At 72.4% G+C, this 56,650-nt stretch carries 47 protein-coding genes and 1 tRNA gene (1 of these 48 running past the window's edge); 28 read left to right on the top strand and 20 right to left on the bottom strand.

What is annotated here, in order from left to right; genetic code table 11:
- Window positions 1-140 precede the first annotated feature (140 nt).
- Together ABZ721_RS01915 and ABZ721_RS01920 are read right to left on the bottom strand one after the other, a co-directional pair.
- Complete coding sequence (locus ABZ721_RS01915) at window positions 141-2,690, bottom strand: FtsX-like permease family protein (protein ID WP_358786562.1); 2,550 nt, start codon at window positions 2,688-2,690, stop codon at window positions 141-143.
- A gap of 185 nt (window positions 2,691-2,875) precedes the next feature.
- Entirely contained in the window at window positions 2,876-3,676 is an 801-nt protein-coding gene (locus ABZ721_RS01920) for an ABC transporter ATP-binding protein (protein ID WP_358786563.1), read from the bottom strand.
- A gap of 433 nt (window positions 3,677-4,109) precedes the next feature.
- Between ABZ721_RS01920 and ABZ721_RS01925 the strand changes: the two genes are divergently transcribed.
- Both ABZ721_RS01925 and ABZ721_RS01930 read left to right on the top strand, forming a co-directional pair.
- Window positions 4,110-4,191, top strand: a tRNA-Leu gene (locus ABZ721_RS01925).
- A gap of 116 nt (window positions 4,192-4,307) precedes the next feature.
- Window positions 4,308-5,234 (top strand): Bax inhibitor-1/YccA family protein, encoded by a 927-nt coding sequence (locus ABZ721_RS01930; protein WP_358786564.1) that lies wholly within the window; start codon window positions 4,308-4,310, stop codon window positions 5,232-5,234.
- Window positions 5,235-5,312: 78 nt separating this feature from the next.
- Here the strand turns inward: ABZ721_RS01930 and ABZ721_RS01935 are convergent, their stop codons facing one another.
- Window positions 5,313-5,543, bottom strand: coding sequence for a DUF4287 domain-containing protein (locus ABZ721_RS01935; RefSeq protein ID WP_138356104.1), 231 nt, complete (start codon window positions 5,541-5,543; stop codon window positions 5,313-5,315).
- Window positions 5,544-5,667: 124 nt separating this feature from the next.
- On the opposite strand from ABZ721_RS01935, the gene ABZ721_RS01940 reads away from it, so the two are divergent.
- Window positions 5,668-6,000, top strand: coding sequence for a hypothetical protein (locus ABZ721_RS01940; protein ID WP_358786565.1), 333 nt, complete (start codon window positions 5,668-5,670; stop codon window positions 5,998-6,000).
- A 62-nt stretch (window positions 6,001-6,062) separates the two neighbouring features.
- On the opposite strand, the gene ABZ721_RS01945 is transcribed toward ABZ721_RS01940, so the two are convergent.
- The 3 genes from ABZ721_RS01945 to ABZ721_RS01955 all read right to left on the bottom strand — a co-directional run bounded on the left by ABZ721_RS01945 (window position 6,063) and on the right by ABZ721_RS01955 (window position 9,842).
- A complete protein-coding gene (locus ABZ721_RS01945; RefSeq protein WP_358786566.1) occupies window positions 6,063-6,869 on the bottom strand; it encodes a hypothetical protein in 807 nt (268 codons plus the stop codon).
- A 464-nt stretch (window positions 6,870-7,333) separates the two neighbouring features.
- Window positions 7,334-8,554 (bottom strand): acetyl-CoA C-acetyltransferase, encoded by a 1,221-nt coding sequence (locus ABZ721_RS01950; protein ID WP_358786567.1) that lies wholly within the window; start codon window positions 8,552-8,554, stop codon window positions 7,334-7,336.
- A 262-nt stretch (window positions 8,555-8,816) separates the two neighbouring features.
- Window positions 8,817-9,842, bottom strand: coding sequence for an SGNH/GDSL hydrolase family protein (locus ABZ721_RS01955; RefSeq protein ID WP_358786568.1), 1,026 nt, complete (start codon window positions 9,840-9,842; stop codon window positions 8,817-8,819).
- Between the two features lie 195 nt (window positions 9,843-10,037).
- On the opposite strand from ABZ721_RS01955, the gene ABZ721_RS01960 reads away from it, so the two are divergent.
- Both ABZ721_RS01960 and ABZ721_RS01965 read left to right on the top strand, forming a co-directional pair.
- Window positions 10,038-11,417 (top strand): cystathionine beta-synthase, encoded by a 1,380-nt coding sequence (locus ABZ721_RS01960; RefSeq protein ID WP_358786647.1) that lies wholly within the window; start codon window positions 10,038-10,040, stop codon window positions 11,415-11,417.
- A gap of 155 nt (window positions 11,418-11,572) precedes the next feature.
- The gene (locus ABZ721_RS01965; RefSeq protein WP_358786569.1) at window positions 11,573-12,337 is read left to right on the top strand and encodes a hypothetical protein; all 765 of its coding nucleotides are present in this window, start codon (window positions 11,573-11,575) and stop codon (window positions 12,335-12,337) included.
- A 390-nt stretch (window positions 12,338-12,727) separates the two neighbouring features.
- Here ABZ721_RS01965 and ABZ721_RS01970 read toward each other — a convergent pair whose 3' ends face one another.
- Complete coding sequence (locus ABZ721_RS01970; protein WP_358786570.1) at window positions 12,728-13,156, bottom strand: hypothetical protein; 429 nt, start codon at window positions 13,154-13,156, stop codon at window positions 12,728-12,730.
- A gap of 139 nt (window positions 13,157-13,295) precedes the next feature.
- Between ABZ721_RS01970 and ABZ721_RS01975 the strand changes: the two genes are divergently transcribed.
- Window positions 13,296-14,672 carry an acyl-CoA synthetase gene (locus ABZ721_RS01975; protein WP_358786571.1) on the top strand — a complete coding sequence of 459 codons (1,377 nt, stop codon included), beginning with the start codon at window positions 13,296-13,298 and terminating at the stop codon, window positions 14,670-14,672.
- Window positions 14,673-14,766: 94 nt separating this feature from the next.
- Window positions 14,767-15,663, top strand: coding sequence for a MurR/RpiR family transcriptional regulator (locus tag ABZ721_RS01980; protein ID WP_358786572.1), 897 nt, complete (start codon window positions 14,767-14,769; stop codon window positions 15,661-15,663).
- A 70-nt stretch (window positions 15,664-15,733) separates the two neighbouring features.
- On the opposite strand, the gene ABZ721_RS01985 is transcribed toward ABZ721_RS01980, so the two are convergent.
- Together ABZ721_RS01985 and ABZ721_RS01990 are read right to left on the bottom strand one after the other, a co-directional pair.
- Window positions 15,734-16,255, bottom strand: coding sequence for a hypothetical protein (locus tag ABZ721_RS01985; protein WP_358786573.1), 522 nt, complete (start codon window positions 16,253-16,255; stop codon window positions 15,734-15,736).
- A gap of 71 nt (window positions 16,256-16,326) precedes the next feature.
- Window positions 16,327-17,673 (bottom strand): diaminopimelate decarboxylase, encoded by a 1,347-nt coding sequence (locus tag ABZ721_RS01990; RefSeq protein WP_358786648.1) that lies wholly within the window; start codon window positions 17,671-17,673, stop codon window positions 16,327-16,329.
- Between the two features lie 127 nt (window positions 17,674-17,800).
- Here ABZ721_RS01990 and hutU point away from each other — a divergent pair, with 127 nt between their 5' ends.
- The 4 genes from hutU to hutI are packed head-to-tail and all read left to right on the top strand — an operon-like array spanning window position 17,801 to window position 23,206.
- Window positions 17,801-19,465, top strand: coding sequence for a urocanate hydratase (hutU, locus tag ABZ721_RS01995; RefSeq protein ID WP_358786574.1), 1,665 nt, complete (start codon window positions 17,801-17,803; stop codon window positions 19,463-19,465).
- A gap of 11 nt (window positions 19,466-19,476) precedes the next feature.
- Entirely contained in the window at window positions 19,477-20,667 is a 1,191-nt protein-coding gene (locus tag ABZ721_RS02000) for an allantoate amidohydrolase (RefSeq protein WP_358786575.1), read from the top strand.
- Window positions 20,658-21,995 carry a formimidoylglutamate deiminase gene (locus tag ABZ721_RS02005; RefSeq protein WP_358786576.1) on the top strand — a complete coding sequence of 446 codons (1,338 nt, stop codon included), beginning with the start codon at window positions 20,658-20,660 and terminating at the stop codon, window positions 21,993-21,995. Before ABZ721_RS02000 ends, ABZ721_RS02005 begins: the two co-directional genes overlap by 10 nt.
- A gap of 26 nt (window positions 21,996-22,021) precedes the next feature.
- Window positions 22,022-23,206 (top strand): imidazolonepropionase, encoded by a 1,185-nt coding sequence (hutI, locus tag ABZ721_RS02010; RefSeq protein WP_358786577.1) that lies wholly within the window; start codon window positions 22,022-22,024, stop codon window positions 23,204-23,206.
- A 94-nt stretch (window positions 23,207-23,300) separates the two neighbouring features.
- On the opposite strand, the gene ABZ721_RS02015 is transcribed toward hutI, so the two are convergent.
- Window positions 23,301-24,191 (bottom strand): RNA polymerase sigma factor SigF, encoded by an 891-nt coding sequence (locus ABZ721_RS02015; RefSeq protein WP_358786578.1) that lies wholly within the window; start codon window positions 24,189-24,191, stop codon window positions 23,301-23,303.
- 292 nt (window positions 24,192-24,483) lie between these two features.
- Here ABZ721_RS02015 and ABZ721_RS02020 point away from each other — a divergent pair, with 292 nt between their 5' ends.
- The 7 genes from ABZ721_RS02020 (at window position 24,484) to ABZ721_RS02050 (ending at window position 31,647) form a co-directional block, all read left to right on the top strand.
- Complete coding sequence (locus ABZ721_RS02020) at window positions 24,484-24,852, top strand: STAS domain-containing protein (RefSeq protein ID WP_358786579.1); 369 nt, start codon at window positions 24,484-24,486, stop codon at window positions 24,850-24,852.
- 123 nt (window positions 24,853-24,975) lie between these two features.
- Complete coding sequence (locus tag ABZ721_RS02025) at window positions 24,976-25,461, top strand: ATP-binding protein (RefSeq protein WP_358786580.1); 486 nt, start codon at window positions 24,976-24,978, stop codon at window positions 25,459-25,461.
- 194 nt (window positions 25,462-25,655) lie between these two features.
- Entirely contained in the window at window positions 25,656-26,354 is a 699-nt protein-coding gene (locus tag ABZ721_RS02030; RefSeq protein ID WP_358786581.1) for an LPXTG cell wall anchor domain-containing protein, read from the top strand.
- Window positions 26,355-26,636: 282 nt separating this feature from the next.
- Window positions 26,637-27,896 carry a beta-xylosidase gene (locus ABZ721_RS02035; protein WP_358786649.1) on the top strand — a complete coding sequence of 420 codons (1,260 nt, stop codon included), beginning with the start codon at window positions 26,637-26,639 and terminating at the stop codon, window positions 27,894-27,896.
- 39 nt (window positions 27,897-27,935) lie between these two features.
- Window positions 27,936-29,036, top strand: coding sequence for a DUF916 domain-containing protein (locus ABZ721_RS02040; protein ID WP_358786582.1), 1,101 nt, complete (start codon window positions 27,936-27,938; stop codon window positions 29,034-29,036).
- Window positions 29,037-29,041: 5 nt separating this feature from the next.
- Window positions 29,042-30,226, top strand: coding sequence for a hypothetical protein (locus tag ABZ721_RS02045; RefSeq protein ID WP_358786650.1), 1,185 nt, complete (start codon window positions 29,042-29,044; stop codon window positions 30,224-30,226).
- Window positions 30,223-31,647 carry a hypothetical protein gene (locus tag ABZ721_RS02050; RefSeq protein WP_358786583.1) on the top strand — a complete coding sequence of 475 codons (1,425 nt, stop codon included), beginning with the start codon at window positions 30,223-30,225 and terminating at the stop codon, window positions 31,645-31,647. The genes ABZ721_RS02045 and ABZ721_RS02050 overlap by 4 nt, the downstream gene beginning before the upstream one ends.
- Window positions 31,648-31,749: 102 nt before the next feature.
- Here the strand turns inward: ABZ721_RS02050 and ABZ721_RS02055 are convergent, their stop codons facing one another.
- On the bottom strand, window positions 31,750-33,279 hold the full coding sequence (locus tag ABZ721_RS02055) for an oligopeptide:H+ symporter (RefSeq protein ID WP_358786584.1): 1,530 nt from the start codon (window positions 33,277-33,279) through the stop codon (window positions 31,750-31,752).
- Between the two features lie 343 nt (window positions 33,280-33,622).
- Between ABZ721_RS02055 and ABZ721_RS02060 the strand changes: the two genes are divergently transcribed.
- Together ABZ721_RS02060 and ABZ721_RS02065 are read left to right on the top strand one after the other, a co-directional pair.
- Complete coding sequence (locus ABZ721_RS02060) at window positions 33,623-34,297, top strand: response regulator transcription factor (RefSeq protein WP_138356121.1); 675 nt, start codon at window positions 33,623-33,625, stop codon at window positions 34,295-34,297.
- A 23-nt stretch (window positions 34,298-34,320) separates the two neighbouring features.
- A complete protein-coding gene (locus ABZ721_RS02065) occupies window positions 34,321-35,604 on the top strand; it encodes an ATP-binding protein (protein WP_358786585.1) in 1,284 nt (427 codons plus the stop codon).
- Window positions 35,605-35,670: 66 nt separating this feature from the next.
- On the opposite strand, the gene ABZ721_RS02070 is transcribed toward ABZ721_RS02065, so the two are convergent.
- On the bottom strand, window positions 35,671-36,192 hold the full coding sequence (locus tag ABZ721_RS02070) for a GtrA family protein (RefSeq protein ID WP_358786586.1): 522 nt from the start codon (window positions 36,190-36,192) through the stop codon (window positions 35,671-35,673).
- 185 nt (window positions 36,193-36,377) lie between these two features.
- On the opposite strand from ABZ721_RS02070, the gene ABZ721_RS02075 reads away from it, so the two are divergent.
- From ABZ721_RS02075 to ABZ721_RS02085, 3 genes are read left to right on the top strand one after another with little or no spacing between them, the layout of a single operon-like run.
- Complete coding sequence (locus tag ABZ721_RS02075) at window positions 36,378-37,517, top strand: 5-(carboxyamino)imidazole ribonucleotide synthase (RefSeq protein ID WP_358786587.1); 1,140 nt, start codon at window positions 36,378-36,380, stop codon at window positions 37,515-37,517.
- A complete protein-coding gene (gene purE, locus ABZ721_RS02080) occupies window positions 37,514-38,041 on the top strand; it encodes a 5-(carboxyamino)imidazole ribonucleotide mutase (RefSeq protein WP_358786588.1) in 528 nt (175 codons plus the stop codon). The genes ABZ721_RS02075 and purE overlap by 4 nt, the downstream gene beginning before the upstream one ends.
- A 13-nt stretch (window positions 38,042-38,054) precedes the next feature.
- Window positions 38,055-39,239, top strand: a complete 1,185-nt coding sequence (locus tag ABZ721_RS02085) for a dipeptidase (RefSeq protein ID WP_358786589.1) — start codon at window positions 38,055-38,057, stop codon at window positions 39,237-39,239.
- A 57-nt stretch (window positions 39,240-39,296) separates the two neighbouring features.
- On the opposite strand, the gene ABZ721_RS02090 is transcribed toward ABZ721_RS02085, so the two are convergent.
- Window positions 39,297-40,640, bottom strand: coding sequence for a UDP-glucose/GDP-mannose dehydrogenase family protein (locus ABZ721_RS02090; protein WP_358786590.1), 1,344 nt, complete (start codon window positions 40,638-40,640; stop codon window positions 39,297-39,299).
- Window positions 40,641-40,814: 174 nt separating this feature from the next.
- On the opposite strand from ABZ721_RS02090, the gene ABZ721_RS02095 reads away from it, so the two are divergent.
- Entirely contained in the window at window positions 40,815-41,981 is a 1,167-nt protein-coding gene (locus tag ABZ721_RS02095) for an LCP family protein (RefSeq protein WP_358786591.1), read from the top strand.
- A gap of 93 nt (window positions 41,982-42,074) precedes the next feature.
- On the top strand, window positions 42,075-43,250 hold the full coding sequence (locus ABZ721_RS02100; protein WP_358786592.1) for an acyl-CoA dehydrogenase family protein: 1,176 nt from the start codon (window positions 42,075-42,077) through the stop codon (window positions 43,248-43,250).
- Window positions 43,251-43,337: 87 nt separating this feature from the next.
- On the opposite strand, the gene ABZ721_RS02105 is transcribed toward ABZ721_RS02100, so the two are convergent.
- The 3 genes from ABZ721_RS02105 to ABZ721_RS02115 form a co-directional block, all read right to left on the bottom strand.
- Window positions 43,338-44,531 carry an acyltransferase gene (locus ABZ721_RS02105; RefSeq protein ID WP_358786593.1) on the bottom strand — a complete coding sequence of 398 codons (1,194 nt, stop codon included), beginning with the start codon at window positions 44,529-44,531 and terminating at the stop codon, window positions 43,338-43,340.
- A 256-nt stretch (window positions 44,532-44,787) separates the two neighbouring features.
- Window positions 44,788-45,975, bottom strand: coding sequence for an LCP family protein (locus ABZ721_RS02110; protein WP_358786594.1), 1,188 nt, complete (start codon window positions 45,973-45,975; stop codon window positions 44,788-44,790).
- Between the two features lie 82 nt (window positions 45,976-46,057).
- The gene (locus ABZ721_RS02115) at window positions 46,058-47,692 is read right to left on the bottom strand and encodes a hypothetical protein (RefSeq protein WP_358786595.1); all 1,635 of its coding nucleotides are present in this window, start codon (window positions 47,690-47,692) and stop codon (window positions 46,058-46,060) included.
- 271 nt (window positions 47,693-47,963) lie between these two features.
- Between ABZ721_RS02115 and ABZ721_RS02120 the strand changes: the two genes are divergently transcribed.
- Together ABZ721_RS02120 and ABZ721_RS02125 are read left to right on the top strand one after the other, a co-directional pair.
- Window positions 47,964-49,205: a cytochrome P450 gene (locus tag ABZ721_RS02120; RefSeq protein ID WP_358786596.1), complete on the top strand. Its 1,242-nt coding sequence runs from the start codon at window positions 47,964-47,966 to the stop codon at window positions 49,203-49,205.
- Between the two features lie 86 nt (window positions 49,206-49,291).
- The gene (locus ABZ721_RS02125; protein WP_358786597.1) at window positions 49,292-49,846 is read left to right on the top strand and encodes an acyl-CoA thioesterase; all 555 of its coding nucleotides are present in this window, start codon (window positions 49,292-49,294) and stop codon (window positions 49,844-49,846) included.
- Window positions 49,847-49,942: 96 nt separating this feature from the next.
- Here ABZ721_RS02125 and ABZ721_RS02130 read toward each other — a convergent pair whose 3' ends face one another.
- Window positions 49,943-51,490 (bottom strand): LCP family protein, encoded by a 1,548-nt coding sequence (locus ABZ721_RS02130; RefSeq protein ID WP_358786598.1) that lies wholly within the window; start codon window positions 51,488-51,490, stop codon window positions 49,943-49,945.
- A 111-nt stretch (window positions 51,491-51,601) separates the two neighbouring features.
- Between ABZ721_RS02130 and ABZ721_RS02135 the strand changes: the two genes are divergently transcribed.
- Complete coding sequence (locus ABZ721_RS02135) at window positions 51,602-52,633, top strand: glycosyltransferase family 2 protein (RefSeq protein WP_358786599.1); 1,032 nt, start codon at window positions 51,602-51,604, stop codon at window positions 52,631-52,633.
- Between the two features lie 63 nt (window positions 52,634-52,696).
- Here ABZ721_RS02135 and ABZ721_RS02140 read toward each other — a convergent pair whose 3' ends face one another.
- The 3 genes in view from ABZ721_RS02140 to ABZ721_RS02150 are tightly spaced (at most 17 nt apart) and all read right to left on the bottom strand, a layout consistent with a single transcriptional unit that may run on beyond the window.
- Complete coding sequence (locus ABZ721_RS02140; protein WP_358786600.1) at window positions 52,697-54,466, bottom strand: LCP family protein; 1,770 nt, start codon at window positions 54,464-54,466, stop codon at window positions 52,697-52,699.
- 5 nt (window positions 54,467-54,471) lie between these two features.
- On the bottom strand, window positions 54,472-56,292 hold the full coding sequence (locus ABZ721_RS02145; protein ID WP_358786601.1) for an LCP family protein: 1,821 nt from the start codon (window positions 56,290-56,292) through the stop codon (window positions 54,472-54,474).
- Window positions 56,293-56,309: 17 nt separating this feature from the next.
- Window positions 56,310-56,650: the final stretch of an LCP family protein gene (locus ABZ721_RS02150; RefSeq protein WP_358786602.1), read on the bottom strand. 1,354 nt of this gene lie beyond the right edge of the window; the window shows 341 of its 1,695 coding nt (coding positions 1,355-1,695); its start codon lies off the right edge, out of view — the gene reads right to left on this strand; its stop codon occupies window positions 56,310-56,312.

The following is a 56,650-nucleotide window of genomic DNA, read 5'->3' on the forward strand; positions in this document are numbered from 1 at the left end:
GGGGGGGGGCGGCTGCGCCGCTCGGGGGGGCTGGTCGTCTGCTCGGTGGGTTTTCTCGGGGTGGGGTGCCCGTTGTTTTTGGTGGGGCTCGCCCCCGCCGCGGTGGAACGATTCCGCTGTTCCGCCAAGCCGCCGCTCGGCTACTCCGCCTTGATGGCGGTGAGCATGTTGAGCCGGGCCGCGCGCCGGGCCGGCCACAGCGCGGCCAGCACGCCGACCACGGCGGCGCCCGCGAGGAAGATCGCGATCCGGTCCCACGGCACGATCATCGTGTAGGTGCTCATGCCGCCGGCGATCAGCCGGCCCGCCGCCCAGCCGAGGAAGACCCCGAGACCGATTCCGAGCAGCGCGCCGAACAGCGAGATCAGCAGCGACTCGAAGCGGACCATCCGCTTGACGTCCCGGCGGTCGAGGCCGATCGCGCGCAGCATCCCGATCTCGTGGGAGCGCTCGAAGACCGACATGGCCAGCGTGTTGATGACGCCGAGGACCGCGACGATCACGGCCATCGCGAGCAGCCCGTAGAGCATGTTCAGCATCATGCTGATCACGCCGCCGGCCTCGTCGGAGATGTCGGCCCGGTCCTGCACCTTGATCGCGGGGTTGTCGCCCAGCGCCTCGCGCAGGGAGTCCTTGACGGTGGCGCTCGTCCCGCTCGCCGTCTTCACCAGGACCTTCGAGTCGGAGATCTTCGCCAGATGCGGGTCGAGGGTCGCGGTGTCGACGAGCACGCCGTCGAGGATGTCGTTGCCCTGGTAGATGCCCCCGACCTTCAGCGTGCCCTTCGCCTTGTCGTCGTAGACGGCGGGCAGGGTGTCGCCCACCTTCCAGCCGCCGCGCCCGGCGGTCTTGTCGTCCAGGACGACGGTCGTGCCGCCGAGTCCGCCCGCCGAGCCGCTGGTGAAATCGAGGCTGACGAGCTGCGCGATGGTCCGGGGGTTGACGCCGGTCACCCGCTCGCCGTTGCCGCCCACCTCGATCCACGCGTTCCGCATCGGGCTGGTGGCGGTCACGCCGTCGAGGCCGTTCAGCGTCTTCGCGACCTCGGGGGAGAGGTCGATCCCGCCGTTGACCATGCTGACCGTGTAGTCGGCCTTGATGGAGTCCGCGGCCATCCGGTCGATGCCCTTCTGGACCGAGGTCGCGATCACCGTGAGGCCGGTGATCAGCGTCAGGCCGATCATCAGCGCCGACGCCGTGGCGGCGGTGCGCCGCGGGTTGCGCACCGAGTTCTGCCGGGCGAGCTTGCCGGTGACGCCGAACGGGCGCAGCAGCGGACCCGCCGCGGCGATGAGCGGCCGCGACAGCAGCGGCGTCAGGACGAAGACCCCGATGAGCAGCAGCCCGCCGCCCGCGCCCAGCGGCAGCTTGCCGCTGTCCACGTCCATGCCCGAGCCGGCCAGCACCAGGGCGCCGCCCGCACCGGCCAGCAGGGCGCCGAGGGTGTTGCGCAGCACCAGGCTCTTGGCGGTGGCGGGGGCGTGCACGCTGCTCATGGCGGCGACCGGCGCGATCCTGGACGCCCGCCGGGCCGGCAGCCAGGCGGCGAGCATCGTGACGACGACACCGACGATCATCGACCACATGATCGTGCCGGAGCCGACGACCAGCGCTCCGTCCGGCAGCGCCACACCGGTCATGCCGAGCAGCGACCGCATCGCGACCGCGATGCCGATGCCCGTCACGAGGCCGACCACGGCGGCCGTCAGACCGACCACGAACGCCTCGATCAGCACCGAGCGCGTCACCTGGCGGCGGCTCGCGCCGACCGCGCGCATCAGCGCCAGCTCCTTGGTGCGCTGCGCGACCAGCATGGTGAAGGTGTTGGCGATGATGAACGTACCGACGAAGAGCGCGATGCCGGCGAAGACCAGCAGCCCGGTGTTGAGCCCGCTCATCGCCGAGGCGATGCTCGCGGCCTCCTCGTCCGCCAGCTTCTGCCCGGTGACCACCTCGGTGCCCTGGGGCAGCACCTTCTCGGTCGCCGCCTTGAGCGCGGCCTGGCTGGTGCCGGGGGCCGCCTTGACGTCGATCTCGTCGTACTGGCCGGGCTTGGCGAAGAGCTTCTGCGCGGTCGGGGTGTCGAAGAGGACGAGGCTGCCGCCCGCCGCGACGTTGCCGTCGTCCGTGTCGAAGACACCGGTGATGGTCTGGCGCATCACCGGGCCGTCGACGGACATCCGCACGGTGTCGCCGACCTGCACTCCCGCGCGGTCGGCGGTCTTGCCGTCGAGCGCGACCTCGTCCGCCTTCTGCGGGGCGCGGCCGTCCGTCATCGTGTAGCGGGCGTCGGTGCCGTCCTTGCCGGCCGAGTAGTTCGCGCCCCGGGTGGACCAGCCGTTGCCGATCAGGTCGCCGTCCTTGTCGGCGACGGCGGTGAAGCCCGAGACGATGCCGGTGGCGGAGGCCGTGCCGGGCAGCGCCCGCACGGCGTCCAGCTGCCGCTGGGTCAGGTGCGGGGTGTCGTCCGCGCCGTCCCTGCCGTCGGAGGAGGCGGGCGGGGAGCCGGGCTTCACGGCGACGGAGACGTTCTCGTAGCTCTTGGCCGAGCTCTTCTCGTAGGCGGCGCCGATGGTGTCGGTGAAGACCATGGTGCCGGAGACGAACGCGACGCCGAGCATGACGGCGAGCACGGTCATCAGCAGCCTGGCCTTGTGCGCGAGGACGTTGCGCAAGGCGGTGCGGAACATGGGGATCAGTCCTGGTTCGTTCGGTCGGGCGGTGGTGCGGCGGGCGTGCGCGAGGGGCACGACGGCAGCGCGGAGGCACGGCGGAGCGGCACCACGGCAGAACTGCGGCGCGGGCGGCTACTGGGGGGCGTACGGAGGCGCGGAGGGGAGTGCGCGGGAGAGGCCGGGGCCGGGGGGTGCCCCGCTCAGCCGGCGTGGCCCCGAAATTCGAACGCGGAGGGCTGCCGGCCCTGGCCGGAGAGGTTGAGCATGCGCTCCAGGACGCCGTCGGAGGTCGGGTCGTGCAGCTCGTCGACGACGCGGCCGTCGGCCAGGAAGATCACCCGGTCCGCGTAGGAGGCGGCGACCGGGTCGTGCGTGACCATGACGATCGTCTGGCCCAGCTCGCGCACCGAGTTCCGCAGGAACCCCAGGATCTCGGCGCCGGCGCGCGAGTCCAGGTTGCCGGTCGGCTCGTCGGCGAAGATGATCTCCGGCTTGCTCGCCAGGGCGCGGGCGACCGCCACGCGCTGCTGCTGGCCGCCGGAGAGCTGGTTCGGCCGGTGCGACATCCGGTCGGCCAGGCCCACCGTGGCGATCACCTGGGAGAGCCACTTCTGGTCGGGCTTGCGGCCCGCGATGTCCATCGGCAGGGTGATGTTCTCGGCCGCGGTGAGCGTCGGCAGCAGGTTGAACGCCTGGAAGATGAAGCCGATCTTGTCCCGTCGCAACTGCGTGAGCTGCTTGTCCTTGAGCGAGGCCAGCTCGGTCTCGCCGATCCGCGCCGATCCGGCGGAGACCGTGTCGAGCCCCGCCATGCAGTGCATCAGCGTGGACTTGCCGGAACCCGACGGACCCATGATCGCCGTGTACTCCGCGCGCCGGAACTCGACCGACACACCGTCCAGAGCGACGACCCGGGTCTCGCCCTCGCCGTAGACCTTGCTGAGGTCCGTGGCGCGAGCGGCCACCGTGGAGGTGTGGGAAGTGGTTCCGGTGGGGGTCACGGGGCGGCTCCTGCCGTGGGGTGAACGGGGACTCCTCCATGGTGACGCCCCGATCCGCTCCCGGGATCAGTCCAGATCGCTGTTTCCGTGGCAGTCCTGGGAGGGACCCGGAGGGTCCGCTGTACTACTTGCGGATGACGGCGAGCCCTGAGACCGGGAGCCCCGAGCGCCGTCCGGATGGCTCCGCCGCGGGCCCGGCGGGGATCCGGGAGGGCACGGGGAGGGCGCGGGCGGGGATTTCGGCGTGATCGATTTCGCGTCATATGCGAATGACGTGTGTGTGCGGTGTGAAGGGCCGGGGCCTGAGAAGCACCCCTCGAGGCCCACTTGAGGCAGCGTCAGGTACCCCTAAAATCAGACAACATGACGCGGATCGTGCCCTGTTCGGCCCAGTAACCCCGATACGCTCGTCCTGCGTCGAGACCCCGCCCCCGCCCGGATGGTGGAACGCAGACACGGCGAGCTTAAACCTCGCTGGCCGCATGGCCGTGCCGGTTCGAGTCCGGCTCCGGGCACCTCACATCACCCGCGGGGCGCGCGACAGAAGATCCTCCTCCGGCGGTACTCCGTCTTCTTTGCTAACCCATTACTCTTGCAGTAATGCCGTAACGCGCGGCCATGGAGGAGTGAGATGAGGAGCAGCAACCCGGTCTTCTCGCGGCGGGGCTTCAGCCGCGGGGACGGATACGCGGGCTTCGGCACGCAGCAGCAGGGCGCGGCCCCGCAGGGGTCGGGGAATCCGTACGCGCAGCAGGGGAACCCGAACGCGCCGCAGGGTGGGAACCCGTACGCGCAGGGCGGTAATCCGTACGCCACCGCGGACCAGCGGCAACTCACCCCCGAGCAGCTCCAGCAGATGTACCAGGCCCCGCCGGCCGGACCGGCGCAGACCGGTCGCATGACGATGGACGACGTCGTCATGCGGACGGGTATGACGCTGGGCACGGTGATCATCGGCGCGATCCTCGCCTGGGTCGTCCTGCCGGTGAGCTCCACCAGCTACGGCCTGGCCTTCGGCGCGGCGATCGTGGCCCTGGTGCTGGGCATGGTCCAGTCGTTCAAGAGGACGCCGGTCCCGGCCCTGATCATCGGTTACGCGATCTTCGAGGGCATCTTCCTCGGCGTGATCAGCAAGATGTACAACACGTACTGGTCGGGCGCCCCGGTCCAGGCGGTGCTGGGCACGATGGCGGTCTTCGTCGGCATGCTCATCGCGTACAGGACGCGGCTGATCCGCGTCACCGCGCGCTACCAGCGCATCGGCATGGCGATCGCCATCGGCTTCGTGCTGCTGATGCTGGTGAACCTGCTGTTCGTGGCGTTCGGCGCGGCTCCCGAGGGCGGCCTGCGCAGCAGCGGCCCGCTGGGCATCATCGTCGGCATCATCGGCGTCTGCCTGGGTGCGTTCTTCCTGTCCCTCGACTTCAAGCAGATCGAGGACGGCATCCGCTACGGAGCCCCGCAGAACGAGTCGTGGTTCGCCGCGTTCGGTCTGACGCTCTCGCTGGTGTGGATCTACCTGGAGATGCTGCGGCTGATCTCGATCCTGAGGGATTGATCCGGTCGCGGTACCCAGCACGTCACGGGCCCCCGGGAGGCAGCTGCCTCCCGGGGGCCCGTCGTCGTACGCCCGGGGCTACCGGAGGTTGCGGGCTGCCCGCCTCAAGTCGTATTCGTGGACGATCGCCTTGGCGTGTCCGTAGGACAGATCGTGTTCGCTGCGGAGCCAGCTGACTTTCTCGTCGAAGCGGAGGAAGGCTGGGCCGTCGTCGACCGCGCGGAGCCAGTCGCGTACTTCTCGGCCGGTGCAATGGGGGATGCGGGAGAGCAGGTTCCGGTGGGTTTCCTCGGAGAAGATCTGGGACATCGGCGCCTCCGGTATACGGTGTCCGGTCATCTCACCGTGCCTGACTGTTGGGGCGTTGGCAACCATCCCTGGCAGGCGGATGTGAGTGCGTGGCCGGGACACGCGCCCCGGTACGCTCGCCGTCATGCTCGACTGCACCCCTCTGCGCTCCGCCGTTGACCGACTGGCCGGCCGATTTCGCTCCCTGCCCCAGAGCCGGCTGCGCGGCGGGGCGGCCGATATCGGCCTCGAACTGGCGCGATGGCTCGCCGTGGAGGCACAGCGGCTCGAATGTCCCGAGCGGGAACCCGCGTTGATGCCGGACGACGGCGCCTTCACCGTGGGCGACCAGATCGCGGTGGCCGGCAACGACCTCGCGCTCGCGCTCGAACAGCGCCCGGAGTGCGGCGAGGTGCTCGAAGCGGCCCTCGTCCGTATCGACGGGGCCGCGCGGCGTTCGGGGGTCGGACGGGGCTGAGGGGGTTGAAGGGCCTGGGGGGTGTGCGGGCCCGGCGCGCTCGGCGCGCGGGCCCGGCGTGCTCAGAGGGAGGCGACGACCCGGTCGGCCAGGATGAAGACGCTCTCGGTGCCGTAGGTGAACGTCAGAGCGTACGCGCCGCCCACGGCGGACCCGCCGAGCAGGACGGGGGCCTCGCCGCGCTCCAGCGCGTCGGAGAGCAGCAGGGCGGTCTCGCGGTGCCCCGGGGTCATGCAGAGCGTGGTGCCGTCGGCGAAGACGTACACGTCCAGCGTCCCGAGCGGGCCGGGGCGGACGTCGGCGAGCGGGACCCGGCCCTCGGCGAGGTCGGTGAGGCGCTCGGCGGTCTGGTCCGGATCGGCGACGACGGACGGGCCGGGGACGCTGTGCAGGTCCGGGAAGTCCGGGTACTCGGCCTGGTCCTGCGCCGACGGGTGCGGGAGGAAGCCCGGCGCCGGCAGGGCGACCTCGGACTCCAGCCCGGCCAGGTCCGACTGCCGGGGCAGGAACGGCAGCATCGTCGGGATCTCGTACTCGGCGTACTCGGAGCCCGCCGCGGGTATCCCGCCGCGGAAGAACGGGGTGTCCGCGGACTCGCGGGCCTCCTGCTCGGCCCAGAAGGCGCGCGCCTCGGCCAGCTCGCGCTCCCGCTCGTCGGCGAGCGCGTCCGCGACGGCGGCGCGTATCTCGTCGGCGGGCACGGGCCGGGCGGCCGGCACGGAGGTGGCGCCGTCGGCGCCGGCGATCGCGAGATCACCGCGCAGACCGGCGAGCTCGCGGCGCAGGCCGCGGGCGGAGATCAGGGCGGCGGAACCCAGGGCCACGGCGATGACCGCGACCACCAGCAAGATGGAGAACAGGGCGCTCACAGACGTACTCCCGACTGACGTGATCCCGAGCAGTGCCCACTGACGAGTGGGTGAAACATCCCCCACACATCACTGTGCCTGTAAACCTCTGCCCTTCGCAGTGCGGAACGTCACGAATTGGGTGGGTCTGAGGTCCTCGGCCATCCGGGTGATGCCGCCCTGACCTGCGAAAACGCACCGCCCCCGGGCTCGTATAACAACCCGGGGGCGGTTCTGTTGCGACTTAGATCACAGTCTGTGATCCCAGAAAAGACGACCGACAGGTCAGCTCAGCCGCTCGCTTTTTTGGTCGCGCTGAGCTTCGCCTCCGCTGCGGGCAGGTACCGCCCTCGTTCCTCGGACGGTCCCTACCCTCCGCTGCGACTCAGCTCAGCCGCTCGCTTTTCTGGTCGCGCTGAGCTTCGCCTCCGCTGCGGGCAGGTACCGCCCTCGTTCCTCGGACGGTCCCTACCCTCCGCTGCGACTCAGCTCAGCCGCTCGATGACCATCGCCATGCCCTGGCCGCCGCCCACGCACATCGTCTCCAGGCCGAACTGCTTGTCGTGGAACTGCAGCGAGTTGATCAGGGTGCCGGTGATGCGGGCGCCCGTCATGCCGAAGGGGTGGCCCACGGCGATCGCGCCGCCGTTGATGTTCAACCGGTCCAGGTCCACGCCGAGGTCGCGGTAGGACGGGATGACCTGCGCGGCGAACGCCTCGTTGATCTCGACCAGGTCGATGTCGCCGATGCCCAGGCCGGCCCGCTTCAGCGCCTGCTTCGACGCCTCGACGGGGCCGTAGCCCATGATCTCGGGGGAGAGGCCGGTGACGCCGGTGGAGACGACGCGGGCGAGCGGGGTGATGCCCAGCTCGCGCGCCTTCACGTCGGACATGATCACGAGCGCGGCGGCGCCGTCGTTGAGCGGGCAGCAGTTGCCCGCGGTGACCGTGCCGTCGGGGCGGAAGACCGGCTTGAGGCCCTGGACGCCCTCCAGGGTGACGCCGGCGCGCGGGCCGTCGTCCTGGGAGACGACCGTGCCGTCGGGCAGCGTGACCGGGGTGATCTCCCGCTCCCAGAAGCCGTTCTTGATGGCGGCCTCGGCGAGGTTCTGCGAGCGCACGCCGAACTCGTCCTGGTCGGCGCGGGTGATGCCCTTGATCGCGGCGAGGTTCTCGGCGGTCTGCCCCATCGAGATGTAGGCGTCCGGGATCAGCCCGTCCTCGCGCGGGTCGTGCCACTCGCCGCCGCCGTTCTCGGCGCGGCCCAGGGTGCGCAGCTCGGCGTCGGCGAAGAGCGGGTTCTTGGTGTCCGGCAGGCCGTCCGAGCTGCCCTTGATACTGCGCGACACCATCTCGACACCGGCCGAGATGAAGACGTCGCCCTCGCCGGCCTTGATGGCGTGCAGCGCCATGCGGGTCGTCTGGAGCGACGAGGAACAGTAGCGGGTGATCGTGCAGCCCGGCAGGTGGTCCATGCCCATCTGCACGGCCACGATCCGGCCGAGGTTGTGGCCCTGCTCGCCGCCGGGCAGGCCGCAGCCGAGCATGAGGTCGTCGATCAGCTTCGGGTCCAGCTCCGGGACCTTCGCGAGAGCGGCCTGGATGATCGTGGCGGTCAGGTCGTCCGGGCGGAGATCCTTGAGGGATCCCTTGAAGGCGCGGCCGATGGGGGATCGGGCGGCTGAGACGATCACGGCTTCGGGCATCGCGACACACTCCTCGTCGAGGCGGCAGGACTCAGGACTCTCTGGGAAGTTACCTGCACGTATCGAGAGGAGTCACGGCTTGCGGGCTGTGACACGGGACTCTTTCTGAGCGAGCGCTTAGTCAGCTGCCGGGACGCGACCGCCCGTATCCGTCCGTATCGGCGGAAGACGGTGCCGACCGGCGGGTGTCCGCCGGCCGGCAGGGCCGGCACGGTGCGACGGGCGGGCCCGCGCGTCAGGGACGCGACCGCGGGCCCGCCCGTCAGGCCGACGTCGAGGAGGCCGCCGGTTCCGCGGCGTGCGGCAGCCGCTGGCGGCGGCGGTACTTGAGCAGGGCCCAGCGCCCGCGGGAGCCGAAGACGCCGTGCGCCGCCGCGACCACCTCGGTGCCGCCCTCGGACGCGGCTGCGGCCGCGGCCTGCGCCACCGGCAGGAAGCCCTCGCCGCGCGTCTCGTCCGGGTGCTCGTCCTCCTCGGGCCACACGCCGAGCGCCGAGCAGAGCGTCGGCAGCAGCGCCATGGCCGCCGTCGCGTACCCCTCCGCGGAGGGGTGGTAGTTGTCCGGGCCGAACATCTCGCGCGGGTGCGCCTCGAACTCGGGGCCGAGCAGCGCGCCGAGCGAGACGGAACGGCCGCCGAGGCCGACCACCCCGATGGTCTGCGCGGCGGCGAGCTGGCGGCTCATCCGGCGCGCCACCCAGCGCAGCGGCTGGTACACCGGCTCGACGGAGCCCAGGTCGGGACAGGTGCCGACGATCACCTCGCTGCCGGCCTCGCGCAGCCGGCGGACCGCGTCCGACAGCAGCCGGACGGACTTGGCGGGCGGCATCCGGTGGGTGACGTCGTTGGCGCCGATCATGATCACGCAGACGTCCGGCGGCGGCGCGCCCACGTCGAGCAGCAGGGCGACCTGGCGCGCCAGGTCGTTGGACTGCGCCCCGGGGTTCGCCACGTTCACCAGCGTGACGGGACGTTCCGCGACGGCCGCGAGGCCGGAGGCGAGCAGCGCGCCCGGGGTCTCGCGCGCCCGGTGCACGCCCTGCCCCGCCGCGGTCGAGTCGCCGAGGAAGCCGAGCCGGAGTGGGACGTCACCCGTTCGGTGTGCGAATGCAGAACCGTATCTTCCGTCCGCGCGCGGTGGTACGTCGTCCGAGCCGCCCACCGTGCGTTTCGCCAGCCGGACCTCGGCCAGCAGTACTCCGACGGCGGCCCCGCCGAGCAGGCTGATCCCGCCGCCCCCGAATGCCGCCGCGGTCGCGATCCGCCGTGCCACCCTCGCCCTCGACATCGACCCCGCTCACCTCCCGTGCTTGTGCGTACAACATCTTGTTGCCCCGTGACGCGCCCACTGCAACGTGCCGTAGTGGTGATCGGCCGACATTAGGGGGGAGGGAGGGAGAAGCGATCGAGGCACGGACGAGCTGAGAGTCGGCGCGTTAGGCCATAGGCTTGCCGCACATTCACGGAGAACCCGGAGACAATGGTGCAGTTCCACGACTCGATGATCAGTCTCGTCGGCAACACCCCGCTGGTGCGGCTCAACAACGTGACCGAGGGCATCCAGGCGACCGTCCTGGCCAAGGTCGAGTACTTCAACCCCGGAGGCTCGGTCAAGGACCGCATCGCGGTCCGGATGATCGAGGCCGCGGAGCAGAGCGGTGCGCTCAAGCCCGGCGGCACGATCGTCGAGCCGACGTCCGGCAACACCGGGGTCGGCCTCGCGATCGTCGCGCAGCAGAAGGGCTACCACTGCATCTTCGTCTGCCCGGACAAGGTGTCGCTCGACAAGATCAACGTGCTGCGCGCGTACGGCGCGGAGGTCGTGGTCTGCCCGACCGCCGTGGACCCCGACCACCCGGAGTCGTACTACAACGTCTCCGACCGGCTGGTCCGCGAGACCCCGAACGCGTGGAAGCCGGACCAGTACAGCAACCCGAACAACCCGCTGTCGCACTACCACTCCACCGGCCCCGAGCTGTGGGAGCAGACGGAGGGGCGGATCACGCACTTCGTCGCGGGCGTCGGCACCGGCGGCACCATCTCCGGCACCGGCCGCTACCTCAAGGACGCCAGCGAGGGCCGCGTCCAGGTCATCGGCGCCGACCCCGAGGGCTCGGTGTACTCCGGCGGCTCCGGGCGCCCGTACCTGGTCGAGGGCGTCGGTGAGGACTTCTGGCCGACCGCCTACGACCGCGAGGTCGCGGACGGCATCGTCGCCGTGTCCGACAAGGACTCCTTCCAGATGACCCGCCGCCTCGCCAAGGAGGAGGGCCTGCTCGTCGGCGGCTCCTGCGGCATGGCGGTCGTCGCGGCGCTGCGCGTCGCGGAGAAGCTCGGCCCCGACGACGTCGTCGTCGTGCTGCTGCCGGACTCCGGCCGCGGCTACATGTCGAAGATCTTCAGCGACGAGTGGATGGCCTCGCACGGCTTCCTCGACGACGGCAACGGCCAGGCCCGCGTCGCCGACGTGCTGGAGCACAAGGGCGGCGGCATCCCGCAGCTGCTGCACATGCACCCGGAGGAGACCGTCGGCCAGGCGATCGACGTGCTGCGCGAGTACGGCGTCTCCCAGATGCCCATCGTCAAGCCGGGCGCCGGCCACCCGGACGTGATGGCGGCCGAGGTCATCGGCTCCGTCATGGAGCGCGACCTGCTGGACGCGCTGTTCGCCAAGCGCGCCACGCTGGCCGACCCGCTGGAGAAGCACATGAGCGGACCGCTGCCGCAGGTCGGCTCCGGCGAGCCGGTCTCCGACCTGATGAAGGTCCTGGGCACCAAGTCCGACGCGGCGATCGTCCTCGTCGAGGGCAAGCCGACCGGCGTCGTGAGCCGCCAGGACCTGCTGGCCTTCCTGGCGAAGTAGCCCGAGCGGCCGCCGCGGCGCGCGCGGCCCGCCCGGCGCGGTACGACGAGGCCCCCTCCCGATCGGTCCGGGAGGGGGCCTCGTATATTTTCTGCTCGCCCGGCGGAACGTTTCGCTCCGGCCGGGCCCGAACCTCCCCAGCAGAACGGCCCGCCATGACCCCCCGTACCCCCGCCGCGCTCCGCGCTGCCACTTTGCTGCTCCTGCCGCTGGCGCTCGCCGCCTGCTCGTCCGGCACGGGCTCCACGGCCGGGACCCGCCCTTCGGCATCGGCCACGACCCCTTCGTCCGCCGCGACCCCGCAGACCGCCGCCGCGAGCCCCGCCGCCGCGAAGGCGCGCCTGCTCACCGGCGACAAGCTGCGGGCCGTCCTGCTGCGGGTCGACGTGCTGCCCAAGGGCTACCGGGCCGACGCGGCCGCCACACGGGACAGCGGCCCGGACCTCGCGCCTCCGGTCAAGGACGGCGCCCCCGGCGCGTGCGGGGCGCTGGAGCAGACCGGCTGGATCCGGATCGCCGGGATCGAGAGCGCGTCGTTCGCCCAGGGCGACTTCGTCAACGCCCGGCAGGAGGAGTTCAACCAGGGGGTCGACACGTTCCGCGGTTCCGGCGCGCAGCTCGTCATGACGCGCATAGAGCAGGCCTTCAAGCGCTGCGCGCACTTCACCGACTCCGGCAGCGGCGCACCGGTCCCGGTGAAGGTGCGGAGCAGCGTGACCAAGGGATCGGACGGCGGGGCCGCGACCATCAAGGCCGTGCTCACCTCGGACCAGTGGGAGGGCGGCACCACGCTGATCGCGACCCGCGTCGGCAACAGCGTGATCACGACGTTCTACTCGGTCCAGTCCTCCGACCTCGGCGCCGCGAACGTGGGCCTCACCCAGAAGATCGTGAAGAACCTCACCATCGCGCAGCGGTGACTGCCGGACGGGGGACGGGCGGGGGACGGGCGGCGCGTGGCGTGGCGTTCACCCGGGGAGGCCAAAGTGCTACATCCGCGTCATGAGACCGCAGCACGGGCTTAACAAGCGTCCGGCAGATTGGTGTTCGCCGGGAAGAGAAGCCCGGCACCACAGGATGTGGCACCCAGGAACTCCGGAGCGGCTCCCGGACTGCTGAGTGACCCTCCCTGGACGAGGTGTCTGGTCCTGACCCGGCCCGCGTCCGAAACGGGGACCGCCGTCGTCCCGCCCCCCGGGTGACCGGGGGTGCGGCGGTCCCCGTTCCTGTCTTCCTCCGGCTCGTTCCGGGGGCCGGGGTTCTCCCCTCCCGCCCCGCCCCCGGAACGGCCCCGGAGGCCGCCGCCGGGGCTACTCCCAGTCGCTGTCGGACTTCGCCCGCCGCGCGCCCCGGTCGCCCGCGAAGATGTGGCCGAGGGACTGGGCGACGTTGACGCCCACGATCCCCGCCCAGGTGATGAAGAGCCCGCCGCCCCCCGCGTTGACCACGCCGATCGCGGAGAGCGGGATGGCGGCGATCATCGTGAAGCCAGCGAAGCCGTAGCGGGCGAAGCGCGCGCTGGGCTCGGGGTGGCCGGGGCTGCGCCCGGCACGGGCGAAGGAGGTCTGCTGCTCCGCCAGTTGGCGGCGGACCCGCTGCTCGACATGGCTGTCGAGGCGCTGGTCCACCTTCTCCATGAACGAGTCGACCAGTTCCGACTCGTACTCCGCACCGAGGTCCTTGCGGGCCTGCAGGGTGGCGGCGAGTTCCTTCTTGAGTTCCGGGTCGCGGGCGTCCATGACGCCACCGTACGGAGCGCGGGGGCGCGCGGCACTGGGGGAAACCCCCGATTCTTTTCGGGGGTGCCCCCTCCGAGCGGGCGATGCGTAGAGTCGCTTTGCTATTTGCGCGCCGCGAGACCTTCTGAGGAGCACACCCGTGCCGCTGCCACCCGTCCCCTCCCTGCTGACGGCCCTCACCGCGTCCGACGGCGCGGACCGGCCCGACGCCGTGACCGTCGCGGGGCGCTCCAGCTCGTACGAGCGGCTGCTCGGCGCCGCGGGCGCGGTCGCCGCGCGGGTGGCGGGCGCCCCGGCGTTCGCGGTGCGGGCGACGGCGTCGCTGGAGACGGTGGCCGCCGTGGTGGGCGGCCTGCTGGCGGGCGTGCCGGTGGTCCCGGTGCCGCCGGACGCGGGGCCGGCCGAGCAGAACCACATCCTGGGGGACTCCGGCGCGGAGCTGCTCGCCGCCGACCTCGCCGAGCGGGCCGGCTGGAGCGGGCCGGAGCCGGGGGCGAAGGAGGCCGCGCTCATCCTCTACACGTCGGGCACGACCGGCCCGCCCAAGGGCGTCGTGGTCTCGCGCGGCGCGATCGCCGCCGACCTCGACGCGCTCGCCGGCGCCTGGGAGTGGACGGCCGACGACACGCTGGTGCACGGCCTGCCGCTGTTCCACGTGCACGGCCTGGTGCTCGGCGTCCTCGGCGCCCTGCGCACCGGCAGCCGGCTGGTGCACACGGGCCGGCCGACTCCGCAGGCGTACGCGGCGGCCGGCGGCACCCTGTACTTCGGCGTGCCGACGGTCTGGTCGCGCGTGGTGCGCGACCAGACCGCCGCACGGGCGCTGTCCGGCGCCCGGCTGCTCGTCTCGGGCAGCGCCCCGCTGCCCGCCCCCGTCTTCCGCGACCTGGAGTCGCTCACCGGGCAGCGCCCCGTGGAGCGGTACGGCATGACGGAGACGCTGATCACCATCAGCACGCGGGCGGCCGGTGACCGGCGCCCCGGCTCGGTCGGGCTGCCGCTGCCGGGGGTCGAGACCCGGCTGGTCGACGAGGACGGCGCCACCGTCCCGCACGACGGCGCCACTGTCGGCGAGCTGCAGATCCGCTCCGGCACGCTCTTCGACGGCTACCTCGGCCGTACGGAGGCGACCGCGGCCTCGTACAGCGCCGACGGGTGGTTCCGCACCGGCGACATGGCGATGGCGGAGCCGGACGGCATGCACCGGATCGTCGGCCGCGCCTCGACCGACCTGATCAAGTCCGGCGGCTACCGCATCGGCGCGGGCGAGGTGGAGAACGCGCTGCTCGACCACCCCGCGGTCCGGGAGGCGGCGGTGGTGGGCGCGCCCCACGAGGACCTGGGCCAGGAGATCGTCGCGTTCGTCGTCGCCGACGGGGTCGGTGAGGCCGAGCTGATGGACTTCGTGGCGGGGCACCTGTCGGTGCACAAGCGGCCGCGCAAGGTCCGGTTCCTGGACGAGCTGCCGCGCAACGCGATGGGCAAGCCGCAGAAGGGGCGGCTGCCCCCGGTGTAGGCAGGGCGCGCGGCCGCCGCGGTGGACCCTCCTTGCCAATGCTGCATGGATTCATGCAGAGTCAGCGACGACTGAATAGGCCAGGAGGACGTTGATGGGCACGACGGAGGACGGGGGCGACGCCGCGGAGGCGGGCGCGGGCGCCGGCGAGGGGGCGGCCGAGAGCGCGTCGGCGCGGCTGCTGAAGCTGTTCGAGTCGCACCGGCTGACGCCGACGCAGCGCCGGATCGCCCACTGCCTGGTGCGCCGGTCGGCCGACGCGCCGTTCCTGTCCAGCGTCGAGGTCGCCGAACTGGCCGGGGTCAGCCAGCCGTCCGTCACCCGCTTCGCCGTCGCGCTCGGCTTCGACGGCTACCCGGCGCTCCGCCGCCACCTGCGCGAGGTCGCGCCGGTGCGGCCGGGACCCGAGGCCGCCGCGTACAACGAGTACCAGCAGGCCGTGCACGCCGAGATCGAGAACCTCCGGCACCTCGCCGCCCTCCTCGCCGACCCCGCGCCCGTCGCCCGCGCGGGCGCCGTGCTCGCCGCGTCCCGGCCGCTGCCGGTGCTGGGCCTGCGCGCGGCGGGCGCGCAGGCGCGGGGCTTCGCGTACTTCGCCGCGAAGGTCCACCCCGACGTCCGGCTGCTGGACGAGGGCGGCACGATGTTCGCCGACCGCGTCGACGGCGCCGTCCGGGCGGGGGCGAGCGCGCTGCTCTGCTTCGCCCTGCCGCGGCACCCCCGCGAGGTCGTCGAGGCGCTGACGTACGCGCGGCAGGCCGGTCTGACGGTCGTGACCGTGGCCGACAGCGCGTTCGCCCCGGTCGCCGCCTGCTCGGACCTGCTGCTGCCGGCCGCGGTGGGCACGGGGCTCGCCTTCGACACGGCGTGCGCCCCGATGCTGCTCGGACGCGTCCTGCTGGAGTCGATGTGCGACCACCTGCCGGACGCGCAGGCGCGCCTGGAGGAGTTCGACGCGCGGGCGGCGGCGCGGGGACTGTTCACCGACTGAGCGGGTCCCCGACCGGGCGGGTCAACCACTCACCGAGCCGGTCGCCTGCCGAGCCCACCGGCCTGGCCGGTCACCGGCCCGCCAGGTATCCCGTCGTCTCGTACGACCCCGTCGCCGGGCCCTTCGCCCGGTCCGGGCGGACCCAGTACCGGACGTCCCGCGTCCGCTCCACCCGCCCGAACCACAGGGACTTCAGCCACAACCCCGCCCCGGCCCCCGCCAGCAGCATGCCGCCCGCCGCCGACGCCAGCAGGCACGAGGCCGCGGCCAGGGCGAAGGCCGCGAGCAGCCACCAGGCGCGGCGGCGGAGCCAGACCCGCGCGGTCACCCGGCGGTCCTGGAGGAAGACGGACTTGGGGGCGCGTGCGGCGTCCGCGCCGAGCGCGGTGTAGCGGGACCGGCGGACCGAGAAGGTGACGGCGGCGGCGACGGCGAAGAGGACCGCGCCGCCGAGTATCCCGATGCGGCGCCCGGTCAGGCCCGGGACGAAGACCCCGCCGACGGCGGCCACCGCCCCCAGCCAGAACAGCCAGCGACCGGCGACCCGCACCAGTACCCCCACCCGAGCCAGCGTGTATGCCCCGCGTGCCACGTCCGTCCTCCTCCGATGCCGTCGCGCCCAGCGCGTCCCGCACGGGAGATTACTCAGCCATCCTCAGAATTTCATGAGGATCGGACAGGAGTTCGCAGGCGGGTCAGGGCCTCGCCCTGCTCCCCGCCGCTCTCCGCGAGGAGTTCCTCCACCGTCTGGGCCGCGCGCACCAGCGCGAAGGCGACCTCGCCGTCGGGGGACACGGCATAGCCGTGCACCGCCGGGCGCGGCAGCGAGTTGTAGGCGAAGTGGGTGGAGAAGTAGTAGGCCCCGGTGTCCAGCAGGGCCACCAGGTCGCCCGCCGCCAGGAGCGGGAGGGGGCGGGCGCCGGCGACGAGGTCGCCGGCGAAGCAGCAGGGCCCGGCCACGTCCTGGACGACGGGGTCGCCGCCCTTCGGACGGCCCCGCGCGTCGAGGGCCGTGACGCGCAGCGGCCAGGCGTCGGGGGCGAAGACCGTGCGGGTGGCGAGCTGCGCGCCCGCGTGGGTGATCGCGATGGGCCGGCCGCCCGCGGACTTGGTGTACTCGACGCGGGCCAGCACCGTGCCCGCCTTGGCGAGCAGCGAGCGGCCGAACTCGGTGACGAGCCCGTACCGGCCGTCGAAGAGGCCGGGGACGGTGTCGCGCAGCACCCGCGCGTACGCGCCGAACGTCGGCGTGACCTCGTCGGAGGCGAAGTTGACGGGCAGGCCGCCGCCGATGTCCAGGGTGGTGATCTGCTGCCGGCCCGCCGCCGCGTTGATCCGTTCCGCGAGGTCGTACACCGCCCGGACGCCCGCCGCCATGAGGTCGAGCGGTACGCCCTGGGAGCCGGTGTGGGTGTGCAGGCGGTTGAGCCAGGGGCGGTCGGCGTAGGCGCGCAGGATCCACCGTTCGGCGCCGTCGTCGCGCAGCGCGACGCCGAACTTCGAGGTGGCGGTCGCGGTGCTCATGGCGCCGATGCTGCCGCCGCCGACCTGCGGGTTGACGCGCAGGCCGACGGGGGAGGAGGTCGGGCCCGCGGCGACGAGGTCGTCGAGGCGGCCGAGTTCCTGCGGGTTGTCGGCGTTGACGGCGATGCCCAGGGCGAGCGCCTCGCGCAGCTCCGCGACGGTCTTGGCGGGGGAGTCCAGGACGATGCGGTCGCCCGGGACGCCTGCGGCGCGCGCGATGGCCAGCTCGCCGGGGCTGGCGACCTCGGCGCCGAGGCCGAGCCCGGCGAGGAGCCGCAGGACGGGGACGAGGGAGGCCGCCTTGACGGCGAAGGTGTGGGTGACGGCCACGCCCGGCGTGGCGAAGGCCTCCCGCAGGGCGGCCGCGGCCTCCTCGACGCCGGCGACGTCCAGCAGCCCGACGACCGGCCGGTCCGGCGCGATCAGATCCTGCTCCACCGCCGCGCGCAGCGCGTGGCCCCGTCGTGCTGTCGCGTCCGGCGTCATGCCGGTCATCCCATCATCCGCGCAGGCGCCATGCGACCCGACCCTGTTGACTAGATGTATTCATCACGACAGGATGTGAATGGATAGATCCATCAGGCGCAACCAGGGACAGAGGGAGGCCGGGCCGATGTCGGGACCGAGGATCGTGCGGGCGCCGCGCGGTACGGAACTGAGCACTCAGGGATGGCAGCAGGAAGCCGCGCTGCGCATGCTGCAGAACAACCTCGACCCGGAGGTCGCCGAGCACCCCGAGAAGCTGGTCGTCTACGGCGGCACCGGCAAGGCGGCCCGTGACTGGCGCTCCTTCGACGCCATGGTCCGCACCCTCCAGACGCTGAAGCGGGACGAGACGATGCTCGTCCAGTCCGGCCGTCCCGTCGGCGTGATGCAGACGCACGAGTGGGCGCCGCGCGTGCTCATCGCCAACTCCAACCTGGTCGGCGACTGGGCCAACTGGGAGGAGTTCCGGCGGCTGGAGTCGCTGGGCCTGACCATGTACGGCCAGATGACGGCCGGCTCGTGGATCTACATCGGCACCCAGGGCATCCTCCAGGGCACCTACGAGACGTTCGCCGCGGTCGCCGCCAAGAAGTTCGGCGGCACGCTCGCCGGCACCATCACGCTGACCGCCGGGCTCGGCGGCATGGGCGGCGCCCAGCCGCTCGCCGTCACCATGAACGGCGGCGTCGTGATCTGCATCGACGTCGACCCGCGGGCGATCTCGCGCCGCATCGAGCACCGCTACCTGGACGTCAGGGCCGACTCCCTGGCGCACGCGATGCAGCTCGCCACCGAGGCCCGCGACAAGCGCGAGCCGCTGTCGATCGGCCTGCTGGGCAACGCGGCCGAACTGCTGCCGCAGATGCTCGCCGAGGGCGCCCCCATCGACATCGTCACCGACCAGACCTCGGCGCACGACCCGCTGGCGTACCTGCCGGTGGGCATCGCGTTCGACGAGATGGCCACGTACGCGGCCGAGAAGCCCGCCGACTTCACGCTCAGGGCGCGCGAGTCGATGGCCCGCCACGTCGAGGCCATGGTCGGCTTCATGGACGCGGGTGCCGAGGTCTTCGACTACGGCAACTCGATCCGCGGCGAGGCGCAGCTCGCGGGGTACGAGCGGGCGTTCGACTTCCCCGGCTTCGTGCCGGCGTACATCCGGCCGCTGTTCTGCGAGGGCAAGGGCCCGTTCCGCTGGGCCGCGCTCTCCGGCGAGGCGTCGGACATCCACAAGACGGACAAGGCGATCCTGGAGCTGTTCCCGGAGAACGAGTCCCTGCACCGCTGGATCAAGCTGGCGCAGGACAAGGTGCACTTCCAGGGCCTGCCCGCGCGCATCTGCTGGCTCGGCTACGGCGAGCGCGACAAGGCGGGCGAGCGCTTCAACGACATGGTGGCGAGCGGTGAGCTGGCCGCGCCGGTCGTGATCGGCCGCGACCACCTGGACTGCGGCTCGGTGGCCTCGCCGTACCGCGAGACCGAGGCGATGCTCGACGGCTCGGACGCCATCGCCGACTGGCCGCTGCTCAACGCCATGGTCAACGTCGCCTCCGGCGCCTCCTGGGTCTCCATCCACCACGGCGGCGGCGTCGGCATGGGCCGCTCGCTGCACGCCGGTCAGGTCACGGTCGCGGACGGCACGAAGCTCGCGGGCGAGAAGATCCGCCGGGTGCTGACCAACGACCCCGGCATGGGCGTCATCCGGCACGTGGACGCGGGCTACGACCGCGCCGACGAGATCGCCGACGAGCGCGGCGTGCGGATCCCGATGCGCGAGGGCGAAGCGCGTTGAGTTTCCACAGCATGTGGACGGAGCTGCTGCCCATCGGCCGCAGCTCCGTCTCCGGCGGATACCGCCGCTACGCCTGGAGCGGCGCCGACCTGGAGTGCCGGGCGTGGTTCCGCGCGCAGGCCGAGACCCGCGGGCTGACGTACGAGGTCGACCGCAACGGCAACCAGTGGGCCTGGCTGGGCGACCCCGCCGCGGGCGGCGCGGTCGTCACGGGCTCGCACCTGGACTCCGTGCCGGACGGCGGCGCCTTCGACGGCCCGCTCGGCGTCGTCTCGTCCTTCGCGGCACTCGACGAGCTGCGCGAGCGCGGCGCGGCGTTCGACCGGCCGCTGGCCGTCGTCAACTTCGGTGACGAGGAGGGCGCCCGCTTCGGGCTCGCCTGCGTCGGCTCGCGGCTCGCCGCCGGACAGCTGACGAAGGACAAGGCGTACGAACTGCGGGACGCGGACGGCGTTTCCCTGCCCCAGGCCATGGAGCGGGCCGGCTACGACCCGGCCGCCATCGGCCCGGACCCGGAGCGGCTCGCCCGCATCGGCGCCTTCGTGGAGCTGCACGTCGAGCAGGGCCGGGCGCTGGACCTGAGCGGCGACGCCGTCGGCATCGCGTCCGCCATCTGGCCGCACGGCCGCTGGCGGTTCGACTTCCACGGCGAGGCCAACCACGCGGGCACCACCCGTCTGGAGGACCGCCGCGACCCGATGCTCAGCTACGCCGAAACGGTGCTGGCCGCCCGCCGGGAGGCGCGGGCCGCCGGGGCGCTGGCCACCTTCGGCAAGGTGAGCGTCGAGCCCAACGGCGTCAACGCCATCGCCTCGCTGGTGCGCGGCTGGCTCGACTCACGCGCCGCCGACCAGGAGACGCTGGACCGGGTGGTGGCCGGGATCGAGGCGGCCGCCGCCGAGCGCGCGGGCCGCGACGGCGTCGACGTCCGCGTCACCCGCGAGTCGTTCACCCCGGTCGTGGAGTTCCAGCACGCGCTGCGCGACGAGGTCGCCAAGCTGCTCGGCGGCACCGCCCCGGTGCTGCCGACCGGCGCGGGACACGACGCCGGGATCCTGTCGGCGAGCGCCCCGACCGCCATGCTGTTCGTACGCAACCCCACCGGCGTCTCGCACTCACCCGCCGAGACCGCCGCCGAGGACGACTGCCTCGCCGGGGTGACCGCGCTCGCCGACGTACTGGAAGGTCTCGCGTGCAGCTGACGTACTGGACGGAACACGCCTGGCTCAACGGGACCGTGGAGCCGGGCGTGGCCCTCGACACGGCCGACGGGCGGATCACCGCCGTCAGGACCGGCGTCGGCACCCCGCCGCCCGGCGCCGTGGCCCTGCGGGGCTTCACCCTGCCGGGGCTGGCCAACGCCCACTCGCACGCCTTCCACCGGGCGCTGCGCGGCACCGTCCAGGTCGGGTCCGGCACCTTCTGGACCTGGCGCGAGATCATGTACTCGATCGCGGCGGAACTCGACCCGGACACCTACTACGCGCTCGCGCGGGCGGTGTACGCGGAGATGGCGCTGGCCGGCGTCACCTGCGTCGGTGAGTTCCACTACCTGCACCACGCCCCCGGCGGCACGTCGTACGACGACCCCAACGCCATGGGGGAGGCCCTGATCGCCGCCGCGGGCGAGGCGGGCATCCGGATCACGCTCCTCGACACGGCCTACTTCTCGTCCGGGTTCGGCGCGCCGCCCGACCGGCACCAGGTGCGCTTCGCGGACGCGGGCCCCGACGCCTGGGCGGAGCGCGCGGACGCCCTCAAGGACCGCGACCACGCCAGGATCGGCGCGGCCGTCCACTCCGTGCGCGCCGTGCCGCCGGTCGGCATCGTCCGGGCCGCGGAGTGGGCGGCGGCCCGGCAGGCGCCGCTGCACGTCCACCTGTCGGAGCAGCCGGCCGAGAACGAGGCCTGCCTGCGCGCCCACGGCCGCACGCCGACCGCGCTCCTCGCGGACCACGGGGCGCTGGGCCCCCGCACCTCCGCCGTGCACGCCACCCACCTCACCGGCGAGGACATCCGGCTGCTCGGCGGCAGCGGCACCGTCGTCTGCATGTGCCCCACCACCGAGCGCGACCTCGCCGACGGCATCGGCCCGGCGCGCGACGTGCAGCGGGCGGGGAGCCCGCTGTCGCTGGGCAGCGACAGCCACGCCGTCATCGACCTGCTCGAAGAGGCCCGCGCCCTGGAGCTCGACGAGCGGCTGCGCACCCGCACCCGCGGGCACTGGACCGCGGCCCAGCTGCTGCGCGCGGCCACCGCCGACGGCCACGCCTCGCTGGGCTGGCCGGACGCCGGACAGCTGGAGGCCGGCGCGCTCGCCGACTTCACCACCGTGGCCCTGGACTCGGTCCGCACCGCGGGGACGCTGCCGCGGCTGGCCGCCGAGACGGCCGTCTTCGCCGCCACCGCCGCCGATGTGCGGCACACGGTGGTGGGCGGCCGGCACATCGTGCGGGACGGCGCGCACCAGCTGGTGCCGGACGTCCCGGCGGCGATGGCCGGGGCCATCGCCCGCCTTCGGCGCTCCTGACCCTCCGCACCAGAAGAAGGACCGCGATGCCCACCACCGCCACCACCGTCATCACCAACATCGGCAGCCTGGTCACCAACGACCCGTCCCTCGGTGCCGGGCCGCTCGGCCTGCTCACCGACGCGGCGGTCGTCATGGCGGAGGGCCGGATCGCCTGGGTCGGCCCGGCCGACCGGGCCCCCGCCGCGGACGAGGTCTTCGACGCGCGGGGGCGGGCGGTGCTGCCCGGGTTCGTCGACTCGCACTCGCACCTGGTCTTCGGCGGCGACCGGACCGCGGAGTTCAACGCCCGGATGTCCGGCACGCCGTACTCCGCGGGCGGCATCAGGACCACGGTCGCCGCCACCCGGGCCGCCACCGACGCCGAGCTGGACGCCAACGTGGCCCGCTACGTCGCCGAGGCGCGGCGGCAGGGCACCACGACCATCGAGACGAAGTCCGGCTACGGGCTGACCCCGGACGACGAGGCGCGCAGCCTGCGGATCGCCGCGGCGCACACCCCGGAGACCACGTACCTGGGGGCGCACATCGTCGCGCCGGAGTACGCGGACGACCCGGCCGGCTACGTGGACCTGGTCACCGGGCCCATGCTCCAGGCCTGCGCGCCGCACGCCCGCTGGGTGGACGTGTTCTGCGAGAAGGGCGCGTTCGACGGCGACCAGGCGCGGGCGATCCTCACCGCGGGCGCGCGCGCCGGGCTGATCCCGCGGGTGCACGCCAACCAGCTGACCTACGGGCCCGGCGTGCTGCTGGCCGTGGAGCTGGGGGCGGCGTCCGCCGACCACTGCACGCACCTGACGGACGCGGACGTCGACGCGCTGGCGTCCTGCGGGGGCACGACCGTCGCGACGCTGCTGCCCGGCGCCGAGTTCTCCACCCGGGCCGCGTACCCCGACGCCCGCCGGCTGATCGACGCGGGCGCGGCGGTGGCGCTGTCGACGGACTGCAACCCGGGGTCGAGCTTCACCAGCTCGATGCCGTTCTGCATCGCCGTCGCCGTGCGCGACATGCGCATGACGCCGGACGAGGCGGTCGCGGCCGCCACGCTCGGCGGCGCGCGGGCGCTGCGCAGGGACGACGTGGGAAGGGTCACGCCGGGGGCACGAGCCGATCTGACGCTGCTCGACGCCCCCAGCCATGTCCACCTGGCCTACCGGCCCGGCGTGCCGCTGGTCAGCCGTGTGTGGCAGGACGGGGTGCCCGCGCTCTGAGCGGCGGCCCGGCACCGCGGGCCCGGCCGCCGCGACGGTTCACTCCTCGATGGGGCACACCGAGGCTCACTCCCCGACGGGGCACACCGACGGCTCACTCCTCGACGAGCAGCCCGCGGCGCAGGCGCGCCAGGGTGCGGGAGAGCAGCCGGGAGACGTGCATCTGCGAGATGCCCAGCTCCTCGCCGATCTCCGACTGGGTGAGGTTGCCGGTGAAGCGCAGCGAGAGGATCTTGCGGTCGCGCACCGGGAGCTCGGCGATCAGCGGGCGCAGGGACTCGATGTACTCGATGCCCTCGAGGTCGGTGTCCTCGTAGCCGATGCGGTCGCTCAGCGCGCCCTCGGAGTCGTCCTCGTCGGCCTGGGCGTCCAGCGAGCTCGCGGTGTACGCGTTGCTCGCGGCCATGCCCTCGATGACCTCTTCCTCGCTGATCCCGAGCCTGGCGGCCAGCTCGGCCACCTTCGGCGAGCGGTCCAGCTGCTGGGCGAGCTCGTCGCCGGCCTTGGCCAGGTCGAGCCGCAGCTCCTGCAGCCGGCGCGGGACCCGCACGGACCAGCTGGTGTCGCGGAAGAAGCGCTTGATCTCGCCGATGATCGTCGGCATCGCGAACGTGGGGAACTCCACCCCGCGGCTCAGCTCGAAGCGGTCGATCGCCTTGATCAGGCCGACCGTGCCGACCTGGATGATGTCCTCCATCGGCTCGCTGCGGGTGCGGAACCGGGCGGCCGCGAAGCGGACCAGGGCGAGATTGAGCTCCACGAGGGTGTTGCGGACGTAGGAGTACTCGTAGGTGCCCTCGTCCAGCGTCTCCAGGCGCAGGAACAGAGTCTTGGACAGGGCGCGTGCGTCCACCGGCCCCACCGTGTCGAACGGGGGTATCTCGGGGAGGCCCTCCAGGCCCTCCGGCTCGTCCAGGTGTTCCTGGTCCGAGCCTGTGAACGGGCGGGTCTTCGTCGCGGTGATCGCGTCAGGCCGGGGTGTCATGCTCTCCTCCCTCGGTTGCGGCATCAGGCTGCCGGTGCCATGCCTCTTGTACGGTGTGCTGCGCCTCCGAGGCGGCCGTTTGTCGATAGCTGTTGTTCAAGCCCTACCGCGTTTCGAGCTACTAGCGCAAATTTTCGGTCATCGGTTCGAAACGCGATTACCGCGGCCCTGGAGGGGCAGGCGGCAGGCACTCAAGGGGCGTCCGCCGGGCAGCCAAGCCATGGCTTCCGCGCGATTCGCGATGCGCGTAGGGTTCGGTGTGCGCATGACCCAAGATTCCAGAGGAGCGCACATGGACCGCGGGATGGTCGGGACAGCCGGCCGGGACCGGTTGCACGTGGACGTGCGGCAGCACGGCACGTACGCCGTTGTCACGCCTGCGGGCGAATTGGACCACCACACGGCCGAGCTGCTCAGCGAGCCGCTCGAAGCCTGCGTCGCCGCGGGCTGCACCAAGCTCGTGGTGGACTGCTCGGAGTTGGACTTCTGTGACTCCACCGGGCTGAACGTGCTGCTCGGCGCCCGGCTGAAGGCCGAGGCGGCGGGTGGAAAGGTACATCTGGCGGGTATGCTGCCGGTAGTCGCGCGTGTGTTCGAGATCACGGGCGCCGAGGCCGTGTTCACCGTCCACGCCACTGTGGACGAGGCATTGCAGGAGTGACGGAAGCGTCGCCGGTGGCGATCTCCCACTCCACCCTGTTTCGTAGAGGTTCCGAGGTGTCCTCGGGAATTCGTCGGGCAGGAGACTCCTGAAACTGTCGGACATCGGTGAGGTGAGGCGTCGATGAGCACCACTCGGCCCCACGCGGCGGACGACCGCGGTTCGGACCCGGGCGATTTCGTCGAGCCCGAAGCCGGCACCGCGCGCGTTCTGCGGCTCCTGGGGGAGAGTGCCATCGTGCCGCGCGCCCGCGATTTCACTCGCGAGGCGCTGCAGGCCTGGGGATGGCTGCCCGCCTCCACTCCCGAGCACCGGGCCGCGGCCGAGGACGTGCTGCTCGTCGTCTCGGAGCTGGTCACCAACGCGTGCCTGCACGCGAACGGCCCCGACGAGCTGCGACTGGTCCACACCCCGAAGACGCTGCGGCTGGAAGTCGCCGACAGCGGCGACGGCGAGCCGACGCCCCGGGTCCCGCACCGCGCGGGCCGGCCCGGCGGGCACGGCATGTTCATCGTGCAGCGCCTCTGTTCGGACTGGGGCGTCACGCGCCACCCCGAGCGGCCGGGCAAGACCGTCTGGGCCGAGCTGGCGGCGCCCGCCGACGCCTGAGCCCGCTCGAAGCGGCCGCGGCCGCCACCAACGCTGAAACGCCGGAACCCTGCGGTACGCAGGCGGTCCGGCGTTTTTTCGTGGGCCGGGCCGCGGGCAGGCATTGTCTCTTCCCTCTCCAAGATCCCGGGCGTACTGTCGGCCGCCGAATCTGATGTGCCGTCAGTAACTGGTGGCGGAAGGGAGCAGAGCCTATGCAGAACGTCAGGAGCAGCGTCCGCGGCAGAGCGGCCGCCCGCGGGGGAGTGCTGGCCCTCGCGACGGTGACGGCGGCGGGTGCGGCGCTACTGGTCGCCCCGGCCGCACACGCCGAGACGGTGGACGTCGCCTACAGCTGTCAGTCGCCGATCGGCAAGAAGGACGCGGTGTCGCCCATCGACATCACGAGCGTCCCGTCCGGCTCCGGCTACAGACTCACGATGACTTTCAAGAAGGGGGTCTCCTCCAGCCCGATCGAGCTCGGCAAGGGGGCGATGAACCCCAGCGCGACGATCAAGGTCGGCGGGGCGGACCCCGGTACGGTGTCGGTCGCCGGCGCCCCGAACGACGCCGCGATCCCCGCCAACACCCCGATCAAGATCAACGACCTGACGGGAACGTACACGCCCAAGAAGTCGGGCAAGGTCACCTTCACGGCCGGGGTGCTCACCATCAAGGCGCTCGGCACGGTGACGACCTGCAACGCCACCAACAGCCCCAAGCCCTCGCTGTCGCTGGACGTCACGGCGGCGGGCGGCAGCGGCGGAGCCACGGCCCCGTCGGGGGCCGACACCCTGCCGCAGACCGGTCCGGCCGACAGCGCGGTGGCGCTGGGCACCTTCGGCGGCACGGTACTGCTCGCCGGTGTCGCCGGCGTGCTCTGGCTCACCCGCAGAGCCGCTCGGACCCGCTGACCCGGACCCGTGGCACCGGCGAACGTGCCGGTGCCGCGGCTCGGCATGTCCGCTGCCAAAACGCCTCCGACCTGGGTCTCCATCGTATCTGACGGTCAGTCAAATCTGGTCGCCCGCCTCCATTGACTTCTTCTGGCCACCGGGTCCCAATGTCCAGCGTCGGCGCAGAGAAAAGGGACGCTGCGCCCGGACCGTGATCAAGGGGACAAGATGATCGCTCACGCGCGAAGATCCGTCAGACGCGGACGGAGACTGGCCGCCGTGCTCGGGGCCGCCGCACTCATGGTGGGGGGTGGTGCCGTCCTCGCGGCGCCCGCCCAGGCGGCGACGGCCGTGGACTTCGACACGCACTGCATCCCGCCCGCCGTGGTCGGGCTGCCGCCCATCGACGGTGTGTCCAACGCGACCGTGACGGCCGTGCCGACGAATCCGAAGGTCGGCGACACCGTCACCGTCACCTACACGCTCACCAAGGCGGCCGCCAGCAACCCGACGGACATCGCGCTGCCCGCCGATGTCGTCACGCCCCGCGCCAGCGTCGCGCTCGGCGGCGCCCAGACCGGTGCGGTCGCCGTGACCGGGCCCAAGAGCAACCCGCCGATCCCGGGCAAGGGCGCCTTCCCGGCGCTGGTCATGACCGGCACCTTCGTGGTCACCGCCCCCGGCGCCATCACCCTGTCGCCCGGCGACTACACCATCCACACCAGCTACATCCTGGAGCTGGACACCGTCTGTACGGTCATCACCCCGCCCGCGCCGGTCTCCGAGACCGTCACCGCGAGCCCGGCGACCACCCCCAACCCGCGCACGCTGGCACTGGGCTCGGCCCAGGGCGACCCGGGTACCGCGGTCGCCGTCACCGGCGGGCACTTCACCGCGGGTGCCGCCGTCACGGTCCTGGCCGTCGCCGGGTCCAACCCGACGGCCGACATGACCTCGGCGACCGCCGACGCGCAGGGCGGCTTCACCGCCTCGCTCGTCGTCAACGACCTCGCGACCACCGGCATCGTGGCCTTCGAGGGCGCGAGCTACGACCCGGCCACCGCGGCGGGCCCGATCGCGTACAAGGTCAACGACAACACCCCCATCCCGCCGGGCAGCCAGAAGCTCAACGCCTCGGTCACCGCCGGGACGCTCTCCATGACGCAGGCCGGCGACACCGTGGAGATGACCCCGGTGAACTTCGGTGAGGGCGGCTCCTCGACGGGCGCCCTGCGGACGGTCACCGTCAAGGACTTCCGCGGCGGCGCCGCGGGCTGGTCGCTGACCGGCTCGGTCACCGACTTCAAGGGCCCGGGAGGCACCGTCATCGGCGCCGACAAGCTCAGCTGGACCCCGGCCTGCGCCACCAAGGCCGGCAGCCCCAGCGTCTGCGCGGCGGGCTCGCCCGGCGCCGTGGGCACCGCGGCCACGCTGGCCACGACGCCCAACGGGACCGTGACCGGCGGTGAGTTCACCGCCGACGCGGGTCTGTCGCTGAACGTTCCGGCCTACTCGGCGCCAGGAACCTATTCCGGAGTATTGACCCTGACCCTTACCTGACGCACAGTCAGTTAACTCGGACCGAGGGAGATGCCAGACATGTCGAGGGCCAAGGCGTGCGCAGTGCTGCTGACGGTCGCCGCGTTGCTCGGCATCGGCCTCGGTCCCGCGGCAGGACCGGCCGGCGCGGCGGACAACGGGCGCTGGTCGGTCTTCCCCGCCCCGGCGGGCGGGGCCGCGGACCGGACGAGCACCAGCCAGGAACGCCAGTTCTTCACGCTGGAGGCGGGCCCGGGGACCACCCTCAAGGACAAGGTCTCGGTCTCCAACCTCTCGGACGCGCCGATGCGGTTCAAGGTCTACGGCGCCGACGCGTACAACACCCCGCGCGACGGCGGCTTCGCCGTACGCGGCCCGGAAGAGGTCAGCAAGGACGTCGGCACCTGGGTGAAGCTCGCCCAGGGCAGCCTGACCGTCCCGCCCAGGACCCGCGCCGACATCCCGTTCACCCTCACCGTCCCCGACACGGCCACGCCCGGCGACCACCCCGGCGCGATCGTCGCCCTCAACACCGAGGTGGACCGGACGAAGGGCAGCGTGGCGGTCGGCGTCCGGCGGGCCGTCGGGGCCCGGATCTACCTGCGGGTGAGCGGCCCCAGCCTGCCCGCGCTCTCCATCGAGAACGTCCGCGTCGACCACGGCCAGCCCTGGCTGCCCGGCACCGGGAAGAGCGGCGCGACCATCCACTACACCCTGGTCAACCGCGGCAACGTCTCCCTGCTGCCGCGGCTGCGGGTCAAGGCCACCGGGCTGTTCGGCGGCACCCTGCTGGACCGGCAGGCCAAGGGCCTGCCACTGGAACTGCTGCCGGGGCAACAGGTCCGCCTGACCGAGCAGTGGGCCGGGGCGCCGCAGTTCGACCGGGTGAGCGTGCGGCTGACCGTCACCACCGACCGGGGCGAGCTCAACGAGACCGCCGCCGCGTCGTTCCTCGCCGTGCCCTGGCTCGCCGCCGGGATCCTGCTCGCCGGACTGGCGCTGGCTGCCGCCTGGCTCCTCGTCAGGCACCGCAGGAACCGGCCGCGGCCGGTGGAGGACGAGGACGAGGCCGAGGAGTACGCACCCGGAAGCGGGACAGCAGGGGCGGCGGTCGGTGTGACGGGCGGGACGAGCGTGGGAAGCAGGGGCGTACAGGCGTGAGCACCATGCACAGGGATTCGGTCCGGGCGGTGGCGGCCGCCGTGCTCGCCACGGCGCTGCTCGCCCTCTCCGCGCTCACCGCGCAGCCGTCGCAGGCGGCGGCCCCGGAGGCGCTCCTGAGCCCGGCGGCCGTACGGGCCCCGGGCGCCGACGAGAAACCCGCGGTGGCGCTGGCGCCGCCGGAGGCCAAGCCCGGCGCCGAGATCACCGTCACCGGCCGGGGCTGGAAGCCGGCCACCCTGCTCACCCTCCTGGTCTGCGGGCAGAACGCGATCGGCGGCACCAACTCCTGCTCCAACGCGTCGGGCCGCGCCGTCACCACCGACGCCAAGGGCGGCTTCACCCAGAAACTGCCGGCCGCGGCACCGCCCAAGCCCTGTCCCTGCGTCGTCCACGTCGCGACCGTGATGGGCGACTCCGTCACCGTCGACGCGCCCTTCACCGTCACCGGGCACCCGGTCGCCGACCTGCCGCAGCAGTCCGGCTCCGGGCGGCTCGCGGTGCTCACCGCCCGGCTGGAGGGCGGCGGCGGACTGCTCACCTGGTTCGGCTCCCCGCCGCAGCGCCGGCTGGTCTTCACCGTCGGCAACCTCGGCTCCGGGCCGGTCAAGGACCCGGTGTTCCAGGTCGGCGTCTCGCACGGCGTCTTCGCCCCGCAGTGGGAGGAGCAGCAGTGGAGCGGCACCGTGCCGGCGGGCCGGAAGCAGCAGATCAAGCTGCCCGTCGAGCTGGCCTCGGGAGCGCACGGCGACTACCGCGTGCAGCTGAGGTACGGCGGCAAGGTGCTCGTCACCGAGCCGTGGGACGTCGGCCGGCCCTGGGGCGTGACGCTCTTCTGGATCCTGCTCTGCGTCGTCGTGCCCGCCGCGGTCTTCCGGATCGGGATGGCCGTCGTGGACCGGGCGAGGCCCCGGCTGCCCGGCACGATCTACGCCTCCGGCCGCCGCCGCAAGGCCCCCTGGCGGCCCGCCGCACTGCTCCACCTGCCACCACCCCGGCGCGCAGCGCCGGCCCGCCCGTCCGGGTCGCAGCCCGACGGCGGGCACCCTCCCGGCTCCCGGCCCCCGGACGACACCGGCGCGCTGCCCTGGTTCACCCAGGGCACCCTGCCGGCTCCGGCCGCCGCAGAGGAGCCCCCACCGACGTCCGCACCGAGTACCGACCGTCCATCTTCGAAGGGAAGCACGTGACGAATCGACTATCGCGACGGCGGCGGAGCGGGGCCGCCACCGCGGCCGGTGTCGCGCTCATGCTCGGCGGCGGCTCGGTGCTGCTGATCGCGGCACCCGCGCACGCCGCCGTGTCCTCTTTCGCGACCAAGTGCATACCGCCGAAGATCGCCAACCTGCCGGACGTCAACGGGACGACCAAGGCGGACATCACCGCGCCCGCGACCGCGAAGGTCGGCGACACGATCGACGTGACGTGGAAGACGGTGCAGGCCGCGTCGCAGAACCCGGGCGTCGCGGACCTGCCCGCCAACTCGGTGCTGCCCACCGGCAAGGTGACGATCGGCGGTGCGCAGACCGGGTCGCTGGCCGTCACCGGGACCCGGACCAATCCGGCGATCCCGAAGAACAGCCCGATGGTGCTGTCCGACATGAAGGGCAAGCTCAAGCTGACCGCCGCGGGCGACGTGACCCTCTCGCCCGGCGCGTACAACATCAACGCGAACTACATCATGTCGACGGACACGGCGTGCGCGCCGACCGGCGCCGTTCCGGTCGCGGTCACGATCAAGGTGACGGGCAGCGGCACCACCGGCGGGACGACGTCGGGTGGCACGACCTCGGGCGGTACGACGTCCGGGGGCACGACGGGCGGAACGACGTCCGGCGGGACCACCTCGGGCGGCACCACGTCCGGCGGGACCACGTCCGGGGGTACGACCTCCGGTGGAACGACGTCCGGGGGTACGACCTCCGGCGGGACGACCGCCGGTGGAACCACCTCCGGCGGGACGACGGGTGGCGGTGGTGAGCCCAACGGGACCGTGCACAAGGGCACGCCCGTCTCCGTCACCTTCGACTGCGGGTCGTTCGGCAAGCCGACCGGCCAGGCCGTCGTCGACGCCACCAAGAGCAGTGCCGGCTACGCCCTCACCGTGCGCTTCCTCGGCTCGGTCATGAAGACCCCCGCACCCCTCCCCAAGAACTTCATCACCGCGACCATGGCCGTCAAGGTGGCGGGTGCCGACAGCGGTACGGCGCAGGTCAAGGCGCCGCCCAACAGCAAGGCGTTCGCCCAGAACGACCCGGTCACCCTCGATCCGCTGACCGGCGTCTACTCCCCGCGCAAGACCGGAAAGGTCACGCTGCACCCGGGCGCCCTGGCCGTCCAGCTCGCCCAGGGCGGCACCCCCGTCGCGACCTGCACGCCGACCGGCGCCGTCGCCGCGTCGCTGACGCTCGACATCACGGCGAAGGGATCCGACAGCGGCGGCACCGACGGCGGGGCCGCCAACAGCGCGACCACCAGCAGCGGCGGCCTCGCCCAGACCGGCGCGGACAACAACGGCTCGCTGCGCGCCCTGGGGCTCGTCGCCGGCACCGTCATCCTCCTCGGCGGCGCTGTCTTCACCTTCACCCCGTGGCGCAGGCTGCGCCGCTGACACCGCACGACGCACACCGCATGACGCACACCGCACGCACGAGGCCCCGGTGACCGTGGACACGGTCACCGGGGCCTCGTCACGCGTGCGCGGGAGGGGACGTCAGCGGACGTCGCCCATCAGCGCGACGACCTTCTTGCGGTACATCCAGATGGCGACGCCGGCGAGGATGGCGAGCGCCGCTTCCAGGCCGACCATGCCGCGGCCGTTCAGATCGACGCCGGCGATGGAGAGCAGGCTGGTGGTGCAGTCGCCCGCGGTGACGGCGAGGAACCACACACCCATCATCTGGCTGCCGTACTTGGCGGGGGCCATCTTGGTGGTGACCGAGAGGCCGACCGGCGAGAGGCACAGCTCACCGATGGTCTGGATCATGTAGATCATGACCAGCCACATCGGGCTGACCTTCGTGCCGTCCGAGGCCAGGCCCATCGGGATCACGAAGACGACGAACGAGGCACCGATCAGGAACAGGCCCATGGCGAACTTCACCGTGGTGCTCGGTTCGCGGTTCCGCTTCGCGAGCCAGAGCCAGCCCCAGGCGATGACCGGGGCCAGCGCCATGACGAACAGCGGGTTCACGGACTGGAACCACGAGGACGGGAAGTCGATGCCGAAGACCGAGCCCCGCGTCTTCGTCTCGCCGAAGATCGACATCGTCGATCCGCCCTGGTCGTAGATCATCCAGAAGACGGCGGCGGCGACGAAGAACCAGATGTAGCCGCTCATCTTGGACTGCTCGGCGGTCGACAGCTCCTTGTCGCGCTTGATGCGCACCAGGACGCCGATCGGGATGACCAGGCCGATCACGGTGATCGGCACCAGCGCCCAGTTGAGCGTGTAGTGGCCGGTGAAGCCGACCACGCCGTAGAAGACGGTGGCGGCGATCAGCCACATCAGGCCCTTGCGCAGGGTGGAGTTGCGCTCCTGGACCGTCAGCGGCTTCGGGACGACGCTGCTGCGCTCGCTCAGGTGGCGGGTGCCCAGCAGGAACTGGACCAGGCCCAGCGCCATGCCGACGGCGGCGAGGGCGAAGCCCAGGTGCCAGCTGTAGTTCTGGCCGATGGTGCCGATGATGAGCGGGGCGGCGAAGGCCCCGATGTTGATGCCCATGTAGAAGACGGTGAAGCCGCCGTCCCTGCGCGGGTCGTTCGGCCCGTCGTAGAGGTGGCCGACCATCGTCGAGATGTTCGCCTTGAGGAGCCCGGAACCGAGCGCGACCAGTCCCAGGCCGACGAAGAACATCGCCTCGCCGGGAACGGCCAGCGTCAGGTGGCCCACCATGATGATGCCGGCGGCGATGGCGACCGTCTTGCGGGGCCCCCAGACGCGGTCGCCGAACCAGCCGCCCGGCATCGCGAGCAGGTACACCATCGCGAGGTAGATGGAGTAGATGGCCGTGGCCGTGGCCGCGTTCATCGCGAGCCCGCCGCCCTGGGAACCCTTCTCCGCGCCGGGTCCGCCGGCGATCAGGTACAGGGGGAGCAGGGCCCGCATGCCGTAGAAGCTGAAGCGCTCCCACATCTCGGTCATGAAGAGAGTGGCCAGGCCGCGGGGGTGGCCGAAGAAGGTCGGGCCACCCGGAGCAGGGGTCCCCTGCGGGGTGGGGTCCTTCGTCAGGCTGGACGCCATGGTCGATCCTTGTTCGCTCGGGACGCGCGACGGAACTCAACCGCGCGCCCGGTGGGGGTGGCCGGCACCGGCGCGCTATGGGGGCGCGCCGGGATCCACGCCCGCCGCGCGTACGCGCGGCGGACCCGGCCGTCAGGTCAATCACTCGATGCCGGTTTGTACCGGCCCCGTCACAGAAGGGGCCTTCGGCGCGGGTTGCGCGCGTACGGGCCCTCGGTGCTGCTACGGGCGATTCATTACTTTATGGCAGCGCCACACGTGGTATAGGGCGTCTTGAGAGCTACCTCACAAGGGTGTTGGCACCGCCACCTCGGCCCCTGTCCGCGCGGACTACCATCAGCCCATGACCCGCGTACTTCTTGCCGAGGACGACGCATCCATCTCGGAACCCCTCGCGCGCGCCCTGCGCCGCGAGGGGTACGAGGTCGAAGTGCGTGAGGACGGGCCCACCGCGCTCGAAGCCGCCCTGTTGGGAGCCGTCGACCTGGTGGTGCTCGACCTGGGGCTGCCCGGGATGGACGGCCTCGACGTATGCCGCAGGATCCGTACGGAGGGGCACACCTTCCCCGTGCTGGTGCTCACCGCCCGCGCCGACGAGGTCGACACGGTGGTCGGCCTGGACGCGGGCGCCGACGACTACGTCACCAAGCCGTTCCGGCTCGCCGAACTGCTCGCGCGCGTCCGCGCGCTGCTGCGCCGCGGCACCACCGACGCGCCGCAGCCCTCCACCCACGGGGTGCGGATCGACGTCGAGTCGCACCGGGCGTGGATGGGCGACGACGAGCTGCAGCTCACCGCGAAGGAGTTCGACCTGCTGCGCGTCCTGGTGCGCGACGCGGGCCGGGTCGTCACCCGCGAGCAGCTGATGCGCGAGGTCTGGGACACCACGTGGTGGTCGTCGACCAAGACCCTCGACATGCACATCAGCTGGCTGCGCAAGAAGCTCGGCGACGACGCGACCGCGCCCCGGTACATCTCCACCGTGCGCGGTGTCGGGTTCCGGTTCGAGAAGAACTAGCCGAAGGCTGACACGCTTCACCCATGCGCCGCCGACTGATCTCCTCCACGCTCGCTGTCGTCCTCGTCGTCATCGCGGTCTTCGGCATCTCGCTCGTCATCGTCGAGACCCGCACGATCGAGGCCAGCGCGCAGGAAAGCGTCGACTCCGAGGCGGTCCGGCTGGCCGGCAGCGTGGACAGCCGGCGGGCCGGCGGCGAGAAGGTCGACACCGGCTCGCTGGCCCAGCAGGTGGCCGCCGACCGGTTCGCCGTCGTGAAGATCCCGGGCAGCGAGCCCATCGAGATCGGGAAGCGGCCCTCCGGCCGGGTGATCAGCTCCACCCAGCGGGGCGACGACGGCACGACCGTGGTCGTCGAGGAGTCCCGTTCCAAGATCAGCCAGGAGATCGGCAGGACCCTGCTGGTCATCCTGGCCGTCGCGCTGCTGGCGGTGCTGGCGGCCGTGATCCTCGCGGTGCGGCAGGCCCGCCGGCTCGGCAGCCCGCTCACCGACCTGGCCGAGACCGCCGAGCGGCTCGGCTCCGGCGACCCGCGCCCCCGGCACCGCCGCTACGGGGTGCCGGAGCTGGACCGGATCGCCGACGTGCTGGACGCGAGCGCCGAGCGGATCGGCCGGATGCTCACCGCGGAGCGGCGGCTCGCCGCCGACGCCTCGCACCAGCTGCGCACGCCCCTGACGGCGCTGTCGATGCGGCTGGAGGAGATCGTCGCCACGGCGGACGACGAGGACGCCGTCAAGGAGGAGGCGACGATCGCGCTGGGCCAGGTCGAGCGGCTCACCGACGTGGTGCAGCGGCTGCTGACCAACGCCCGCGACCCGCGCTCCGGCTCCGCGGTCGACTTCGACCTGGACGACGTGATCAAGCAGCAGATGGAGGAGTGGCGCCCGGCCTCGCAGAGCGAGGGGCGCACCATCACCCGCTCCGGCACCCAGGGCCTGCGGGCCGTCGGCACCCCCGGCGCCGTCTCCCAGGTGCTGGCCACGCTCATCGAGAACTCGCTCATGCACGGCGCCGGCACGGTCGGCCTGCACACCCGGGTCACCGGCAACCAGGCCGTGGTGGAGGTCACGGACGACGGGCCGGGCGTACCGCCCGACCTGGGCGCCCGGGTCTTCGAGCGGACGGTCAGCGGCCGCAACTCCACCGGACTGGGGCTGGCCGTGGCCCGGGACCTGGCGGAGGCGGACGGCGGGCGGCTGGAGCTGCTCCAGCAGCGGCCGCCGGTCTTCGCGCTGTTCCTGGCCCAGGAGGGCCTGTCGGCGGAGCCGCGGCGGGCCGGCGAGGACACCGGCGACGTCAGGTGAGCGCTGCGGGCGGCACGTGCGCCCTGCCGGGCGTCACGCAGGCTCTGCCGGGGGGCGGCGTGGACCCTACTGGGCGGCGCGGCTGTGCGGTGCGGCGTCGGGGTCCGCGTCCGCCTCGGCCAGGATCGACTCTGCCTGCTCTGCCAGCTCACGAGCCGGCAGGGCTTTGAAAACCCAGGTCCGGTAGGACCAGAAGCGGAACAGGGTGGCCACCCCGATGCCGGCGAACTTGAAGAAGTTGCTCTGCAGCTGGCTGTCCCAGCCGAACCCGTACGTCGCCACGTAGAGGACCGCGTTCTCGATGACCAGGCCGATGGCGCTGAAGCCCAGGAACAGGCCCAGCTCCTTCGAGCGGCTGCTCCGGTCGCGGTCGCGGTAGGTGAAGTACCGGAAGCCGACGTAGTTGAAGAGAATCGATACGGCGGTGGCGATGATGCTCGCCCGGACCGTCTGCAGGCCCGTGCTGTGCCGCACCAGGTTGAAGACGCCGACGTTCACCAGGACGCCCGCGCCGCCGACAGCGCCGAATTTGGCGACCTCGCGGTAGAGCGAGCCCAGTCGCGACTGCACGGTCTGGCGTCCGCTCATGATGTCCGCTCGGCCCTGTCTGTCGGTGGATGGCTCGTCCGGTGAGTGGCTCTCCTGACCCGTCCGGGGTCCGTGGTGTCGCTGGTGCTCCAGTCGTACCGGCTATTCATGCTAACCGCACGGGCGGAGAGGCTGCCCGTGGGTGGCGTCATTCGGGGGTCCGCACGGCCGATATCCTGGGGAACGTGACATTCCCGGTAGTCGGCATGGTCGGCGGCGGCCAGCTCGCCCGTATGACCCACGAAGCGGGCATCCCGCTCGGCATCAGGTTCAAACTCCTCAGCGACACCGCGCAGGACTCCGCGGCGCAGGTGGTGGGCGACGTCGTCGTCGGCGACTACCGCGATCTGGCGACGCTGCGGGCCTTCGCGCAGGGCTGCGACGTGATCACGTTCGATCACGAGCACGTCCCGACCGAGCACCTGCGGGCCCTGGAGGCCGACGGCATCGCCGTCCGGCCGGGCCCCGACGCCCTGCAGCACGCCCATGACAAGGGCATCATGCGGGCGAAGCTCAGTGCCATCGGCGTGCCCTGCCCGCGGCACCGGATCGTCGCCGACCCGGCGGACGTGGCGCGGTTCGCGGCGGAGGGCGACGGCTTCCCCGTCATCCTCAAGACCGTGGTCGGCGGGTACGACGGCAAGGGCGTGTGGGTCGTGCGCGACGAGGACGGGGCAGCGGACCCGTTCCTGGCCGGCGTCCCGGTGCTCGCCGAGGAGAAGGTCGACTTCGTACGGGAGCTGGCCGCCAATGTCGTGCGCTCCCCGCACGGCCAGGCCGTCGCCTACCCCGTCGTGGAATCCGTGCAGGTCAACGGGGTGTGCGACACCGTCATCGCCCCCGCGCCGGACCTCGACGCCGAGCTGTCGGCGCAGGCCCAGCAGCTCGCGCTGACCATCGCCGCCGAGCTGGGCGTCGTCGGGCACCTCGCGGTCGAGCTGTTCGAGACCCGGGACGGCCGGATCCTCGTCAACGAGCTGGCGATGCGCCCGCACAACAGCGGCCACTGGACGCAGGACGGCGCGATCACCTCCCAGTTCGCCAACCACGTGCGCGCCGTGCTGGACCTGCCGCTCGGCGACCCGCGCCCCCGGGCGAAGTGGACCGTCATGAGCAACGTCCTCGGCGGCGACTTCCCCGACATGTACTCCGCGTACCTGCACTGCATGGCCCGGGACCCGCAGCTCAAGATCCACATGTACGGCAAGGACGTGAAGCCCGGCCGCAAGGTCGGCCACGTCAACACCTACGGCGACGACCTGGCGGACGTGCGCGAGCGCGCCCGGCACGCGGCCGACTACCTGCGAGGAACGATCACCGAATGACCTCCTCCCCCCTCATCGGCATCGTCATGGGCTCCGACTCCGACTGGCCCGTCATGGAGGCAGCGGCCAAGGCGCTGGACGAGTTCGAGGTCCCGTACGAGGTCGACGTCGTCTCCGCGCACCGCATGCCGCGCGAGATGATCGCCTACGGCGAGCAGGCCGACGGCCGCGGCATCAAGGCGATCATCGCGGGCGCGGGCGGCGCCGCCCACCTGCCCGGCATGCTCGCCTCCGTCACCCCGCTGCCGGTCATCGGCGTGCCCGTGCCGCTGAAGTACCTCGACGGGATGGACTCGCTGCTGTCCATCGTCCAGATGCCGGCCGGCGTGCCGGTCGCCACGGTGTCCGTCGCGGGCGCGCGCAACGCCGGACTCCTCGCCGTCCGCATCCTGGCCGCGCACGACCCCGAACTGCTGGGCAGGATGAGGCACTTCCAGGAGGAGCTGAACGAGCAGGCCACCGACAAGGGGAAGCGGCTGCGCGCGAAGGTCCAGGGTGCGGCAGGCTTCGGGTTCGGCAAGTGACCAAGGAGACCCGATGGACCTGATCGCCCGCGCCACGGAACTGCTCGCCGCCCACCCCGTCGTGGACGGGCACAACGATCTGCCGTGGGCGCTGCGCGAGCAGGTCCGCTACGACCTCGACCGGCTCGACATCGCCGTCGACCAGAGCGCCACGCTGCACACCGACATCCCGCGGCTGCGCGCGGGCGGCGTCGGCGCGCAGTTCTGGTCGGTGTACGTGCGCAGCGACCTGGCCGGCGACGACGCCGTCTCCGCGACGCTGGAGCAGATCGACGTGGTGCGCCGGATGACGGAGCGCTACGCGGGCGACCTGCGGCTCGCGCTGACCGCCGACGACATGGAGGCGGCCCGCGCCGAGGGCCGGATCGCCTCCCTCATGGGCGCCGAGGGCGGCCACAGCATCAACTGCTCGCTGGCGACGCTGCGCGCCCTGTACCGGCTCGGCGTCCGCTACATGACGCTCACCCACAACGACAACCTGCCGTGGGCGGACTCGGCGACCGACGAGCGCCGCGCGGGCGGCCTCACCGCCTTCGGCGAGGAGGTCGTGCGGGAGATGAACCGCTGCGGCATGCTCGTCGACCTCTCGCACGTCTCCGCCGACACGATGCGGGACGCGCTGCGCGTCAGCGAGGCGCCGGTGATCTTCTCGCACTCGTCCGCGCGGGCGGTCTGCGACCACGTGCGCAACATCCCGGACGACGTGCTGGCCCTGCTGCCCGCCAACGGCGGCATCGCGATGGCCACCTTCGTCCCGAAGTTCATCCTGACCGAGGCGGTCGCCTGGACCCAGGCCGCCGACGAGAACATGCGGGCCCACGGCCTGCACCACCTCGACACCACGCCCGCGGGGATGGCCGTCCAGCGCGCCTACGAGGCGGCGAACCCGCGCCCCGTCGCGACCGCCGCCACCGTCGCGGACCACCTCGACCACCTGCGCGAGGTGGCCGGCGTCGACCACATCGGCATCGGCGGCGACTTCGACGGCACCGCGTTCACCCCGTCGGGCCTCGACGACGTCTCCGGCTACCCGAACCTCATCGCGGAACTGCTCGGCCGGGGCTGGTCGGACGGGGACCTCGCGAAGCTGACGTGGCGCAACGCGGTGCGCGTGCTGCGGGACGCGGAGTCCGCCGCCTCGGTGGCGCGCAAGCAGCGCGGGCCGTCCCTGGCGACGATCGCCGAGCTGGACGGCTGACCCGCGGGGTACGCCGCGCGGTCCCGGGGCCGTACGGGCCCCGGGAGCACCTTCGGACTACGCCGAGGGCCGGCCCATCGCGCGGAACGTCCAGCCCGCCGAGCGCCACAGCTCGGGCGAGAGCGCGTTGCGGCCGTCGATGATGTGGCGGGTCGCGGCCACCTCGCCCAGGGCCGCCGCGTCCAGCTCCTGGAACTCGCGCCACTCGGTGAGGTGCAGGACCACGTCCGCCCCGCGCACCGCGTCGAGCGCGGTCGGCGCGTAGCCGAGGGTCGGGAAGAGCAGCCGGGCGTTGTCCATGCCCTTGGGGTCGTAGACGGTGACCTGGCCGCCCTGGAGGTGGATCTGGCCCGCCACGTTGAGCGCGGGCGAGTCCCGTACGTCGTCGGAGTCCGGCTTGAAGGCCGCGCCGAGCACCGCGATCCGCTTGCCGAGGAAGCTGCTGCCGCCGACCGCCTCGCGGGCGAGCTCGACCATGTGGCCGCGGCGCCGCATGTTGATCGAGTCGACCTCGCGCAGGAACGTCAGCGCCTGGTCGGCGCCGAGTTCGCCGGCGCGGGCCATGAACGCGCGGATGTCCTTGGGCAGGCAGCCGCCGCCGAAGCCGATGCCGGCCCGCAGGAACTTGTGGCCGATCCGGTCGTCGTGGCCGATCGCCTCGGCGAGCTTCACGACGTCGCCGTCTCCGGCCTCGCACACCTCGGCCATGGCGTTGATGAAGGAGATCTTCGTCGCCAGGAAGGCGTTGGCGGCCGTCTTGACGAGTTCGGCGGTGGGGTAGTCGGCGACGACGAACGGCGTGCCCTCCGCCACCGGCGTCGCGTAGACCTCGCGCAGCAGCTTCTCGGCGTGCGCGCTGGCGACACCGACGACGACGCGGTCCGGGTGCAGGGTGTCCTGGACGGCGAAGCCCTCGCGCAGGAACTCGGGGTTCCAGGCCACCTCGGCGCCGTCGCCGACCGGCGCCAGCTCGGCGAGGCGGGCGGCGAGGCGGGCGGCGCTGCCGACCGGCACGGTGGACTTGCCGACGACGAGCGCGGGCCGCCGCAGGTGCGGGGCGAGCAGCTCGAAGGCGCTGTCCACGTAGGACATGTCGCAGGCGTACTCGCCGTGCTTCTGCGGGGTGTTGACGCAGACGAAGTGGACGTCGCCGAACTCGGCGACCTCCTCCCAGGAGGAGGTGAACCGCAGCCGGCCGGTCGACCCCTCGATGCCGGCCACGTGCCGGGCCAGCAGGTCCTCGAGGCCGGGCTCGTACATCGGCACCTTGCCGGCGGACAGCAGCTCGATCTTGCGGGGGTCGATGTCCAGCCCCAGCACCTCGAAACCGAGCTCCGCCATGGCGGCAGCGTGGGTGGCGCCGAGGTAACCGGTGCCGATGACGGTGAGCTTCAGAGGCATGCGAAGAGCATAGTCGCCGTCCGTTGCGCGAAATCCAGGGCCGCCCATGGCCAATGTGCAGGTCGGAAGGACAGAATGCGGGGAAAGCGCGAGGGGGTGGTGGCCGTGGATCGAGCCGGCCGGGGAGATGCGGTACCGAGACCCGAGGAAGGGCTCTCCGAGGTGGAGGAGTCCGTGACGGGTCAGCAGGACGAGGGGGCCGGGCCGCGGGACGAGAGGGCCGGGCAGCAGGCAGCAGGGACGGAGCCGGACGAGGCCGGGGGACTGATCCCCGCCGGGGCGGACGGCCCGCGGGACGACGCGGCCCGCAGGGTCCGGCGGCGGCGCAGGACCCGACGGGTGCTGCTCGGCGCGGTGGTGCTGCTGTGCACCGGTGCGCTGCTGGTCGTCGGTACGGGCTGGTACGCGTACGAGCACTACACCGGTCGCGTCGACCGGATCCCGAACGCGTTCCCGACGAACGTGCCGGCTGAGGCGCAGCCCGCGCCCAGCAAGGGAGGACAAACGTTTCTTCTGGTCGGCATCGACGCCCGCTCCGACCTGCCGACCACCGGCAGGGGCGCGAAGGCGCCGGAGTGGCAGCCGGGTGCGCAGCGCAGCGACACGATGATGCTGGTGCACCTGCCGGCCGACGGGAAGCACGCGTACGTGGTCTCGCTGCCGCGTGACTCCTGGGTGCCGATTCCCGGCCACGGCAGCGCCAAGCTGAACGCGGCCTTCTCCTGGGGCGGGCCCCCGCTGCTGATCGACACCGTGCAGCGGCTCTCCAAGGTGAGGATCGACCACCTCGCGGTCGTCGACTGGAGCGGCTTCAAGAAGCTGACCGACGCCGTCGGCGGGGTGGACATCACCGTCGACAAGACCGTCTCGCGCCGCAACGGCGCCGGGATGTGGGACGCCGGCTCCCACCACATGAACGGCGAGGAGGCGCTCGACTACGTGCGCGAGCGGTACGGCCTGCCGCGCGGCGACCTGGACCGCACCCACCGGCAGCAGAACTTCCTGCGCGCGGTGCTGGCCAAGGTGCTGTCGGGGGGCACGCTGAGCAACCCGCTCACGGCGAAGCGGATGCTGGACGAGGTCACGAACTCGGTGAGCGTGGACGACTCGCTCTCCAACGGCGAGCTGCGGGATCTGATCTGGGGCATGAAGAGCGTCAGGTCCTCGGACATGGCGTTCATGAACGCGCCCGTCGCCGGCTTCGACATGATCAAGGGGCAGTCGGTCGTCCTGCTCGACGGCAACGGCACGGCGGCCCTGTGGGAGGCCCTGCGCAACGACACGATGGCGGAGTACGTCGCGTCGAACACCCTGGACAAGCTGGGTAGCAAGGTGTCGTGAAGCTCACGTGCGCCGGACGGGCCGAACGGCCCGATCCGGCCTACGATCGTAGGGTTACTTAACGGTAGTTAGCACTCGGGGAGTGAGACAGCCTTGGCCGGTTCTTCCGATTTCGACCTCTACCGGACGTCCGAGGAGCACGACATGCTCCGCGACTCGGTCCGTTCGCTCGCCGAGGCGAAGATCGCTCCATTCGCGACCGAGGTCGACGAGGAGGGCCGCTTCCCGCAGGAGGCCCTGGACGCGCTCGTCGCGGCGGACCTGCACGCCGTGCACGTCCCCGAGGAGTACGGCGGCGCGGGCGCGGACGCCCTGGCCACCGTGATCGTGATCGAGGAGGTGGCCCGCGTCTGCGCGTCGTCCTCCCTCATCCCGGCCGTGAACAAGCTCGGCTCGCTCCCGGTGATCCTGTCCGGCTCCGAGGAGCTCAAGGCGAAGTACCTCGGCCCGCTGGCCAAGGGCGACGCGATGTTCTCGTACGCCCTGTCCGAGCCCGAGGCGGGCTCCGACGCGGCGGGCATGAAGACCCGCGCGGTGCGCGACGGCGACTTCTACGTCCTCAACGGCGTGAAGCGCTGGATCACCAACGCGGGCGTCAGCGAGTACTACACGGTGATGGCCGTCACCGACCCCGAGAAGCGCTCCAAGGGCATCAGCGCCTTCGTCGTCGAGAAGTCCGACGCGGGCGTCTCCTTCGGCGCCCCGGAGAAGAAGCTCGGCATCAAGGGCTCGCCGACCCGCGAGGTCTACCTCGACAACGTGCGCATCCCCGCCGACCGCATGATCGGCGCCGAGGGCACCGGATTCGCCACCGCGATGAAGACCCTCGACCACACCCGCGTCACCATCGCCGCCCAGGCGATCGGCATCGCGCAGGGCGCGCTGGACTACGCCAAGGGGTACGTCCAGGAGCGCAAGCAGTTCGGCAAGGCCATCGCCGAGTTCCAGGGCGTGCAGTTCATGCTGGCCGACATGGCCATGAAGCTGGAGGCCGCCCGCCAGCTGACGTACGCGGCCGCCGCCAAGTCCGAGCGCACCTCGGGCGGTGCCAAGGACGAGGACCTGACGTTCTTCGGCGCCGCCGCCAAGTGCTACGCGTCGGACGTCGCGATGGAGGTCACGCTCGACGCCATCCAGCTGCTCGGCGGCTACGGCTACACGCGCGACTACCCGGTCGAGCGCATGATGCGCGACGCCAAGATCACCCAGATCTACGAGGGCACCAACCAGGTCCAGCGCATCGTGATGGCGCGCAACCTCCCGAAGTAACCCGCACGGCGCACGAAGCGCCCCGCACGTCGCCACACGAAAGCCCCGGACGGATTCCCGTCCGGGGCTTTTCGCGTACGCCGTTCGCTAGCGGTCCGCGCCCGCCAGGACGGCCGCGTCGGGCTGCCGCTCCGCCGTCGCCTGAGCCGGGATCGTCGGCTTCTGGTGCTTGGACCGCACGTCCTTCAGGCCCAGCGCCGGGTGCTCCACCAGGTGCCAGGAGAGCATGGCCGCCACCAGGGTGCCGGCCATGGAGATGCCCAGGTAGATGCCGAAGCCCCAGCGGGCGCCGCCGAGCGCGGCCAGCGCCTGCTCCACCACGAAGCCGTATATGTAGATGCCGTACGAGTAGTCGTGCTTGCGGCCCACCCGCTGGAAGGGCCCGGGCAGCCGGATCGCCAGCCACAGCAGCAGGTAGGCGAAGGCCGGGACCCCGAGCGGGTAGAAGGCGCCGTAGTGCATCGTGCCGATCATGACCAGGGCGGCGAGCGCCCCGAGCGGGTCACTGACCGGCACGTACTCCTTGTAGAGCTCGAACAGGGCGCCGATCGCGAACGCGAGGCCGAGGTAGACCAGCCAGTTCATGCTCAGGCCGCCCAGCAGCGGGAGGTTCAGGTTCCCGCCGTGGGGCGCGTGCGGGGCGCCGTCCCGGAGCGGGTGCTTCAGCGCGTCGGTGAGGACCAGCCAGCCCAGCAGGACGGCCACGGCCACCACGACGCGGCGCGACCGCAGCACCGAGCCGGTCAGGACCAGGACGGCCACGCCCAGGTAGCAGAAGATCTCCAGCTTGAGGGACCACAGCGCCCCGTTGAAGGAGGTGTTGTACGCCAGGCCGCGGGCCTTGGCCGTCTCCATCACGCCGGATATGGGGTACTCCCGCGAACCCGCGCCCCAGTTGCGGTGGAGGTAGTGCAGCGGCCCGTGCGGGTGCCCCCAGAAGCCTTCCAGGTCGCCGTGCTGGCGCCAGAACAGGAAGGGGGCCACCAGAAGGGCGGTGACGAGCAGGCAGGCCCACAGGCCAGGCAGCAGGCGCAGGGAGCGGTGCCAGACGAACCGGCCGATCGTCAGCCGGTTGCCGCTGCGGGTCACCAGGATCCCGGACAGGACGAAGAAGCCGAAGACGGCCACGTTGCCGAGGGTGGTCTGGCCCTGGGAGAACCGCGCGAGGGGTTCCTTCCAGCCGAACCCCAGGATCAGGGAGTGCGAGACGAGGACCGAGACCGAGAGCAACAGCCGCAGCAGTCCCAGGCTGTTGTTCCGCCCGGAGAAGAGCTCGGCCACCGTCCCCCGCGACCAACGGTACGAACCCCGGCGCCTTCGTGCGGCTCCCATGACATCCCATCGAGATCGCCGTGCGTGGTGTGCGACGCCGCGGCCTGCTGATCAAAGACCGGCGGGCGCCTTCCGGTCTCCCGGAGGGCGCCCCACTGGTTCGATTCCTGAGAGGTCAGTGTGAAGTTAGTTAGATATGACTGTCAAAGGGGACACAGAGAAACGAGTGGGGACAGCCCTGTTGAACCGGTCGCCCCGGGCCGCGTCACTTCGAGGTGACGGTGACCGTCTCGTCGTTCTTCAGCTGGGAGAAGAGCTGCTTCGACTTCGCCGGGTCCCACTTCACCGCGACGCCGTCGCTGCGCGTCGGCAGGTTCGCCGTGGAGATCGGGACGGTCATCGACTTGCCGTCGCCGCCGGTCACGCCCTTCATCGCCCAGAACATCGAGGTGATGTTCCACAGGCTCATGTCCTTGTCGACGATGAGGGTGTCGAGGCCGGAGCTGATCACCGGGTAGAGCGTGAACGGGTTCAGCACGGTGGCCGGCGAGGCCGCCTGGTGGGCCAGCGAGGAGAGGAACTTCTGCTGGTTGCGCATCCGGCCCAGGTCCTGGTCGGCCTCCTGGTGGCGCTGGCGGACGAAGGCGAGGCCCTGCTTGCCGTCCAGCGTCTGGCAGCCGGCCGGGAAGTCCGCGCCCGACGCCTTGTCCTTGAGCGGCTTGTCGAGGCACATGTCGACGCCGCCGAGCGCGTCCACCAGGTTCACGAAGCCGGAGAAGCCGATCTCGGCGTAGTGGTCGATGTGCAGGCCGGTGTTGTACTCGATGGTCCGGGTGAGCAGCTCCGGGCCGCCGTCCGCGTAGGCGCGGTTGAGCTTGTGGGTGGCGGCGGGGTAGCGCTTGCCGGACTTCTGGCCGGTGAAGGCCGGGATGGTGACGTACGAGTCGCGCGGGAGGCTGAGCATGGTGTTCCCGTTGTCACCGACGTGCAGCACCATCATCGAGTCGGTGCGCTTGCCCTCGGCGGCGCCGGTGTGCAGGTCCTGCTCCTGCTCCTTGGACAGCCCCTCGCGGCTGTCGGAGCCGACGATGAGGTAGTTCGTGCCCTTGCCGCCGGACGGCCGGTCCTCGACCTTGCTGAGGTCCACCTCGCGGCGCACCTTGCCGTCGGCCCAGAAGTAGGTGCTGACGGAGACCACCAGCAGCGCCACGACCAGACCCAGCAACGTGAACTTCACGATGCGGGCCCGGTTGCGCGGCCGGCGGCCGGAGCCCGGTCCGCGACCGCCGCCGGTGCTGGGCGGGCCGTAGCCGCCACCACCGGGTCCGCCCCCGTGCGAAGGCTGCGGGGGTACCCCGCCCGCGGCGGCCGCGGCGCGGCGCGGCGACAGCTCGGGGGGCAGCGGCGGCTCCGCGCCGCGACGCTGCTCTGCTTCGTTGGTCCATCCGCTCATGGGGAAAGTGTGCCCGCTGAACGCCGGGTACCGGCAATCGCCGACGGTTCTGTGGCAGACCCGATGCATTTCGCCGCGGATGTCACAGCGCGGTCATCGCGAGGTCCCTGCCGGGGGTCTCCCGGCCGCCTCCATGGCGCTCGGGACGGCCGTGCAGCCGCTCCCAGAGCGCCTCCAGGGCCCGGTGCACCCGGGGGGAGTCGACGCCCTCGACGGCCCGTCCGGCCTCGGCGGCCAGGGTGCGGGCCCGTTCCACGGCTCCCTGGTCGAGCGCGGCCGCGGCCCGCAGGACCAGCGTGCCGGCCCGGTCGCGGGCCCGGCCCTCGGGCAGCGCGGCCAGGGTCCGGCGGAGCCAGTGGTCGGCCGCGGCGGCCCGGCCGAGCGCCAGCTCGCAGGCCGCGGCCTCCGCGCAGTAGTCGGCCCGGTGGTCGGCGCTGCCCCGCGCGTCGGGCGTCAGGACGGCGCCGGCTGCGGCGAGCAGCCGCCTGCTGACGTCGGCCTGCCCCAGCACGGCGTGCGCCCGTGCCTGCCGGGCCACGAGCAGCGCCGAGGAGTGACGCACGGAGACGGGAGCGTCGCCGGTGGTGAGCGGGGGTGCGGCCGGGGAGGTGGTGCGGCCGTCTCCCGCGGCCTCCCTGGCCAGGCCCGCGCGGGCGGCCCGCGCGACGGTCAGTGCCTCCTGCGGGCGCCCGGCGCCCAGGCACTGGAGGCTGACGGCGGCGAGGACCCGGGCCCCGAGTTCCCGGTCCCCGGCCGCGTGCGCGGCCGACAGGGCCGCGGTCCAGTACCGCTCGGCGGCCGCTTCGTGGCCGGTGTCGTGGCAGGCGCGTCCCGCCAGGTGCGCCAGCTCGCCCGCGAGCGCGAACAGCCGGCGCACGGGCGGCTCGGCGGCGGCCGGCCCCGGCCGCGCGGCCGGGCCCCTGGCCAGCAGGTCGGTGACGAGGCGCAGCTCGGCGTCGGCCACCGCGCGGACCGGTCCGCCGCCGAGCGCGGCCTCCATCCTGCGCAGCGCCGGCACCCGCTCCTCCAGGGCCGCGAGGACGGCCGGCCGCACGGACGGTACGCCGGGGTCGGAGGGAGCGTCGAGCACCGCGGACGGGCCCGTGCGCTGCGCCGGCAGGGAGACGGGCAGGGCGACAGGCAGGGGGACGGGTCCTGGCGCGGGTCCCGAGGTGTGTCCTGGGGCGGGTCCTGGCTCGGGTCCCGGCGCGACTTCCGGCGCCGGTCCCGGGACGGGTGTCAGCAGAGAGGCGGGCGCCGGAACCGTCGCCGGGTCGGGCCACGCCAGGGGCGCGAGCGCGAGCCACCGCTGCGCCGCCGCCGCGGCGCTGCCCGGGGCCGTGACCACGAACCCGCGCCGGTCGTGCAGCGCGGCGCCGGCCGTCGCGTCGAGCGCGGCCACGCAGTCCTGCGGCGTCCAGGCGACGCGCGCCGTCGTACGGTCGCCCACCGGCAGCCAGCCGGGCCACGGGGAGGCGGACAACACGGCTTGCGGGACGCCGAGTTCGCTCGCGAGGGCCTGCTGCGTCTCCAGGTCGGGGACGACGCCCCGGTGCTCCCAGCGCCAGGCTTTCTCGCGGCGCGCGGACATGTTGCCGACCCGGCGGGCCACGATGTCCACCACGTCCTGGTACGTCCAGCCGCGCTCCGCGCGTATCCAGCTCAACGGGTGGCCCAGGGCCTGCTCCCCGCCGGTCACCGCGCGGTTCCGCGGCATGTGCTGTCCCCCTCCCCGTCCTCGGCTTTCGGTTGCCGCACTGTAGCGCCGCCAAATGTCCGACTGTGAACGTTTGTTGGCGGGGTGGTGTCACGGCGGTGCCGCACGGGGACTCCGGGCGTGCCGTGGGGCCCCGGTCCGGGCCCCGGCACCCCGCTGTCACGAGGCTCGGAGCATTACAAGTCGGTGACTCCAATTGCCGTGCGGCGAACGGTCATTGACAAGAGGGCGGCCGGAACGGTCAGCTTCTGTTATCCCCTTGGAGGCCATCATGACCTGCCCTGTCGACCACGGTCGCATCACTCTCGACCCCCTCGTACGCGATCTTGTGGGAGAGGGCGCCCGGCTGCGCGAGGCCGGGCCCGTGGTCGAGATCGAGGTGCCGGGCGGCGTCGCGTGCTGGGCCGTCACGCGGCACGCCGAGGCCCGCCGGCTGCTCACCGACCCGCGCCTGGTGAAGGACATCAACCGCTGGGGCGCCTGGACGCGCGGCGAGATCCCCTCCACGTGGCCGCTGATCGGCCTCGTGGCCCCCGGCACCAGCATGGTCACCGCCGACGGCGAGGAGCACAAGCGGCAGCGCCTGCTCACCGCGCAGGCGCTCACCCCGCGCCGGATGGAGCGGCTGCGGCCGCGGATCGAGGAGATCACCCGCTCGATCCTCGACGAGCTGGAGGCGGCGGGCGCGGACGGTGCCGTCGTCGACTTCAAGTCCGTGTTCGCGTTCAAGCTGCCGATGCGCGTCATCAGCGAGTTGATGGGCGTCGACGCCGCCGCGGACACCCGGCTGCGCGCGCTGTACGACACCTTCTTCAGCAGCGTCAGCCGCGCCGACGAGGTGCGGGCGGCGATGGGCGAGCTGTTCGCGTTCTTCGCGGGCGTCGTGGCGGAGAAGAAGCTGCGGCCGGGCGACGACCTCACCAGCGCGCTGCTCGCCGCCACCGAGGGTGGCGACCGGCTGTCCGACGAGGAGCTGGTCGGCACCCTGCTGGTGATGATCGCCGCAGGTCACGAGACCACCATCAACCTGATGGTCAGCGCCGTCCGCGGGCTGCTCACCCACCCGGACCAGCTGGCGCGGGTGCGCTCGGGGGACGCCTCCTGGGCAGCGGTGGTCGAGGAGACGCTGCGCTGGTCGCCGCCGACCACCAACTTCCTCTTCCGCTACGCCACCGAGGACATCCCGGCGGGCGACGTGGTCATCAGGGAGGGCGACGCGGTGATGATCTCCTACGGCGCCATCGGCCGGGACGAGGAGCAGCACGGGCCGACGGCGGAGGAGTTCGACATCACCCGCGAGGCCGCCCGGCACCTGTCGTTCGGCTACGGCCCGCACGTCTGCCCCGGCGCGCCCCTCGCCCGGCTGGAGGCGCTGGTCGCGCTGCCCGCGCTCTTCGAACGGTTCCCCGGCCTCAGCCTGGCGGTGCCCGAGGAGAAACTGGAGAACACCCCGTCGATCCTGGTCAACAGCCTGCGCGAGCTCCCCGTGCGGCTGACGGCACCGCTCCGCTGACCGCGTGCCCGGCCGGCGACCGGCCGGGCGACCGGGGGAGCCGTGCCGGGGAGGAGCGGGTGCGGGGCCCGGCTTATGGTGGAGGCATGACCACCGATCTTGCCGCCGGCACCCCGGAGGCCGAGCTCCCGGGCAAGCCGACCGCGGCAGCCCGCACGACGCTGTCGCACATCATGACGGCGCACGACACCAACCTGCTCGGCACCGTCCACGGTGGCGTGATCATGAAACTCGTCGACGACGCGGCGGGTGCCGTCGCCGGACGGCACTCGGGCGGCCCGGCGGTCACCGCGTCGATGGACGAGATGGTCTTCCTGGAGCCGGTGCGGGTCGGCGACCTCGTCCACGTGCGCGCGCAGTGCAACTGGACCGGGCGCTCCTCCATGGAGATCGGCGTGCGCGTCATGGCCGAGCGGTGGAACGAGTCCACTCCCGCGACCCAGGTCGGCAGCGCCTACCTGGTGTTCGCCGCCGTCGACGAGAACGGCAGGACGCGGCCGGTCCCGCCGGTGATCCCGGAGACCGAGACGGACAAGCGGCGCTACCAGGAGGCCCAGATCCGCCGCATGCACCGGCTCGCCCGGCGCGAGGCCATCAAGGAGCTGCGCGAGAAGCGCGCCGCCGAGGGCTTCGACGACTGAGCACGGCCCCCGCACGGCCGAAGACCGAGCGCGCCCACGACTGAGCCCTGCCGAAGACCGAGCCCGCCCGGTGACGGTCCCGGGCCGGTCCAGGGCCTACGGGCACACCACCTGGTCGCCGGTCACCGCCCCCGCACCGTTGCTCACCGCCGGTGCCGGGTCCTGCGCCCGGATCGGCGTGACGCCCTTGAACCCGGCGCCGACGGTCACCTTCATCAGCGGCCCCTGCCCGGGCACCTGCACCAGCTCCGCGCCCGGCAGGGCCGCCGCCAGGGACTTCGCCGAGCGGTCCCACCGCGGGTCGAAGCGGATGACGGTGTGCGTCGCGTTGTGCGCGGACGCGTTGGCGGGGGTGCCGGTGGTCGCGAAGCCGGTGGCGCGCAGCGCCCTGTCCACCCGGCCGCCGAGGCCCGTGACGGACGTCCCGTTGTCGACCTGCACCCGTACCGACCGCGGGTCGACGTCCACCGCTACCTGCCGCTGGGGCCGCTTGGCGGCCGTCGCCGGGGCGGCCGGGGTGCGGACGGCCAGCGGCTGGTCCGCGCGGATCGCCGTCCAGAGCCTGCCGGCCTTGGCGTCGTCCCACTTCACCGTCGAGCCGACGCCCTTGACCTGGTAGCCCATGTCGCCGATCGGCACCGAGGTGAACTCCGACGACTTGGGCGAGAAGCCGCGCAGGCCCTGGGCGAGCGCGATCAGGTCCCGTGGCGTGAGGTCCTGGTCGGCGCGGACCGACCCGAGCACGGTGGAGGCGATCCGGCTGAGCTTCAGCGGGTCGGTGAGCAGCCCGCCACCGGTGATCTTGTGGATCAGCTCCGCGAGGAAGCGCTGCTGGCGCTGCATCCGGCCCAGGTCGGACGCGCCGTCGAGGTGCCGGGAGCGGACGTACTGCAGGGCCTGGCCGCCGTTCAGCGTCGAGGCGCCGACCGGCAGGTCGAGGCCGGTGTACGAGTCCTTCAGCGGGCGCACCGTGCAGACCTGGACGCCGCCGACGACGTCCACCGTCTTCATGAAGCTGGTGAAGTCGACCTCCAGGTAGTGGTCGATGTGCACCCCGGTCAGCTGCTCGACGGTGGCGACCGTCAGCCGCGGACCGCCGTCCGCGTAGGCCGCGTTGATCTTCGCGGGGTGGCTGACGTGCTTGGCGCCGCTGAACGCCTCGTCGTGCGGCGGCAGCATGACGTAGCTGTCGCGCGGGATGCTGACGACGCTCACCCGGGAGCGGTCCGCCGACAGGTGCACCAGCATGATCGTGTCGGTGCAGTGGCAGGGCGCTCCGCCGAGGTGGTACCGCTCCTTGTCGTCCCGATCCAGCCCGTCGCGCCCGTCGGTGCCGACCAGCAGGAAGTTGACCCCCGTGGACCTGCCGGGGCGGTCGTGCATCCCGCCGAACGCGTCCACCCGGCCGATGTCGTCGCCCACCCCGCTGACCACGGCGTGGCCCACCCCGCTGGTCGTGATGATCGCCAGGGCCAGCCCGCCGGCGATCCGGGTGCTCCAGCGCACCGGCCGCCGGGCGTCCGGCCCGGCGGGCCGCTTGCCGGAGCGCGGTCCGGGCCGCCCGCCCGCGCGCCGGTCGGAGCCGATCGGGGGCCGGGGCCTGCGCGGTGGGGTGGCGGGCGGTCGAGCGGGCGGAACCGTCATCGGGGCGCACCTCCGCGGGGAGACAAGGGACCTGATCAGAGTAGACAAATCGGACAGTCATCAAAGCTGCGTACGCGCCGGTGTCCCCCATTCGCGGTAACGTTTCCCGCGATGAACGCTGCCAACGACCCCACCGCCCCCGCTGTCTCCGTGATCATGCCGGTGCTCAACGAGGAACGTCATCTGCGCGACTCCGTACGGCACATCCTGGAGCAGGAGTACCCAGGTGAGCTGGAGGTCGTCATCGCGCTCGGCCCCTCCGCGGACCGCACGGACGAGATCGCCGCCGAACTGGTCGCGGAGGACCCCCGGGTCCACACCGTGCCCAACCCGACCGGCCGTACGCCCGCGGCGCTGAACGCCGCGATCAAGGCGTCCCGGCACCCGATCGTGGTCCGGGTCGACGGGCACGGGATGCTCTCGCCCGACTACATCGCCACCGCCGTCCGGCTGCTGGCCGAGACCGGCGCGGGCAACGTCGGCGGCATCATGCACGCCGAGGGCGAGAACGCCTGGGAGGACGCGGTGGCCGCCGCCATGACCTCCAAGGTCGGCGTCGGCAACGCGGCCTTCCACACCGGCGGTGTCGCGGCCCCGGCCGACACCGTCTACCTCGGCGTCTTCCGCCGCGAGGTGCTGGAGCAGGCGGGCGGCTACAACGAGGAGTTCATCCGCGCCCAGGACTGGGAGCTGAACTACCGGATCCGCGAGGCCGGCCACCTCATCTGGTTCTCGCCGGAGCTGCGCGTCTCCTACCGGCCCCGGCCGAACGTGCGCGAGCTGGCGAAGCAGTACAAGAACTACGGCCGCTGGCGCCACGTCGTCGCCCGCTACCACCGCGGCTCCGTCAACGTTCGCTACCTCGCGCCCCCGGCGGCGGTCATCGCCATCGCGGCGGGCGTCGTGGTCGGCGCGGCCGTCACCCCGTTCGGCTTCGTGGTCCCGGCCGGGTACCTCGCCGCCATCGGGATCGGGTCGGTCCCTGCGGGCAAGGGCCTGCCGCTCGCCGCCCGGGTACGGATCCCGGTCGCGCTCGCGACCATGCACATGTGCTGGGGCTGGGGCTTCCTCACCAGCCCGCGCTCGCTGGCGAACAAGGTCATCGCCAGCCGCCGTCCCAGCGTGACGACGACCGCGGTCTGAGCCCGCCCCGCCGGCCGGGACCACCGAGGTCCCGGCCGGCGGGCCGCGTGGGCTCCGCGGGCGTCACCAGACGTAGTGGGCGCCCGGATAGGTGTTCACCTTCATGCACGCCGACTCGTCGGCGCCGTTGAGCGCGGACGAGCTGGACGGCGCCTTCTCCGGCGCTCCCGACGAACCGCCGGAGCCGCCCGCGGACTTCGGATAGGTGGTCCCCGAGCGCCAGTCGGAGCCGACGACCACCGTCACGCCGGTCACGCTCTTGGAGCTGCGCACCGCGCTGTCCGGCAGGCCCAGCGCCTTGGCCACCGCCTGGGCGTCGCCCTTGAGGGAGTCGCTCGGGTAGCTGACCGTGGTGTCGGCCTGCGGCTGCGGGGTGGTGTCGGGCGCGGCCCGGGTGAAGCCGAGGCCGCTGAGCCGGCTCACGACGGTCTTGGCGCGGCCGCTCACCGCCGCCTGGGACGCGGTGGCGGTGCCGTTCCGCACGGTGACGGCGATCTCGCCCTTGGGCGCCGCCGGGTCCGTCGGTGCGGCGCTCACGGTGGCCGCGGCCCCGGGCGTCGGCCCCTTGGCCTTGCCGTCGACGGGGTTGTCCGCGCGCACCAGCGCGAAGAGCTTGGCGGCGTCACCGGGCTTCGGGATGACGTGCGCCTTGTTCCTGGGGTCCCAGTCCCACGGCATCGTGGTCATGGTGATCCGGTTGGCGGGCACCTTCTTCAGCTCGTTGCCCAGGTCGTACAGCTTCTTGACGGTGCCGAGGCCGGTGTCGACGGTGACCGACCTGGTCGCCGCCTCGGCGAGGCCGGTGAGCTGCCCGGGGTCGGTGAGCTTCGCGCCCTTCTTGAGCTCGCGGATCATCGAGTTCATGTACATGTGCTGCGCGTGGGTGCGGCCGAGGTCGGTGCCGTCCTCGAAGCCGTGCCGGGTGCGCAGCCACTGCAGGGCCTGCTCGTCCTTGATGGTCGTGGTGCCGGCCCTGAGCTTGAGCCCCGACTGCTTGTCGTAGATGTTCTTGTCGACGCAGACCGGGACGCCGCCGATGGCGTCGGCCATCTTCACCACCCCGGCGAAGTCGACCATCATGAAGTGGTCGATGGAGATGCCCGTCATCTCCTCCCAGGTGGCGACCGTGCAGCCGGGGCCCCCGTGGGTGAGGCTGGCGTTGATGATGTCCTCGGACTTCTTGTAGACCGTGCCGTCGTGCGGGTCGGTGCACTTGGGGATGGTCACCCGGGTGTCGCGCGGGATGCTGACGACCGTCATGTTGGTGCGGTCGGCCGACAGGTGCAGCAGCATCTGGACGTCGGCGCGGGGCTTCTCGCCGCGGGTGTCCTTCGCGCCGCCGAGCTTGACGTTCTCGTCCGAGTTCCGGCTGTCGGAGCCCATCAGCAGGATGTTGAGCGGCGTCTGGCCCTCGGCGTTGGCCTGCGGCTTGGAGAGCTTGGCGTCGCTGAGGTTGAGCTCGTCCTTCTTGATGTTCGCGTTCAGGTGCTCGTAGTACGCCCAGCCCGCGCCCGCCGTGCCGAGGACCGCCACGGCGGTGCCGATCCCGATCCAGCGCAGCGTCCGCCGCCTGCGGCTCTTCGGCGCCTTGCGGGACCGGGAGCGGGACTGGGCCTGCGCCTGGGACCGGGACCCGGCCCGGCGGTGGCCCGAGCCGCCGCCGGAGCCGCCGTCGGAGCCGCTGCCGGAAGGGTGCCGAGACGTTTCTGCGCTCGCACCGGACCCGTCGGGGTCCGCTCCGTACAGGCTGTCGTCCCAGCCGTGCTCGGCGGAGCGGTTCCGCGCGGGAACGTCCTCGCGCGGCGCCTGACCCCTGTTTCGCCGGTGCTCCACGTCCTCTACTTCCACTGGTAGGGCTTGTACACGTCCATGCACTTCTTTTCCGTGCCGTTCAGGGCGTCCGCCGTGGTCGGCACGGAACCGGCGCTCGGCGCCGTCTTCCCGTAGTCGGTGCCCGTGGTCCAGTCCGCACCGATGACCACGGTGATGCCGGACCCGTCCGCCGCCTTGACCGAGGAGGCCGGGATCTTCAGGGCGGCGGCGACGGACAGGGCGTCGGCCCGGCCCTGCTCACCGGCGCTCGTCGGGTAGTTGACGAGGGTGCCCTTGCTGGGCTTCGCGGACTGGCTGGCCTTCGACCTGGTGAAGCCGGCGGTGGTCAGCGCCTTGGAGACGGCGGACGCGCGGTTGCCGACGGCCTGGCCGTTCTTGTCGCCCGCGGTGCCGTTCACGACGCTGACCGCGATGCTCGCCGGTGCCGCGGCGGGCGGCCCCGCCTTGGTCGGCGTGGGCTTCGGCGTGTTCGCCGCCGTGCCGTTGGAGTCCATGGCGACGTCGTTGCGCAGCAGCGTCCAGACCTTCCCCGCGTCCGCCGGGGACGGTATGTAGTGCGCGTCGGGGTTCTGCGGGTCGGCGAGGTGCGGCATCGTCATCATCGTGATGCGGTTCGCCGGCACGCTCTTGAGCTCCATGCCGAGGTCGTAGAGCTTCTTCGGCGTCCCGATCTCCTTCGAGACCCGGAACGCCTCCATCGCCTTCGTCGCCAGGTTGTTCAGCCGGCTCGGGTTGGTGAACAGGCTCTGGCTCTGCAGCCGGCGCATCATCGAGTTGAGGTACATGTGCTGGGCCTTGGCGCGCCCGGCGTCGTCGCCGAAGGCGTGCCGGGTGCGCAGCCACTGCAGCGCCTGCTCGCCCTTGACCGGCCAGGTGCCCGCCTTCATCTTCAGCCCGGAGCCGCCCTTCTGCGCCGGCGTCGAGCGGTCCCAGATGTTCTGGTTGACGCAGACCTCGACGTCGCCGACGGCGTCGGCCATCTTCACCACGCCGGCGAAGTCGACGGTCATCCAGTGGTCGATGTAGACACCGGTCAGGTTCTGGATCGCCGCGCGGGTGCACCCCGCGCCGCCGCGGCCCAGCGACTCGTTGATGATGTCGCGCTCGGTCGCCTTGTAGACCTTGCCGGTCTCGGAGTCCGTGCACTCCGGGATCGGCATGCGGGTGTCGCGCGGGATGCTGACCACGGACATGTTGCTGCGGTCCGCGGAGATGTGCATCAGCATGATGACGTCGGCGCGCGGCGGCTCGCCCGCCGTGTCGCGGGCCCCGCCCAGGTCCTTGTTCGCCTCGGAGTTGCGGGCGTCGGAGCCGAGCACCAGGACGTTGAGCGGGGTGTCGCCGTTCGCGTTCGCCTTGGGCGGCGCCACGTCGCTCTTGCCGCTGTTCAGGTCACCGGTGCGGATCTTCCCGGCGAGGTACTCGTAGTACGCGTAGCCCGCGCCGGCGCCGGCGAGGATGAGCAGCGAGAGCGAGCCCGCCACCCAGCGGAATATCCGGCTCTTCCTGCTGCGCGGCTGCCGCCGGCTGCCCGCGCGGCGGTGGCCCCCGCTCCCGCGGGCGCCGCCGCCGCGCTGCCCGGGCACCGTGGGCGTGCCGGTGCCGACCAGCGAGGGGTCCGTGACCGCGCCCGTCACCGTGCCCGCGCCGGGGCTCGCGTGGGAGCCCGTACGGGAGGCGGCGCCGTCACCGGACCCGTCCCATCCCTGGCCCCCGTGCGGGCCCCCGCCCGGCTCCCGGTCCTGGTACAGACTCTCGTCCCAACCCGGATCACCCGGCTCCGAGGCATCTCGGGCCCCACCGCCCCGTACACCGCTGTCCCGCATGGCCCCCCCTGGATAGGTCATTTCGCGCAGACGCTCTTGTCGTCCGCCACGACCTTCTGAATTCCCTCCGGCGCCGTGGTCGGCGCGGCTATCGGTGTGCCCGCTCCCTGGAAGTCCTTGCCAAGGGTGAGCGTCATGTTCGCCTTGGCCGCCGCGTCCACGGTCCCCGGCTGCAGCGCGGACGCCGGCAGCCCCATCATCGCGGCGAGGGCGCGTGCCTGGTCGGCCTGGTTCGGCGCGTAGGCGAGCGTGGTCGTCGCGACCGTTCCGGCCGGGGCGTTGCCGCCGTTGCTGGAGCGGTTGACGGCCTTGTTGTTCTGCAGCCAGACGATGGTGGCCTGAGCGGCCCCGGTCTTGC

The sequence above is a fragment of the Streptomyces sp. NPDC006733 genome, assembly GCF_040636125.1.
Taxonomy (GTDB): domain Bacteria; phylum Actinomycetota; class Actinomycetes; order Streptomycetales; family Streptomycetaceae; genus Actinacidiphila.

What these genes read in the sequence shown, in the direction of transcription:
- ABZ721_RS01915 (WP_358786562.1), bottom strand. Translation starts at nt 2,690, where the DNA reads ATGTTCCGCACCGCCTTGCGCAACGTCCTCGCGCACAAGGCCAGGCTG.
- ABZ721_RS01930 (WP_358786564.1), top strand. Translation starts at nt 4,308, where the DNA reads ATGAGGAGCAGCAACCCGGTCTTCTCGCGGCGGGGCTTCAGCCGCGGG.
- ABZ721_RS01935 (WP_138356104.1), bottom strand. Translation starts at nt 5,543, where the DNA reads ATGTCCCAGATCTTCTCCGAGGAAACCCACCGGAACCTGCTCTCCCGC.
- ABZ721_RS01940 (WP_358786565.1), top strand. Translation starts at nt 5,668, where the DNA reads ATGCTCGACTGCACCCCTCTGCGCTCCGCCGTTGACCGACTGGCCGGC.
- ABZ721_RS01950 (WP_358786567.1), bottom strand. Translation starts at nt 8,554, where the DNA reads ATGCCCGAAGCCGTGATCGTCTCAGCCGCCCGATCCCCCATCGGCCGC.
- ABZ721_RS01955 (WP_358786568.1), bottom strand. Translation starts at nt 9,842, where the DNA reads ATGTCGAGGGCGAGGGTGGCACGGCGGATCGCGACCGCGGCGGCATTC.
- ABZ721_RS01965 (WP_358786569.1), top strand. Translation starts at nt 11,573, where the DNA reads ATGACCCCCCGTACCCCCGCCGCGCTCCGCGCTGCCACTTTGCTGCTC.
- ABZ721_RS01970 (WP_358786570.1), bottom strand. Translation starts at nt 13,156, where the DNA reads ATGGACGCCCGCGACCCGGAACTCAAGAAGGAACTCGCCGCCACCCTG.
- ABZ721_RS01980 (WP_358786572.1), top strand. Translation starts at nt 14,767, where the DNA reads ATGGGCACGACGGAGGACGGGGGCGACGCCGCGGAGGCGGGCGCGGGC.
- ABZ721_RS01990 (WP_358786648.1), bottom strand. Translation starts at nt 17,673, where the DNA reads ATGACGCCGGACGCGACAGCACGACGGGGCCACGCGCTGCGCGCGGCG.
- hutU (WP_358786574.1), top strand. Translation starts at nt 17,801, where the DNA reads ATGTCGGGACCGAGGATCGTGCGGGCGCCGCGCGGTACGGAACTGAGC.
- ABZ721_RS02000 (WP_358786575.1), top strand. Translation starts at nt 19,477, where the DNA reads ATGTGGACGGAGCTGCTGCCCATCGGCCGCAGCTCCGTCTCCGGCGGA.
- hutI (WP_358786577.1), top strand. Translation starts at nt 22,022, where the DNA reads ATGCCCACCACCGCCACCACCGTCATCACCAACATCGGCAGCCTGGTC.
- ABZ721_RS02015 (WP_358786578.1), bottom strand. Translation starts at nt 24,191, where the DNA reads ATGACACCCCGGCCTGACGCGATCACCGCGACGAAGACCCGCCCGTTC.
- ABZ721_RS02020 (WP_358786579.1), top strand. Translation starts at nt 24,484, where the DNA reads ATGGACCGCGGGATGGTCGGGACAGCCGGCCGGGACCGGTTGCACGTG.
- ABZ721_RS02025 (WP_358786580.1), top strand. Translation starts at nt 24,976, where the DNA reads ATGAGCACCACTCGGCCCCACGCGGCGGACGACCGCGGTTCGGACCCG.
- ABZ721_RS02030 (WP_358786581.1), top strand. Translation starts at nt 25,656, where the DNA reads ATGCAGAACGTCAGGAGCAGCGTCCGCGGCAGAGCGGCCGCCCGCGGG.
- ABZ721_RS02035 (WP_358786649.1), top strand. Translation starts at nt 26,637, where the DNA reads ATGGTGGGGGGTGGTGCCGTCCTCGCGGCGCCCGCCCAGGCGGCGACG.
- ABZ721_RS02040 (WP_358786582.1), top strand. Translation starts at nt 27,936, where the DNA reads ATGTCGAGGGCCAAGGCGTGCGCAGTGCTGCTGACGGTCGCCGCGTTG.
- ABZ721_RS02045 (WP_358786650.1), top strand. Translation starts at nt 29,042, where the DNA reads ATGCACAGGGATTCGGTCCGGGCGGTGGCGGCCGCCGTGCTCGCCACG.
- ABZ721_RS02055 (WP_358786584.1), bottom strand. Translation starts at nt 33,279, where the DNA reads ATGGCGTCCAGCCTGACGAAGGACCCCACCCCGCAGGGGACCCCTGCT.
- ABZ721_RS02060 (WP_138356121.1), top strand. Translation starts at nt 33,623, where the DNA reads ATGACCCGCGTACTTCTTGCCGAGGACGACGCATCCATCTCGGAACCC.
- ABZ721_RS02065 (WP_358786585.1), top strand. Translation starts at nt 34,321, where the DNA reads ATGCGCCGCCGACTGATCTCCTCCACGCTCGCTGTCGTCCTCGTCGTC.
- ABZ721_RS02070 (WP_358786586.1), bottom strand. Translation starts at nt 36,192, where the DNA reads ATGAGCGGACGCCAGACCGTGCAGTCGCGACTGGGCTCGCTCTACCGC.
- purE (WP_358786588.1), top strand. Translation starts at nt 37,514, where the DNA reads ATGACCTCCTCCCCCCTCATCGGCATCGTCATGGGCTCCGACTCCGAC.
- ABZ721_RS02085 (WP_358786589.1), top strand. Translation starts at nt 38,055, where the DNA reads ATGGACCTGATCGCCCGCGCCACGGAACTGCTCGCCGCCCACCCCGTC.
- ABZ721_RS02090 (WP_358786590.1), bottom strand. Translation starts at nt 40,640, where the DNA reads ATGCCTCTGAAGCTCACCGTCATCGGCACCGGTTACCTCGGCGCCACC.
- ABZ721_RS02110 (WP_358786594.1), bottom strand. Translation starts at nt 45,975, where the DNA reads ATGAGCGGATGGACCAACGAAGCAGAGCAGCGTCGCGGCGCGGAGCCG.
- ABZ721_RS02115 (WP_358786595.1), bottom strand. Translation starts at nt 47,692, where the DNA reads ATGCCGCGGAACCGCGCGGTGACCGGCGGGGAGCAGGCCCTGGGCCAC.
- ABZ721_RS02120 (WP_358786596.1), top strand. Translation starts at nt 47,964, where the DNA reads ATGACCTGCCCTGTCGACCACGGTCGCATCACTCTCGACCCCCTCGTA.
- ABZ721_RS02125 (WP_358786597.1), top strand. Translation starts at nt 49,292, where the DNA reads ATGACCACCGATCTTGCCGCCGGCACCCCGGAGGCCGAGCTCCCGGGC.
- ABZ721_RS02130 (WP_358786598.1), bottom strand. Translation starts at nt 51,490, where the DNA reads ATGACGGTTCCGCCCGCTCGACCGCCCGCCACCCCACCGCGCAGGCCC.
- ABZ721_RS02135 (WP_358786599.1), top strand. Translation starts at nt 51,602, where the DNA reads ATGAACGCTGCCAACGACCCCACCGCCCCCGCTGTCTCCGTGATCATG.
- ABZ721_RS02145 (WP_358786601.1), bottom strand. Translation starts at nt 56,292, where the DNA reads ATGCGGGACAGCGGTGTACGGGGCGGTGGGGCCCGAGATGCCTCGGAG.